At 71.1% G+C, this 57,671-nt stretch carries 39 protein-coding genes, 6 tRNA genes, 3 rRNA genes and 1 riboswitch; of the genes, 20 read left to right on the top strand and 28 right to left on the bottom strand.

Annotated elements, in window-relative coordinates; all coding sequences use genetic code 11:
• Positions 1-220: 220 nt before the first annotated feature.
• Together F8R89_RS16995 and bldC are read left to right on the top strand one after the other, a co-directional pair.
• Positions 221-1,063, top strand: coding sequence for a hypothetical protein (locus F8R89_RS16995; RefSeq protein ID WP_151784777.1), 843 nt, complete (start codon positions 221-223; stop codon positions 1,061-1,063).
• A 592-nt stretch (positions 1,064-1,655) separates the two neighbouring features.
• Entirely contained in the window at positions 1,656-1,862 is a 207-nt protein-coding gene (gene bldC / locus F8R89_RS16990) for a developmental transcriptional regulator BldC (protein WP_003949541.1), read from the top strand.
• 493 nt (positions 1,863-2,355) lie between these two features.
• Here the strand turns inward: bldC and F8R89_RS16985 are convergent, their stop codons facing one another.
• The 7 genes from F8R89_RS16985 to F8R89_RS16955 all read right to left on the bottom strand — a co-directional run bounded on the left by F8R89_RS16985 (position 2,356) and on the right by F8R89_RS16955 (position 9,085).
• Positions 2,356-2,604: a DUF6274 family protein gene (locus tag F8R89_RS16985; RefSeq protein ID WP_151784776.1), complete on the bottom strand. Its 249-nt coding sequence runs from the start codon at positions 2,602-2,604 to the stop codon at positions 2,356-2,358.
• 287 nt (positions 2,605-2,891) lie between these two features.
• Positions 2,892-2,966, bottom strand: a tRNA-Asp gene (locus F8R89_RS16980).
• Between the two features lie 93 nt (positions 2,967-3,059).
• Positions 3,060-7,037 (bottom strand): ATP-dependent RNA helicase HrpA, encoded by a 3,978-nt coding sequence (hrpA, locus tag F8R89_RS16975; RefSeq protein WP_151784775.1) that lies wholly within the window; start codon positions 7,035-7,037, stop codon positions 3,060-3,062.
• Between the two features lie 113 nt (positions 7,038-7,150).
• A tRNA-Phe gene (locus tag F8R89_RS16970) sits at positions 7,151-7,224 on the bottom strand.
• 24 nt (positions 7,225-7,248) lie between these two features.
• Positions 7,249-7,323 (bottom strand) — tRNA-Asp (locus F8R89_RS16965).
• A gap of 37 nt (positions 7,324-7,360) precedes the next feature.
• Positions 7,361-7,433 (bottom strand) — tRNA-Glu (locus F8R89_RS16960).
• A gap of 80 nt (positions 7,434-7,513) precedes the next feature.
• A complete protein-coding gene (locus F8R89_RS16955) occupies positions 7,514-9,085 on the bottom strand; it encodes a metallophosphoesterase family protein (protein ID WP_151784774.1) in 1,572 nt (523 codons plus the stop codon).
• 86 nt (positions 9,086-9,171) lie between these two features.
• Between F8R89_RS16955 and F8R89_RS16950 the strand changes: the two genes are divergently transcribed.
• The 6 genes from F8R89_RS16950 (at position 9,172) to F8R89_RS16925 (ending at position 15,542) form a co-directional block, all read left to right on the top strand.
• Positions 9,172-9,522, top strand: a complete 351-nt coding sequence (locus F8R89_RS16950; RefSeq protein WP_062673344.1) for a metallopeptidase family protein — start codon at positions 9,172-9,174, stop codon at positions 9,520-9,522.
• A 98-nt stretch (positions 9,523-9,620) separates the two neighbouring features.
• Complete coding sequence (locus tag F8R89_RS16945; RefSeq protein ID WP_151784773.1) at positions 9,621-10,157, top strand: hypothetical protein; 537 nt, start codon at positions 9,621-9,623, stop codon at positions 10,155-10,157.
• A gap of 246 nt (positions 10,158-10,403) precedes the next feature.
• Positions 10,404-12,554, top strand: a complete 2,151-nt coding sequence (locus F8R89_RS16940; protein ID WP_151784772.1) for a DEAD/DEAH box helicase — start codon at positions 10,404-10,406, stop codon at positions 12,552-12,554.
• Between the two features lie 181 nt (positions 12,555-12,735).
• Entirely contained in the window at positions 12,736-14,859 is a 2,124-nt protein-coding gene (locus F8R89_RS16935; protein WP_151784771.1) for an FG-GAP repeat domain-containing protein, read from the top strand.
• A gap of 127 nt (positions 14,860-14,986) precedes the next feature.
• Positions 14,987-15,059, top strand: a tRNA-Lys gene (locus tag F8R89_RS16930).
• 171 nt (positions 15,060-15,230) lie between these two features.
• On the top strand, positions 15,231-15,542 hold the full coding sequence (locus F8R89_RS16925; protein WP_192806149.1) for a hypothetical protein: 312 nt from the start codon (positions 15,231-15,233) through the stop codon (positions 15,540-15,542).
• A gap of 14 nt (positions 15,543-15,556) precedes the next feature.
• Here F8R89_RS16925 and F8R89_RS16920 read toward each other — a convergent pair whose 3' ends face one another.
• Together F8R89_RS16920 and F8R89_RS16915 are read right to left on the bottom strand one after the other, a co-directional pair.
• Positions 15,557-16,198, bottom strand: a complete 642-nt coding sequence (locus tag F8R89_RS16920; protein WP_151784769.1) for a GTP cyclohydrolase II — start codon at positions 16,196-16,198, stop codon at positions 15,557-15,559.
• A 121-nt stretch (positions 16,199-16,319) separates the two neighbouring features.
• Positions 16,320-16,835, bottom strand: coding sequence for a MarR family winged helix-turn-helix transcriptional regulator (locus tag F8R89_RS16915; protein ID WP_151784768.1), 516 nt, complete (start codon positions 16,833-16,835; stop codon positions 16,320-16,322).
• Positions 16,836-16,917: 82 nt separating this feature from the next.
• Between F8R89_RS16915 and F8R89_RS16910 the strand changes: the two genes are divergently transcribed.
• The 4 genes from F8R89_RS16910 (at position 16,918) to F8R89_RS16895 (ending at position 20,803) form a co-directional block, all read left to right on the top strand.
• Positions 16,918-18,051, top strand: a complete 1,134-nt coding sequence (locus F8R89_RS16910) for a dihydrofolate reductase family protein (protein ID WP_151784767.1) — start codon at positions 16,918-16,920, stop codon at positions 18,049-18,051.
• Positions 18,052-18,138: 87 nt separating this feature from the next.
• Positions 18,139-18,212 (top strand) — tRNA-Met (locus F8R89_RS16905).
• A 313-nt stretch (positions 18,213-18,525) separates the two neighbouring features.
• Positions 18,526-18,683: riboswitch (cyclic di-AMP (ydaO/yuaA leader) on the top strand.
• 11 nt (positions 18,684-18,694) lie between these two features.
• Positions 18,695-19,711, top strand: coding sequence for a M23 family metallopeptidase (locus F8R89_RS16900; protein WP_151784766.1), 1,017 nt, complete (start codon positions 18,695-18,697; stop codon positions 19,709-19,711).
• Between the two features lie 147 nt (positions 19,712-19,858).
• Positions 19,859-20,803 carry an aldo/keto reductase gene (locus tag F8R89_RS16895; protein WP_151784765.1) on the top strand — a complete coding sequence of 315 codons (945 nt, stop codon included), beginning with the start codon at positions 19,859-19,861 and terminating at the stop codon, positions 20,801-20,803.
• A gap of 4 nt (positions 20,804-20,807) precedes the next feature.
• Here the strand turns inward: F8R89_RS16895 and F8R89_RS16890 are convergent, their stop codons facing one another.
• The 4 genes from F8R89_RS16890 to F8R89_RS16875 form a co-directional block, all read right to left on the bottom strand.
• A complete protein-coding gene (locus F8R89_RS16890) occupies positions 20,808-22,142 on the bottom strand; it encodes a PrsW family intramembrane metalloprotease (protein ID WP_151784764.1) in 1,335 nt (444 codons plus the stop codon).
• A 144-nt stretch (positions 22,143-22,286) separates the two neighbouring features.
• Positions 22,287-23,138, bottom strand: coding sequence for a tRNA (guanosine(46)-N7)-methyltransferase TrmB (gene trmB / locus F8R89_RS16885; protein WP_151784763.1), 852 nt, complete (start codon positions 23,136-23,138; stop codon positions 22,287-22,289).
• 89 nt (positions 23,139-23,227) lie between these two features.
• A complete protein-coding gene (gene lhgO, locus F8R89_RS16880) occupies positions 23,228-24,436 on the bottom strand; it encodes an L-2-hydroxyglutarate oxidase (RefSeq protein WP_151784762.1) in 1,209 nt (402 codons plus the stop codon).
• An 89-nt stretch (positions 24,437-24,525) separates the two neighbouring features.
• Positions 24,526-25,950, bottom strand: a complete 1,425-nt coding sequence (locus F8R89_RS16875; RefSeq protein ID WP_055624946.1) for a hypothetical protein — start codon at positions 25,948-25,950, stop codon at positions 24,526-24,528.
• Between the two features lie 736 nt (positions 25,951-26,686).
• Here F8R89_RS16875 and F8R89_RS16870 point away from each other — a divergent pair.
• Positions 26,687-28,774, top strand: a complete 2,088-nt coding sequence (locus F8R89_RS16870; protein ID WP_151784761.1) for an asparagine synthase-related protein — start codon at positions 26,687-26,689, stop codon at positions 28,772-28,774.
• A 726-nt stretch (positions 28,775-29,500) separates the two neighbouring features.
• Here F8R89_RS16870 and F8R89_RS16865 read toward each other — a convergent pair.
• The 6 genes from F8R89_RS16865 to F8R89_RS16840 form a co-directional block, all read right to left on the bottom strand.
• A complete protein-coding gene (locus tag F8R89_RS16865) occupies positions 29,501-30,772 on the bottom strand; it encodes a hypothetical protein (RefSeq protein ID WP_192806148.1) in 1,272 nt (423 codons plus the stop codon).
• Entirely contained in the window at positions 30,769-31,917 is a 1,149-nt protein-coding gene (locus F8R89_RS16860; RefSeq protein WP_151788162.1) for a glycosyltransferase, read from the bottom strand. Before F8R89_RS16860 ends, F8R89_RS16865 begins: the two co-directional genes overlap by 4 nt.
• A gap of 131 nt (positions 31,918-32,048) precedes the next feature.
• Complete coding sequence (locus tag F8R89_RS16855) at positions 32,049-32,636, bottom strand: hypothetical protein (RefSeq protein ID WP_225994412.1); 588 nt, start codon at positions 32,634-32,636, stop codon at positions 32,049-32,051.
• Positions 32,633-33,139 carry a SigE family RNA polymerase sigma factor gene (locus F8R89_RS16850; RefSeq protein WP_151784760.1) on the bottom strand — a complete coding sequence of 169 codons (507 nt, stop codon included), beginning with the start codon at positions 33,137-33,139 and terminating at the stop codon, positions 32,633-32,635. The genes F8R89_RS16855 and F8R89_RS16850 overlap by 4 nt, the downstream gene beginning before the upstream one ends.
• Before the next feature lie 120 nt (positions 33,140-33,259).
• A complete protein-coding gene (locus tag F8R89_RS16845; protein WP_151784759.1) occupies positions 33,260-35,218 on the bottom strand; it encodes a sigma-70 family RNA polymerase sigma factor in 1,959 nt (652 codons plus the stop codon).
• 344 nt (positions 35,219-35,562) lie between these two features.
• On the bottom strand, positions 35,563-36,339 hold the full coding sequence (locus F8R89_RS16840; protein ID WP_151784758.1) for a TetR/AcrR family transcriptional regulator: 777 nt from the start codon (positions 36,337-36,339) through the stop codon (positions 35,563-35,565).
• Between the two features lie 385 nt (positions 36,340-36,724).
• Here F8R89_RS16840 and F8R89_RS16835 point away from each other — a divergent pair, with 385 nt between their 5' ends.
• Both F8R89_RS16835 and F8R89_RS16830 read left to right on the top strand, forming a co-directional pair.
• On the top strand, positions 36,725-38,101 hold the full coding sequence (locus F8R89_RS16835; RefSeq protein ID WP_151784757.1) for an NAD(P)/FAD-dependent oxidoreductase: 1,377 nt from the start codon (positions 36,725-36,727) through the stop codon (positions 38,099-38,101).
• 134 nt (positions 38,102-38,235) lie between these two features.
• A complete protein-coding gene (locus tag F8R89_RS16830; RefSeq protein WP_151784756.1) occupies positions 38,236-39,888 on the top strand; it encodes a SpoIIE family protein phosphatase in 1,653 nt (550 codons plus the stop codon).
• 4 nt (positions 39,889-39,892) lie between these two features.
• Here F8R89_RS16830 and F8R89_RS16825 read toward each other — a convergent pair whose 3' ends face one another.
• A complete protein-coding gene (locus F8R89_RS16825) occupies positions 39,893-41,158 on the bottom strand; it encodes an MFS transporter (RefSeq protein ID WP_151788160.1) in 1,266 nt (421 codons plus the stop codon).
• A gap of 144 nt (positions 41,159-41,302) precedes the next feature.
• On the opposite strand from F8R89_RS16825, the gene F8R89_RS16820 reads away from it, so the two are divergent.
• The 4 genes from F8R89_RS16820 (at position 41,303) to rrf (ending at position 47,638) form a co-directional block, all read left to right on the top strand.
• Positions 41,303-41,848 (top strand): MarR family winged helix-turn-helix transcriptional regulator, encoded by a 546-nt coding sequence (locus F8R89_RS16820; RefSeq protein WP_151784755.1) that lies wholly within the window; start codon positions 41,303-41,305, stop codon positions 41,846-41,848.
• Positions 41,849-42,478: 630 nt separating this feature from the next.
• Positions 42,479-44,004, top strand: a 16S ribosomal RNA gene (locus tag F8R89_RS16810).
• Between the two features lie 310 nt (positions 44,005-44,314).
• A 23S ribosomal RNA gene (locus F8R89_RS16805) occupies positions 44,315-47,437 on the top strand.
• A gap of 84 nt (positions 47,438-47,521) precedes the next feature.
• A 5S ribosomal RNA gene (rrf, locus tag F8R89_RS16800) occupies positions 47,522-47,638 on the top strand.
• Together the 16S, 23S and 5S rRNA genes form the textbook arrangement of a ribosomal RNA operon.
• Before the next feature lie 73 nt (positions 47,639-47,711).
• Here the strand turns inward: rrf and F8R89_RS16795 are convergent.
• Complete coding sequence (locus tag F8R89_RS16795; protein ID WP_151784754.1) at positions 47,712-48,398, bottom strand: response regulator; 687 nt, start codon at positions 48,396-48,398, stop codon at positions 47,712-47,714.
• Positions 48,395-49,648 carry a sensor histidine kinase gene (locus F8R89_RS16790; RefSeq protein ID WP_151784753.1) on the bottom strand — a complete coding sequence of 418 codons (1,254 nt, stop codon included), beginning with the start codon at positions 49,646-49,648 and terminating at the stop codon, positions 48,395-48,397. The genes F8R89_RS16795 and F8R89_RS16790 overlap by 4 nt, the downstream gene beginning before the upstream one ends.
• Before the next feature lie 93 nt (positions 49,649-49,741).
• On the opposite strand from F8R89_RS16790, the gene F8R89_RS16785 reads away from it, so the two are divergent.
• Positions 49,742-50,302 carry a GNAT family N-acetyltransferase gene (locus F8R89_RS16785; protein WP_151784752.1) on the top strand — a complete coding sequence of 187 codons (561 nt, stop codon included), beginning with the start codon at positions 49,742-49,744 and terminating at the stop codon, positions 50,300-50,302.
• A 31-nt stretch (positions 50,303-50,333) separates the two neighbouring features.
• Here F8R89_RS16785 and F8R89_RS16780 read toward each other — a convergent pair whose 3' ends face one another.
• From F8R89_RS16780 to F8R89_RS16755, 6 genes are all read right to left on the bottom strand, one after another.
• Positions 50,334-51,857 (bottom strand): type IV secretory system conjugative DNA transfer family protein, encoded by a 1,524-nt coding sequence (locus F8R89_RS16780; protein ID WP_151784751.1) that lies wholly within the window; start codon positions 51,855-51,857, stop codon positions 50,334-50,336.
• A gap of 11 nt (positions 51,858-51,868) precedes the next feature.
• Complete coding sequence (locus tag F8R89_RS16775; protein ID WP_151784750.1) at positions 51,869-53,281, bottom strand: ATP-binding protein; 1,413 nt, start codon at positions 53,279-53,281, stop codon at positions 51,869-51,871.
• Positions 53,282-53,287: 6 nt separating this feature from the next.
• Complete coding sequence (locus F8R89_RS16770) at positions 53,288-54,847, bottom strand: SCO6880 family protein (RefSeq protein WP_151784749.1); 1,560 nt, start codon at positions 54,845-54,847, stop codon at positions 53,288-53,290.
• On the bottom strand, positions 54,844-56,154 hold the full coding sequence (locus F8R89_RS16765; protein WP_151784748.1) for a hypothetical protein: 1,311 nt from the start codon (positions 56,152-56,154) through the stop codon (positions 54,844-54,846). The genes F8R89_RS16770 and F8R89_RS16765 overlap by 4 nt, the downstream gene beginning before the upstream one ends.
• Positions 56,144-56,950, bottom strand: coding sequence for a hypothetical protein (locus F8R89_RS16760; protein ID WP_151784747.1), 807 nt, complete (start codon positions 56,948-56,950; stop codon positions 56,144-56,146). Before F8R89_RS16760 ends, F8R89_RS16765 begins: the two co-directional genes overlap by 11 nt.
• Before the next feature lie 183 nt (positions 56,951-57,133).
• A complete protein-coding gene (locus tag F8R89_RS16755) occupies positions 57,134-57,442 on the bottom strand; it encodes a hypothetical protein (RefSeq protein ID WP_055624817.1) in 309 nt (102 codons plus the stop codon).
• Positions 57,443-57,671: the final 229 nt, after the last annotated feature.

Here is a 57,671-nt window from a genome sequence, read left to right as displayed (position 1 = left end):
CGGAGCCCCCTGGGGGTCCCCCGCGCTTGTGGCGCGGTGTGGGGACGGTGGCGGGTGCCCGAGCATGAGATTAGACCTCCGGACGCCCCCTGAACCCGCGGTGCCGGGGATCACCTCCTCCCGGAGTACAGCCGTGCGACGATTTGCATGGATTTCCCGCTCCCGTCCCCCGGGCGGGCGCCACAGGTTTTCCCGGCAGACGGAGGGGGAGGGAGCAGGCGTGCCCAAGGTGTCCTCGGTGATCGTCCCGTATACGACCTACCTGCGGGTGTACGAGCCACTGGCCGCCTTCCCCGAGCCGGAACGAGGCCACTGGACCCGGTACGCCCGCCGCCCCGACCGTCCCTCGTACCAGGACGAACTGCGCCGCTCCCTGGCCGACTTGCTGCCCACGCCGCCGGTGCCGGTGCCGGTGCACGAGAGCAGCGACGCCTTCGTGCTGGAGGTGGACGGGGTGGTGTGCGTGTGCCCGTGGCGCACCCGGCTGCGGGGCTGGCAGGCGCTGGGGGAGCTGGGCGACGAGCTGCCCAAGCCGGTGCTGGACGCGGTCCTGCCGGAGGTCGTCCGGCGGCAGGCGGCGCAGGACTACGAGCGCTGGCTGGCCCGCAACCCGGACGCGCGGCCGTGGATCCGCACCTCGACGTGGCAGGTGCCGCTGCACTGGTTCGTGCTGGTGTCGGACAGGGAGCGGCGCTTCGACAAGGGCTCCGGCGACGTGCCCCCGATGCTGCGGTACCGGACGCCGATGGTGGAGGCCCGGCGCCGGGTGGCGCGGGCCCTGCGGACGCTGAAGGAGACCATCGACGAGGGCCCGCTCATCGACGGGCTGCTGGACGTGGGCCGCTGGCTGGAGGAGTTCCACCCGCGTTCGCTGGTGGAACTGGACTACGGCGGCCTGGTGCACGCGCTGCCGGCCGGTGAGCTGGAGGACGACCACTCGGCGGCGGACGTGGCCGAGGGCATCGAGGCGCTGCGGCAGGGCGACGGCGCGGCGGCCGGGGAGGCGTACGGGCGTCTCGTGGAGCGCTGGCGGTCGGTGCGGGACCGGCGGTCCGCCAACTGAGCTCCTCCGCGCGGCGGGCAGTGTGACGTAGCACACGGTCCAGGCCAAGAGGTGGCAGGTGGCATCCCGTTTGTAACGAACTGACGTTTGACGATCCGCCCGTTTTGGGGTTTCGTGCTCGGTCTGAGTACCTGATGTTTCGTCAACAAAGGACGTAAGGCGCGATCTGGACGTATGCCACTGGATCCAGCCAACTCGTCCAAGCGTGATGGACCGCACGTACACGGCCCTTGCGTCCCTAACCCCCCCTCGTGCCAAAATAGGACAAGGAGTCCGGGGAGGACTCCGTCTCGACATTGCACGCTTTGGGGGGTCTTGGGACTCCTGCACGCCACTGTGACTGATCGTCACAGTGGCGTGACTGTCCGCTATGGCATGGTCCATCGGCTTCCGTCGCTGATGAACACCTGGAGGGGCAATTCCATCGGTTTGGCCGACGCGGCTGGACAGATGGTGTAGTTGTAGTGCCGAGGACAAGCCGTTCGTCCTATAACCGACTCGACTCGCGTCCGCCATTTCGGGCAACGCGGGTCAAGGTGCAGAATTTAGAGGAAAGAACCGAGAAGGTTCGGTTCTCCCGAGGAGGCCGCTCATGACCGCTCGCACCCCTGATGCCGAGCCGCTGCTGACCCCGGCTGAGGTCGCCACGATGTTCCGCGTCGACCCCAAGACGGTCACGCGGTGGGCGAAGGCCGGGAAGCTCACTTCCATCCGTACGCTCGGCGGACACCGCCGCTACCGCGAGGCTGAGGTCCGCGCTCTGCTCGCGGGCATTCCGCAGCAGCGCAGCGAGGCCTGAACTCTCGCAGAACCGGGCAAACCGGCGGTTCCCCCAACTCGCCGCGGCGCCCGGACCTAGCTCCAAGCGACGCGGGTTCTGCCCCAACAGAGCCCTCGCCCAAGCCGTCAGAGCACTTCAGGCACGCAACAAGGGTGCGTCGTAGATCGCGCTGGACTCCGCCGGGTCCAGCGCGATCTTTTTTGTGCGCCCCCGCGCGCCCGCCCGTGGGGCTGTGCGTGGCCTTGTCGAAGTCTGGGGAGCGCTGTCGGATCGCCTGTGCGAGCGGCCCCGGACAGGCCCCTGGAGCGGCCGGCGCGACCCCTGGAACCTGGTGCAATTGCACATATTAAATTGACCTGTTGTAGGCGGGGTGTAAGTTCCGGGGTCCCGGAAACTCATGCGGTGACACCCGTCACATGCCGAGGTGCTTGTTGCCTCTGGCGTATGTGCGCTAAAGGGAGTCCCGCGTTCCAGAAGCCGCTGCCGTGACCGGAGTTGACGACGGGCGCGGTCAGGCCGGGGACGGCGTCTCCTCCGGCGTCACCTCGTCCGCGGCCGGCCGGGGGGTGCCCGGCGTGTCGGACGCCCCGGAGTCACGGAGGGCGCCGGGGGCGGCGGGAGTGCCCGGTCCGCTGTCGAGGGCCAGCCGCAGCAGCCGGTGGCAGATCGGACAGTGCCGGGTCAGATGTCGGTAGGAGGAGGCGGCCGACAGGTGCGCGCGGAGGAGAGCCCGCGTCTCGTGCCTGGTCGATGCCGCCATACGCCACCTCCACCGGGGGCCAGCCGAAAAGGGCCCTGAGATCTGGGTACCGAGCGAATGTGACTCCGTCAAGGCGGTGTGGAGGGCCCGCGGGGCCGACACCGCCCCAGAAGCCCCCCGCGTCCCTCCGGGCCCTCCAGAGCGGCCCAGAGGGCGCGGAGAGGGAGGGCGCGGACCGTACGCGCCGGTGGAAGACCTCCGCGCAAGCCCCCTGGGGGGCGCCTCCGGAAGCTGTGCGGCAGGCATGCGAAAGGCCCGCCCCCTCGACGGGGACGGGCCTTAACTTGCGGTCCTGACGGGATTTGAACCCGCGGCCTCCACCTTGACAGGGTGGCGAGCACTCCAAACTGCTCCACAGGACCAGGTTTTGCGGCGCCATTCGTGCGTTGCGCTGCGAGAAGAGACTGTACAGGAGGGTGAGCCCCGGGTCGAACTCACCCTCCGTGCGCGGTCCGTCACGGCGCCAGCGCGTCGATCGCCTTCACGATCCGCTTGTCGGAGATCGGATACGCCGTCCCCAGCGCGTGCGCGAAATAGCTGACCCGCAGCTCCTCCAGCATCCAGCGGACGTCCAGCACCGCCTGCGGCACCGGGCGGCCCTGCGGCATCTGCTCCAGCAGCCAGGCGTACTCGTCCCGCATCTCGTGGACCTTCTCCATGCGCGTCGTGTCGCGCTGAACGTTCGTCGGCATCTGCTGCAGCCGGCGGTCCACCGCGATCAGATAGCGCATCAGGTCGGGCAGCCGGCGCAGCCCCGCCTCGGTCACGAAACCGGGCTTCACGAGGGCGTCGAGCTGGGCCCGCACATCCGCGAGGTTCGGCAGCAGGGCCGGGCTGCGCACGCCCTTCAGCCGCCGCTCGGCGGCCTGCCAGGCGGCCAGCACCTGCTGCACCTGCCCCACCGCGCGGACCGTCGTGTCCACGATCTCCGCGCGCACCTTGTCGTACAGCTTCCGGTACGACTCCTCGTCCCACGCGGGGCCGCCGAAGTCACCGATCAGCTTGTCCGCCGCCGCCATGGCGCAGTCGTCGAACAGCGCCTGGATCGAGCCGTGCGGATTCGCCGACAGACCCAGCTTCTGAGCGTTCGTCAGCTTTTCGCTCGCGAACTTCGCCGGGTTGACCGGGATGTTGCGCAGGATCAGCCGCCGGGTGCCCTTCCACATCGCCTGCTGCTGCTCCGCCTCCGTGTCGAACAACCGCACGGAGACCGTGTCGCCGTCGTCCACGAGCGCCGGGTACGCCTTCACCGGCTGCCCGGCCCGCCGCGTCTCGAAGACCCGGGTGAGCGAGCCGATCGTCCAGTCCGCCAGACCCGAACGCTCCAGCGACTCCCCGCCCTGCCGGGACGCGGTCGCCGCGGCGGCCTGCGAGAGCGCCTTGCGCGCCTTCGGCTTCAGGCGCAGCTGCAGCGCCTCCAGGTCCTTGTCCTCGGCCAGCTTGCGGCGCCGCTCGTCGACGATGCGGAACGTGATCCGCAGATGCTCGGGCACCTTCGCCCAGTCGAAGTCGTCCGCGGTGAACGGCACCCCGACCATCCGCTTCAGCTCGCGGGCCATCGTCACCGTCAGCGGTTCCTGCCCGGGGACCGCCGTGTCCAGGAACCGCTTCGCGAAGTTCGGCGCCGGCACGTAGTTGCGGCGGATCGGCTTCGGCAGGGAACGGATCAGCTCCGTCACCAACTCCTCGCGCAGACCCGGGATCTGCCAGTCGAAGCCCTCCGCGGTGACCTGGTTCAGCACCTGCAGCGGGATGTGGACGGTCACACCGTCCGCGTCCGCGCCCGGCTCGAACTGGTAGGTCACCCGGAACTTCAGCTGCCCCTGCCGCCACGAGTCCGGATAGTCGGCCTTCGTGACCGCCTCCGCCGACTCCCGGATGAGCATCTCCCGCTCGAAGTCCAGGAAGTCGGGCTGCTCCTGCCGCTTGCGCTTCCACCACGAGTCGAAGTGCGCCCCCGACACGACGTGCTCGGGGACCTTCTCGTCGTAGAAGTCGAACAGCGTCTCGTCGTCGACGACGATGTCCCGGCGCCGGGCGCGGTGCTCCAGCTCCTCGACCTCGCTGAGCAGCCGGCGGTTGTCGGCGAAGAACTTGTGGTGCGTACGCCAGTCGCCCTCCACCAGCGCGTTGCGGATGAACAGCTCCCGGCTGACCTCCGGGTCGATCCGGCCGTAGTTCACCTTGCGCTGCGCCACGATCGGGACGCCGTACAGCGTGACCTTCTCGTACGCCATCACGGCCGCCTGGTCCTTCTCCCAGTGCGGTTCGCTGTACGTGCGCTTCAGCAGGTGCCCGGCGAGCGGCTCCACCCACTCCGGCTCGATCTTCGCGTTGACCCGCGCCCACAGCCGGGACGTCTCCACCAGCTCGGCCGACATCACGAACCGCGGCGGCTTCCGGAACAGCGCGGAGCCGGGGAAGATCGCGAACTTGGCGTTGCGGGCGCCCAGATACTCGTTGCGCCCGCCGTCCTTGCGCGCCCCCGGAGCGGAGTCCTTGGACTCCTTCACGTCCTTCATCCCGATGTGGGAGAGCAGACCGGCCAGGAGGGAGACGTGGATACGGTCCGCCGGCGCGTCGTCCTCGCTCAGATGGATGCCCATCTGCTTCGCCACGGTCCGCAGCTGCGTGTAGATGTCCTGCCACTCACGGATCCGCAGGAAGTTCAGGTACTCCTGCTTGCACATCCGGCGGAACGACGACGAGCCGCGCTCCCGCTGCTGCTCACGGATGTAGCGCCACAGGTTCAGATAGGCGAGGAAGTCGCTCGTCTCGTCCTTGAACCGGGCGTGCTGCTGGTCGGCCTGCGCCTGCTTGTCCGCCGGGCGCTCGCGCGGGTCCTGGATGGACAGCGCCGCCGCTATGACCATGACCTCCCGGACACAGCCGTTGCGGTCGGCCTCCAGGACCATCCGGGCCAGCCGCGGGTCCACCGGGAGCTGGGCGAGCTTGCGGCCCGTCTCCGTGAGCCGCTTGCGGGGGTCCTTCTGCGCCGGGTCCAACGCCCCCAGCTCCTGCAGGAGCTGGACGCCGTCGCGGATGTTGCGGTGGTCCGGCGGGTCGATGAACGGGAACTTCTCGATGTCGCCGAGGCCCGCCGCGGTCATCTGCAGGATGACGGACGCCAGGTTGGTGCGCAGGATCTCCGCGTCCGTGAACTCCGGCCGGGCCAGGAAGTCGTCCTCGGAGTACAGCCGGATGCACACACCGTCGGACGTACGGCCGCAGCGGCCCTTGCGCTGATTGGCGCTGGCCTGCGAGATCGGCTCGATCGGCAGCCGCTGCACCTTGGTGCGGTGGCTGTACCGGCTGATCCGGGCGAAGCCGGGATCGATGACGTACTTGATGCCCGGAACCGTCAGCGACGTCTCGGCGACATTGGTCGCCAGAACGATCCTGCGCCCGGTGTGCGGCTGGAACACCCGGTGCTGCTCGGCGTGCGAGAGCCGCGCGTACAGCGGCAGCACCTCGGTGAAGCGGTATTTCTTCTTCTCCAGCGCGTCCGCGGTGTCCCGGATCTCCCGCTCACCGGAGAGGAAGACGAGGATGTCGCCCTTCCCCTCGCCCATCAGCTCCTCGACCGCGTCCGTGATCGCCGTGATCTGATCGCGGTCCGCGTCCTCGGAGTCCTCCTCCAGCAACGGCCGGTACCGCACCTCCACCGGGTACGTACGGCCGCTGACCTCGACGATCGGGGCGTCGCCGAAATGCCGCGAGAACCGCTCCGGGTCGATGGTCGCCGACGTGATGACGACCTTGAGGTCCGGCCGCTTCGGCAGCAGCTGGGCGAGATACCCCAGCAGGAAGTCGATGTTGAGGGACCGCTCGTGGGCCTCGTCGATGATGATCGTGTCGTAGGCGCGCAGCTCGCGGTCCGTCTGGATCTCGGCGAGCAGGATGCCGTCCGTCATCAGCTTGACGAAGGTGCCCTCCGGGTTCACCTGGTCGGTGAACCGCACCTTCCAGCCGACCGCCTCGCCCAGCGGGGTGTCCAGCTCCTCCGCCACCCGCTCGGCGACCGTGCGCGCGGCGATCCGGCGGGGCTGCGTGTGCCCGATCATGCCGCGCACACCGCGGCCCAGCTCCAGGCAGATCTTCGGGATCTGCGTCGTCTTGCCGGAACCGGTCTCACCGGCGACGATCACGACCTGGTGGTCGCGGATCGCCGCGGCGATCTCGTCCTTCTTCTGGCTGACCGGGAGCTGCTGCGGGTAGGAGACCGCGGGCACGCGGGCGCGCCGCGCGGCGACGCGCTCCTCGCCCTTGGCGATCTCCGCCTCGATCTCGGCGAGCACGGCGGCCCGGGCCTCGGGCTTACGGATCTTGCGCGCGCCCTCCAGCCGCCGGCCGAGGCGCTGCGCGTCACGCAGCGACAGCTCGGTCAGACGGGGGGCGAGGGCGCCGAGGGCGGGGGCGGGGTGCGTGGACATACGCGATCCAGGATCTCATCCCGCCGAAATTCCTGGCGAACGCTTTTGTCGCGGCTCTCGTCCCGGCGGGAACGGCGAAGCCCCCGCCGATCACTCGACGGGGGCTTCCTCTGTGGCTGGGGCCGGGGTCGAACCGGCGACCTATCGCTTTTCAGGCGATCGCTCGTACCAACTGAGCTACCCAGCCGTGAGGGTCTTGCGACCTTCACTGCGGTCCTGACGGGATTTGAACCCGCGGCCTCCACCTTGACAGGGTGGCGAGCACTCCAAACTGCTCCACAGGACCTTGCGATGCGTGCAACAGTGTCGCACACCGTACTGCGTGCCCCCAACGGGATTCGAACCCGTGCTACCGCCTTGAAAGGGCGGCGTCCTAGGCCGCTAGACGATGAGGGCTATCGGCCCGCCTGGGCGCTTCTCAGCGCGTCGGGGACGTGAGAAGCATATGGGATGGCGGGAGGTATCGCCAAAACGGTTTACGGGCTCGCGCCGACCCCGGCACTCGGCGACGCGCTCTCGCCGTCCGGGGCGCCCGGCTGGTTCTCCTCCACCAGGTGCCGGCGCACCTCCGCGGTGGTCAGCCCCAGGCCGCCGAGCTCGATCTCGTCCCACGCCTGGAGACGCCGGGTGTCGCGGTCGAAGTAGAGGATCGACGTCTGGATGGGGTCGGGGTGCTTGCCCTCGACCGCGCGCAGCCCGCTGCCCCCGGTGGAGCCCTCGACCCGCAGCCGGGTGCCGTACGGCAGCACCTCGGTCTTCTCCTGGTGGATGTGACCGGCCAGGGCCAGCGGCACCTCGCCGTCCGCCTGGCGGGCCGCGACCGGCTCATGGGCGACCGCCACGTCCACGGGGGTGCCGGCGGCCTTCTGGTCGCGCAGGGCGGAGGCGAGCCGGGCACCGGCGAGTTCGTTCGCCGCGTCGCCGCCGGGGGCCTGGGAGCGGTCGGGGGTGAACTGGGGGTCGCCGACCCCGGCGAACCGCAGTCCCCGGAGGGTCACGGCCTCGCCGTCGTCGAGGACGTGGACGTGCTTCAGGCCCTCCAGATAGCGCTGGGTGACCTGGGAGTCGTGGTTGCCGCGCACCCAGACGTAGGGAGCGCCCAGGTCCTCGATCGGGTCGAGGAAGCCGTTCTCGGCGGCCGTGCCGTGGTCCATGGTGTCGCCCGAGTCGACGATCACGTCGACCTTGTACTGCGCCACCAGCGAGGCGATGATCTTCCAGCTCGCCGGGTTGAGATGGATGTCGGAGACGTGCAGGACACGGATGGTGCTCGGGTCCGGGGCGTACGCGGGGAGCGTCGACGTGGCGTCGTAGAGCTTGGTCACGTTGGTGACCAGACGCGCCAACTCCTTCTGGTACACGTCGAATTCGGTGACGATGCTGCGCGCGTCGCCCACCAGCGACGGGGCGGAGGACAGCAGCCCGGAGAACTTCGGCTCCAGGACGGACTCCGGGTTCCAGGTCGCGTACGCCGTCCCGCCGGACGCGGCCAGCAGGGTGAGGGCGAGCCCGCCGGCGGCCAGGGCGCGGCGCGGGCGCCGGTACACGACGAGGCCCAGCGCGGTGGCGCCGGTGACGACGGCGACGACACTGCGCAGGGCCAGGTCGAGGGTGCCGTCGCTGACGTCCCGCGTCACCTCCTCCTGGAGGCCGGAGAGACGCTCGGGGTGGTCGACGAGGGCCTGGGCGCGCTCGGGGTCGAGCTGGTCGACGTTGACGTCCAGCCGGACCGGGGCGACGTGGCTGCTGAACTGGAGCGCGCCGAGCGGCGACACGTTGATCTTCGTGCCGCCGGTGAGGGAGGGCCGCAGCGTCATCGTGGTGTTCATCGGGCCGACCGGCACCCGGACGTTGCCCACGACGAGCAGGCCGAGCCAGGCACCGACGAGGACGACGGCGACGAGACCGAGGGCTCGCGTCCAGGGATTCGGCCGGGCGGCGAGCTCGGGTTCGGTGCGCGCCCGGCGGGCGGCGTGGCGGTCGGCGAGGGCGCGTGGTGCCCTGGGGAGGTGTCCGAGAACTTTCATGATCGCGGGGACGCGGGCCATTGGTGCCGTATGCCCAAGTCCGTCGCCGGATATGCGGGGCGGCCGGCGGCTCCTCGGGGGGAGGTGCCGTGCCCGACAATGGGGCTGTGCTGGAGATGACGCGCGAGGAGTTCGAGGAACTGGTCGCCGAGGCGCTGGACCGGATCCCCCCGGAGCTGACGCGGCTGATGGACAACGTCGCGGTGTTCGTCGAGGACGAGCCGCCCGCCGACGACCCGGAGCTGCTCGGGCTGTACGAGGGGACGCCGCTGACCGAGCGGGGCGAGTGGTATGCCGGGGTGCTCCCCGACCGCATCACGATCTACCGGGGGCCGACGCTGCGGATGTGCGCCTCGCGGGAGGAGGTCGTCGAGGAAACCGAGGTGACCGTGGTTCACGAGATCGCCCACCACTTCGGGATCGACGACGAGCGGCTGCATGCCCTCGGGTACGGGTGAGGGGTGGCCCGGTGGGGGGTGGGCGGGGCGCGTGTCCTCTTGTGGGCGGGGGGAGTTGGGCAGGTTGACTTCTTCGCCCGCCCCTGGAGGTGGCTCGCGTGCGCCCTCTGTACGTACCTGTCCGACTGGCCGCGGCGGCCGTGGCCGTGGCCGCCGTCGCCGGCTGTATGAGCGTCGGTGACGACGGCGGCGGGGGGAAGGCCAAGCCGTCGCACTCCGCCGGGCAGCGCGGGGGCGAGGCGCCCGACGGGGGGCCCGCGGGGGCGGGGCCCGGGTCCGGGTTCGGGCCGCACGCGGACGTGGACGGCAAGCGGGGGAAGCGGAAGGGCAAGGGCGAGGGGAAGAACGGGCGCGAGTCGGCGGATCCGTCGGACTCGCCGTCCGCCGGGGCGAGCGCGTCGCGGCCGGCCGGGGGCCGTCCCGAGCAGCCGGGCCGGACCGACGGGCCGGGTCCCACGCGTCCGGCCGATCCGGAGCCCACCCGGACGGCGGAGCCCGAGCCCACGCCGACGCAGGAGCCGTCGCCCCCGGCGCCGACGCCTCCGACCGCCGAGCCGTCGTCGTCGGCGCACGAGGAGACGGCACCGCAGATGGTGCGGCGCGAACCCGCTCCGGCGGCGCAGGCGCCCGTCTAGGGACAGTGCGGTGGGGGACCGACGGGGAGTGACGTTGCCTACATGGTTGACGGTCGGTTTGCCTTGGGGGGTGAGGGGTGCGTATGGTGGTAGATCGTTTGATCCCATTTGCCCGGCGCCACCACAGAGCGCGCCGTGTGGCGCGTACTCTCCCTTGCCGTGGCTGACCGCATTGAGGCGGTCTTATTGCGAATCACGGAGTTGACGGGCGCGTGCCGACGAGACTCCGGAAGGTTTCGCATACGCATGTCCATTTCCAGTACTGATCACGTCGTCGTGCCCGAGAACGGCGAGAACGAGCCCGTCGTCGAGGAGACCCCCACGGTCACCTTCGCGGACCTCGGTCTCCCCGAGGGCGTCGTGCGCAAGCTCGCGCAGAACGGCGTGACCACGCCCTTCCCGATCCAGGCCGCGACCATCCCGGACGCCCTGGCCGGCAAGGACATCCTCGGCCGCGGCCGCACCGGCTCCGGCAAGACGCTGTCGTTCGGCCTGCCGACGCTGGCGCGCCTGTCCGGCGGCCGCACCGAGAAGCACAAGCCGCGCGCGGTCATCCTGACCCCGACCCGTGAGCTCGCCATGCAGGTGGCGGACGCCCTCCAGCCCTACGGCGACGTCCTCGGCCTGAAGATGAAGGTCGTCTGTGGCGGTACGTCCATGGGCAACCAGATCTACGCGCTGGAGCGCGGCGTCGACGTCCTCGTCGCCACCCCGGGCCGGCTGCGCGACATCATCAACCGCGGCGCCTGCTCCCTGGAGAACGTCGAGGTCGCCGTCCTCGACGAGGCCGACCAGATGTCCGACCTGGGCTTCCTGCCCGAGGTCACCGAGCTGCTCGACCAGGTCCCGGCGGGCGGCCAGCGGATGCTGTTCTCCGCCACGATGGAGAACGAGATCTCCACGCTGGTCAAGCGCTACCTGAGCAACCCCGTCACGCACGAGGTCGACAGCGCCCAGGGCAACGTCACGACCATGTCGCACCACATCCTGATCGTGAAGCCCAAGGACAAGGCGCCGGTCACCGCCGCGATCGCCTCCCGCAAGGGCCGCACGATCATCTTCGTGCGCACCCAGCTGGGCGCCGACCGCATCGCCGAGCAGCTGCGCGACGCCGGTGTGAAGGCCGACGCGCTGCACGGCGGCATGACGCAGGGCGCCCGCACCCGGACGCTGGCCGACTTCAAGGACGGCTACGTCAACGCGCTCGTCGCCACCGACGTCGCCGCGCGCGGCATCCACGTCGACGGCATCGACCTGGTGCTGAACGTCGACCCGGCCGGCGACCACAAGGACTACCTGCACCGCGCGGGCCGTACCGCGCGTGCCGGCCGTACCGGCACGGTCGTCTCCCTCTCGCTGCCGCACCAGCGGCGTCAGATCTTCCGTCTGATGGAGGACGCGGGCGTGGACGCCTCGCGCCACATCATCCAGGGCGGTGCCGCCTTCGACCCGGAGGTCGCCGAGATCACCGGCGCCCGGTCGATGACCGAGGTCCAGGCCGAGTCGGCGGGCAACGCCGCGCAGCAGGCCGAGCGTGAGGTCGCCCAGCTCACCAAGCAGCTGGAGCGGGCGCAGCGCCGTGCCGCCGAGCTGCGCGAGGAGGCCGACCGTCTGGTCGCCCGGGTCGCCCGTGAGCGTGGGGACGACCCCGAGGCCGCGGTGGCCGAGGCGCAGGCGGCGGCGGTCGAGGCCGTCGAGGTGTCGGTGCCCGAGCAGCCGGCCGCGCAGGACGTGGACCGGGCCGAGCGCGCGGAGGCCCCGGCGCCGTACGAGCGCCGTGACCGTGGCGGGTTCAACCGCGACCGTGAGCGGTCCTTCGACCGTGACCGGGGCGGGCGTTCCTTCGAGCGCCGCGACGACCGCGGTGGCTTCAACCGGGACCGTGACCGCGACCGTGGCTTCGAGCGCCGTGACGACCGTGGCGGGTTCCGCCGCGACGACCGGGGCGACCGGGGCGACCGGGGTGGCGACCGTCCGTTCAACCGTGACCGTCGTGACGACCGCGGTGGCCGTTCCTTCGAGCGTCGTGACGACCGCGGCGGCGACCGTGGCGGGTTCCGCCGCGACGACCGGGGCGACCGGGGCGACCGGGGTGGCGACCGTCCGTTCAACCGTGACCGTCGTGACGACCGCGGTGGCCGTTCCTTCGAGCGCCGTGACGACCGTGGCGGCTTCCGCCGGGACGACCGCGGTGCCGGCCGTTCCTTCGAGCGCCGTGACGAGCGCGGTGGCCACCGGGGCAGCGACCGCCCGTTCAACCGTGACCGCCGTGACGACCGTCCGGGCTTCCGCTCCGGCGGCCACGAGCGTCCCTACGGCCGTCGTGACGACCACCGGGGCACCGGCTCCTCCTTCGGGCGCCGTGACGACAAGCCGCGCTGGAAGCGCAACGGCTGACATCGGCTGATCACCGAAGGGCCCGTACGACTCATGTCGTACGGGCCCTTCGGCGTTCCGCTACCTGGGTGACCGCTGTTAAGATCCCCTGCCTTTGATGTGCATGTCATGAGTGGACGCGGCCGGGGGGTCTGCGTACGGCCGTCACCATGCCTGCGCCCTTTTCCCTGGGGAGGGACCCTTGGCCCGGCGTGCCCGGATCACCACGACTCTCGCGTGCCTGGCCGCCCTCGGCGCCGGCACGCTGACCACGGCGGGGACGGCGACCGCCGACACCGCACCGACGCCGATCCAGACGGACGGCGTCTGGGGGATCGACTACGCGGGTGGCTTCCTGACCACCGTCGAGAACACGCCCAGCGGCTACCAGTGGGTGATCGGCCGCCGTGTCGCGGCGGACGGCTCCACGGTGCTGGAGAAGACCAACCGGGGCTACGCCGACCCGTTCGCGGACGGCAGCCACATCCAGCGGGTGCCGTGCGAGGCCGGGCCGCGCGGCTGTGTGCCGATGCGCTCCACCGGCGACGGCGCGGTCGGCTACTTCCTGCAGACCAGTGCCGGGCAGCAGGTCGCGCAGCTCCGCCTCACCGAGACCACGCTGAGCGGCACGCACGAACCGGCGGTGACCGGGGCCCGCTTCGTCGACGCCACCGGCCGCTACTACGTGTACGACGCCGCCGGTACCGGCAAGCAGTACGTCGACGCGGTGGCCGCCCACCGGACGCAGGACGTGCGGCGCACCCGTGCCGTCACCGCCGCCTCCGTGTGGGGATCGATCCTGTGGACGCCCGGCACGGGCGACGGCGTGGTCACGGGGTACGACCTGGAGACGAGGAAGACCTACCAGACCCTCGCCACGGGCGCGCCCTGCACGGTCAAGGAGCTCCAGGTCGTCGGCCGCTGGGTCTACTGGAACTGCGGGCCGACGGGCGCGGCGGGCGTGTACGACCGTACGGCGAAGAAGACCGTGAAGGTGCCCTCCGGACCGGTCCTGGTCGGCGACGGCTACTTCGTCCGGCACGACCGTACGGCCGGAAAGCTGATGCTGACGGACTATCACACGGGGACGGCGGCGCCCGAGCGCGCGGTCGCGGACCTGCCCGCCGGGACGACGGCCGACCAGCGGCGGCTGTCCTGGACGGTGGACAAGTTCGGCGGCGACATCGCCTATGTCGGCCCGGACAAGGCGATCCGGATCGTGCAGAGCGGGGTCCCGGCGCAGGCGCTGACGAAGATCGAGTCGGATGTCGCCGGTGACACCGTGGATCCGTCCGACAAGGCCGGAGTGCCCTACTGGGCCAGCTTCTGGCAGTTCAACCGGCCCGCGCACTGGACCTTCACCGTGAAGGACGACCAGGGCCGCGTCGAGCGCACGATCAAGGGCGGCGGCGCCTCGGCCGACGTGGAGTGGGACCTGAAGTCCGACACCGGGGCCTTCCTCTACAACGGCCGCAAGACGTGGACCCTGACGGCCACCCCCGAGGAGGGCGGCGCCGGATACAGCACGAGTGGGAAGCTCGGGTACGCCGGCGGCCTGCAGGGCCACCACGACCAGGGCGGCTACCGCTACGGCGAGCTGGTCACGCTCAACTCCTCCGGCGGGCTGACCCTCCAGTACACCGAGGGCAAGGGCACCTTCGACTTCAAGCGGTCCGCGTCCGGCTGGCCCTCCGGCACCGTGGCCGTGCCCTTCGGCGACATGGGCAAGGACCGGTGCGCCGAGATGCTGGTGCGCATGCCGAACGGCGAGCTGCGCCGGTACGCCGGCAAGTGCGGTGCCTCGTACACCCCGTCGAGCAGCCACACGTCCCTCGGGACGGGCTGGAACGCGTACGACGTCCTCACCGCGCCCGGCGACCTGACCGGGGACGGCCGGGTCGACCTGCTGGCCCGCAAGGCGTCCACGAAGGACATCTACGTCTTCGCGAACGACGGCGCCGGGAAGCTGAAGGCGGGCGTGAAGATCCGCTCGGCGTGGACCGGCTACACGAAGATCGTCGGCGCGGGCGACCTGACCGGCGACGGGCACGGCGACGTGCTCGCCCGGGACAAGGCCGGGACGCTGTGGCGGTACGACGGCCGCGGCGACGGGAAGCTGAAGGACCGGGTGAAGGTCTTCAGCGACTGGGGCGGCTCGTACAACGCGATCGTCGGCGTCGGGGACATCACCGGCGACGGCCGCAACGACCTGGTGTCCCGGGACAGCGCGGGCAACCTCTACCGCAACACCGGCAACGGCAAGGGCTCGTTCGGCTCGCGGGTGAAGATCGCGAGCGGCTGGAAGGGCTACAAGGGCCTCTTCTGACGCCCCGCCGCACGGGCGTGGGCGCCCCCGCCCGGCGGGCGCGCCCACCCCGGCGACAGGGCCGTCACCCCGATACCCGATCGGCTCGGCGGCCACGTGCGGCTATGCTCGGTGTGGCACCACGCCTGGGCCCTTAGCTCAATTGGCAGAGCAGTGGACTTTTAATCCATTGGTTGTGGGTTCGAGTCCCACAGGGCCTACCGGTGGTGGTCGGGGGACATGCCCTCCGAACCGCTGCGCAGCGCCTGAGTCGGCTTCGGCCGGGTCGGGCGCTGCGTCGTTTCGACGCCACCGCGCGAGCCATGCGTCAGCGGATGTGCTCGCGGCCCGCTGATCCCGCCGTCCTCGCTCCCGATGGCGGCGGAAGCCGTGTGCAGTCGTTGGCCTGGTCGCCCGACGGACAGTTGCTCGCATCGGTGTCGGAGGACCGGCATGTCGTCGTCTCGGCCGTGGCCGACGCCGTGACGGCCGGTGCGGGGGCGTTGTGGAAGCGACCGGACTGCGGGGAGAAGCTGAGCTGTGTCGCATGGTCTCCCGACAGCCGGCGCCTCGCCGTGGGCGACGAAGTCCGTACGGCCCGCGTCTGGGACCTGGACACGGGTGAGTCGACGCTGCTGTCCGGCCACACCGACAGCGTCAACGGCATCGCCTGGCACGGCTCCCGGATTGCCGGACTCCCCTAGCGTCTTCGGCCGGTTCATGCCGGGCTCGCCGTCAGATCCCCCAGCGGCAGCGTGTGCTGGGTCTGGAGGACCTTCGCGCGCAGGTAGCGGACGTTGTCGGGGGTGGCGAAGACGCCGGTGGGGACGCGGTGGTGGACCGTGATGCCGAGGGTGCGCAACTGGTCGGCCTTGTCGGGGTTGTTGGAGAGCAGGTCCAGTTCGCCGATGCCGAGGGCGGTCAGCATCTGGGCGGCCGCCGTGTAGTCGCGGGCGTCCTCGGGCAGACCGAGCGCGGCGTTGGCGGCGTAGGTGTCGAGGCCCTCGTCCTGGAGGGCGTAGGCGTCCAGCTTGTTGTAGAGGCCGATGCCGCGGCCCTCCTGGCGCAGGTACAGCAGGACGCCGCCCTGCTCGGCGATGCGCTCGACGGCCTCGCGCAGCTGGGGGCCGCAGTCGCAGCGGGCCGAGCCGAAGACGTCGCCGGTCAGGCACTCGGAGTGGAGGCGGACCAGGGGGGTCGTGCCGGGCTCGGGGGTGCGGAGGACGACGGCCACGTGTTCCAGGCCGTCGGCCAGGCCGTGGAAGGTGACCAGTTCGGCGTCGGCGGTGTAGCCGTCGGGGAAGCGCAGCGGGACCCGGACACGGGCGCGCTGGGTGGCGGCTGCGGGGGAGTCGGGCATGCGGGTCTCCGGGTTCCGTGCGGCTTTCTGCTTCAGATTTGAAGCAGCTCGGGAGACCGACCCTACCCCGTGCTTTAAGTTTGAAGCAATGACTCCGTGTCACCCGTCCCCGCGGTGTCCGTCACGAACAGAGCTTGGAGGCGCGCCTGCGCCAGGGCACCTCGTCGCCCGTGGCGTGACCGCAGTCGCCCTGGAGGCCCGAGCCGATCGCCGTGAAGATCTCCTCCAGTTGCCCGACCTGCTCCGGGGAGAGCCGGTCGAAGATCATCGACCGTACGGTGTCCACATGCCCGGGCGCCGCCTGCTCCAGGAGCCGCATCCCCTCGTCCGTGAGCGCCGCGACGCTGCCCCGCTTGTCCACGGGACAGTCCTCGCGCCGCACGAGCCCGTCCTTCTCCAGCCGCGAGACGCCGTACGTCAGCCGGCTGCGGGTGATCTTCAGCCGCTCGGCGAGATCGGTCATGCGCAGCCGGTGTTCCGGGGCGTCGGACAGGGTGGCGAGAATGGAGTAATACAGATGGGGCATGCCGGCCTCCTGCTGGAGCTGCCGGTCCAGCGCGTCCTCCACGAGCGCGACGGCGGCGATGTAGGCGCGCCAGGCGCGCTGCTCCTCGGGGGTGAGCCAGCGAGTCGTCATGTGCCCAGTGTAGGTTTGTTTCAAACTTGAACCAAGCCCCGTCGAAACCAGCCCCGATCCACCGAGCGGGAGAGCGCTGCCGATGCCGTCGTACCCCTACGTCCTGCTGTCCGCCGCCGTCTCCCTCGACGGCTACCTCGACGACACCGGCCCCGACCGGCTGCTGCTGTCCGGCCCGGCCGACTTCGACCGGGTCGACGAGGTGCGGGCCTCCGTGGACGCCATCCTCGTCGGCGCCGGCACCATCCGGGCGGACAACCCCCGGCTGCTTGTGAACTCGGCCGAGCGCCGGGCCGCCCGCACCGCCCAGGGCAGGCCCGCGTACCCGCTGAAGGTCACCGTCAGCGCGTCCGGCGAGCTGGACCCGGCGGCGAACTTCTGGCACACCGGCGGCGAGAAGGTCGTCTACACGACGGAGAAGGGCGCCCGGCGGCTGCGGGAGGACCCCGTCGCCGCCGACGTCGTCGCCCTCGGCGACGACCTGGACTGGCGGGCCCTGCTGACCCACCTGCGCGAGGCGCGCGGTGTCGAGCGGCTGATGGTCGAGGGCGGCGGCACCGTCCACACGCAGCTGCTGCGCCAGGGGCTCGCCGACGAGCTGCAGCTCGTGCTCGCCCCGCTGTTCGTGGGCGACCCCCGGGCGCCCCGGCTCTTCGGGCCCGGCGGATACCAGGAGGGCCGGCTGCGGCTGGTGGAGACCCGGCGCATCGAGGACGTGGTGCTCATGCGCTACGAGCCGACCGCCCCCGGCACCGGTGTCCTCCCCGCCGCCGCCGACCGGCACTGGCTTGCCCTCGCCTGCGACCTGGCCGCCGAGTGCCCGCCCTCGCCCACCGCGTTCAGCGTCGGCGCGGTCGTGGTCGCCGCGGACGGCACCGAGCTGGCGCGGGGCCACTCCCGGGAGGCCGGCGACCCCGTCGTGCACGCCGAGGAGGCGGCCCTCGCCAAGATCGCGCCCGGCGACCCGAGGCTGGCCGGCGCCACCGTCTACAGCAGCCTGGAGCCCTGCACCCACCGCGCCTCGCGGCCCACGCCCTGCGCCCGGCTGATCCTGGCGGCCGGGGTGCGCCGGGTGGTCACGGCCTGGCGCGAGCCGGACACCTTCGTCACGGACGCCGACGGCAGCGGGATGCTCGCCGCCGCGGGCGTGGACGTCCTGGTGCTGCCCGAGTACGCGGCCCGGGCGGCGGCCCCCAACGCCCACCTGGCGCCCTGACGCCCGCCCGGCGAGGCCCCCGCGGCCGGGGCCTGCGGAAAGGCGTGTGCGGCGGGCCCCCGCGATGGCGTACTATGGACACATCGCCGCGGGGTGGAGCAGCTCGGTAGCTCGCTGGGCTCATAACCCAGAGGTCGCAGGTTCAAATCCTGTCCCCGCTACTGAAGGCTCAGGGCCGGAACTCATCAGTTCCGGCCCTGAGTGTTTTCCGGCCGTCCCCCAGGTTCGCGGGGCGTCTCCGCCGTTCTCACGGAACGTGATCGCGCGAACCCCCTCCGCATAACAACTGACACACCGTCATCAGTCATGGGGGTGTGGCGGGGAAGTCAACTCGCCCGATTTGGACCGCTCATGGCCCGTAAGTCCCGGCGGAATTCGTTAATGATCAAGAGGAACGGCTTGGAATCCGTACCCCGCGTCTATTAACGTTCGATAACGCAGCGCGGTCGTCCCAGCCGTCACAAGAGGCGGCTCCGTGCGCACGCGCCGAATCCTGCGAAGGAACCGGGGAACCACCACCTTGGGGTGAATCGCGCGGATACCACCGTGGCAACACGGCACGTATACGCGCGTAGGAGACCTTCCTGCTCCGAACCCGTCAGCTAACCCGGTAGGCGAGAAGGAAGGAAAGGAGTACGCCCACGTGGCGTCGAACCGTCCTGCCCCGCATGCCTCGTTCGTACCCGGTCAGCGCACCGCCGACACCTTCGGCTACGACCGCACCGACGAGGGCCCCTTCGAGGAGTGGAACCCCACCGCGGACTCCCTCCGTCCCGTCCGCGGCAGGCACCGCGTCTCCAAGCAGCGCGGCGGGGGACTCGCCCGCAGCTCCACGGTTCTCGGCGTCGGCGTCATAGCGGCCGTCGGCGCGGGCGGCATGGCCACCGCGCAGAGCGGCAAGCCGCCGGTCGCCATCACCCTGCCCGACCTGCCCCTGATCTCCGGCGACGACTCCGCCGCGGACGACACCGCCACCGCCCTCAGCACCATGGGCGAGACCGGCCAGGAGACCGCGCAGAGCGGCTCCGACGCCGGTGAGGCACTGCGCAGCCGGATCATCGCCCAGGCCGAGTTCCAGCAGGACCAGGTCGACAGCAAGGCCGCCGCGGCCGCCGTCGCCGCCGCCGAGAAGGAGGTCGCCGAGGCGGCCGCCAAGGCGGAGAAGGAAGCGAAGGAGAAGGCCGCCGAGGCGAAGGCCGCCGCCGAGGAGGAGGCCCGCAAGAAGGCCGAGGCCGAGCGTCTCGCCGAGCTGGCCAAGCAGTACACGCTGCCGACCTCCTCGTACACCCTGACCTCCACCTTCGGTGAGGCCGGCGCCTACTGGTCGTCGGGGCACCACACGGGCCTCGACTTCGCCGCGCCGACCGGCACCCTGATCAAGGCCGTCCACTCCGGCACGATCACCTTCGCCGGCTGGGACGGCTCCTACGGCTACAAGACCGAGCTGACCCTGGACGACGGCACCGAGATCTGGTTCGCCCACCAGTCCTCGATCAGCGTCAGCGTCGGCCAGAAGGTCAACACCGGTGACGTCATCGGCCGCGTCGGCGCCACGGGCAACGTGACCGGCGCCCACCTGCACCTCGAGGTGCACCCCGACGGCAGCGCGAGCGGCATCGACCCGCTGGCCTGGCTGCGCGGCAAGGGCCTCACCCCCTGAGCACGCTCCCCACCTGATCCCCGGCGGTCCTGACGACGACCCCCCGACGTCAGGGCTGCCGGTCTTCGGTGCGCCCGCCCGCCCCTTCACAGGGAATTCATCCCCGGAGCGGAATCGGCGCCACCGCCGGGGTCGTTGATCCCTGGTATGACTGCACTGCGCAAACTCGGCTCCTCCGACCTCGAGGTCTCCCCGCTCTGCCTCGGTGGCAACGTCTTCGGGTGGACCGCCGACGAGGCCCACTCCTTCGCCGTCCTCGACGCCTACACCGAGGCCGGCGGCAACTTCCTCGACACGGCCGACTCCTACTCGGCGTGGGTCGAGGGCAACGTGGGCGGTGAGTCCGAGACCGTCATCGGCAACTGGCTCAAGGCGCGCGGCAACCGGGACGACGTCGTGATCGCCACCAAGGTCAGCCAGCACCCCGACTTCCAGGGCCTGAACGCGGCGACCATCAAGGCCGCCGCCGACGCCTCGCTGCGCCGCCTCGGCACCGACCGCATCGACCTCTACTACACGCACTTCGACAAGCCCGAGGTGCCGGTCGAGGAGATCGTCGGCGCCCTGGACGAACTGGTGAAGGCCGGCAAGGTCCGGCACATCGCCGCGTCCAACATCACCGCCGAGCGGCTGGCGGCCTCCCTCGCCTTCTCCGACCGCGAGGGCCTGGCCCGGTACGTGGCGCTCCAGCCCCACTACAACCTGGTCTCCCGCGACACCTACGAGGGCGCCCTCCAGGACCTCGCCGAGCGGGAGAACCTCGCCGCGGTGCCGTACTACGCGCTCGCGGCCGGGTTCCTCACCGGCAAGTACCGTCCCGGCGCCGCCGTGGACAGCCCGCGTGCGCAGGGCGCCGGACGCCACGCGGAGACCGGGCGGGGGCGGCGGGTGCTGGCCGCGCTGGACGAGGTGGCCGCCGCGCACGGCGTGCCGGTCGCCACGGTGGCCCTGGCCTGGCTGGCCTCCCGGCCCACGGTCGCCGCGCCCATCGCCTCGGCCCGCACCCCGGAACAGCTGCCGGCGCTGCTCGGCGTGGCCGAGCTGACCCTGACCGACGGCGAACTGCGCCGGCTGACGGAGGCGTCCGCCTGAACTGTCAGACCTGGTACGGGTTCCAGGCCGGGGCCGGTGCGCCGGGGCCGTGCCCGTGCGGGGCGTACGGCTGCGGCCACCAGGCGCCCGGCACCTGGGGCGGCGCGTACGCGGGGAGCGGCCGGCTCTTCGCGGCGAGCGCGTGCTCCAGGGCCGGGCGGGCCCACGCGCGGCGGCGCCACAGCTCGTTGAGCAACTCGCCCTCGCGGACCACGTAGTCGGCGCCGGCCCGGCCCCGGCGGCCCCGGCGCCGCAGGAACGCCAGCGAGGTGGCGTACGCCTCGTATTCGGCGACCGCCCGGGCCGCGGGGCGTCCCCCGTGCCGGCGGGCGTACTGCCGGGCCACCCGGCGGTCCCGCATCGAGCCCAGCGCGAACGGCTCGGCGGGGGACAGCCATCCGGCGACGGCGTAGGCGGGCAGCTCCTCGCGCACGGTCCGCAGCTCGCGGTACCGCGTCCACAGCACCAGCCAGACCAGCAGCCCGAACGCGGGCACCATGAAGGCCGCGTACACGGCGAAGAAGCCGAACTCGCCGAACGTCGACGAGCCGTTCCACAGGGCGTGCATGCCCATCGCCAGCAGCAGCCCGGACAGCGGCAGGAGCACGCGGCGCACCCGCTGGCGCTCCCCGGACAGCGCGGCGGCGCCGAAGCCGATGCCGGTGAGCACGGTGAACAGGGGGTGCGCGAAGGGCGACATGACGACGCGGACGAAGAAGGTCGCCGCGGTCACCGACGCGATGCCGCTGCCGCCGGACAGCTGGTCGGTGCCGAAGGCGGTGCCGAGGTAGAGGATGTTCTCGGTGAAGGCGAACCCGGTGGCGGTGACCCCCGCGATCACCACACCGTCCAGGAGGCCGCTGAAGTCGCGGCGGCGGAAGAGGAACAGCAGCAGGACGGCCGCCGCCTTCGCCGTCTCCTCCACGACGGGCGCTATGACCGTCGCGCCCAGGGTGTCCGCGTGGGACGGGTCGGCGGTCGCCGTCGCTATCCACCGGGTGGCGAAACTGTTCGCCACGATCGCTATGAGGGCCGCCGCGCAGGCGCCCCAGGCGAAGGAGAAGACCAGGTTCCGCCAGGGGCCCGGCTCGACCCGGTCCAGCCAGCGGAAGGACGCGACGAGCAGCGGGACCGGCAGGACCGCCAGCCCGAGCCCGACCAGGAAGCCCTCCGTGCCGGTCTGCTCGCGCACCAGGGCGAGGATGACCAGCCCGGACAGCGCCAGCAGGGTGCTGAGCGCGGCATAGGGCACCCAGCGCCGCTGCCACCAGTGCGCGTGCCGCAGCGCGCCGCCGGCGGGGGCGGGGGGATGCGTCGGGTACGGAGGGCAGTCGGCCACGGCATCGACCCTAACGAGACGGGGGCGCCGCCCGCAGCGGCGCGAGGGTGCCGGGGCGCCGGGGCGGGGCTGCTGTCGGTGGTGCTGTGGGTGTTCTCGGGGTGTTCTCGTGGTGGTCTCGGAGGTGCTGTCCGCCCGCTGCTCCTACCGCTGTACGCGGCGGAAGAGCAGGTCGTTCACCACATGACCCTTGTCCAGTCCCTGGCCCTCGAAACGGGTCAGCGGCCGGTGCGCGGGACGCGGCGCGAAACCGCCGTCGGGCCGAGTGTTCTCGAAGTCCGGATGGGCCGTCAGCACCTCGAGCATCTGCTCCGCGTACGGCTCCCAGTCGGTGGCGCAGTGCACCAGCGCGCCGGGCTTCAGCCGGGTCGCGGCCAGGTCCAGGAACGCGGGCTGGATGAGGCGCCGCTTGTGGTGCCGCTTCTTCGGCCAGGGGTCCGGGAAGTAGACGCGCAGCCCGTCGAGCGAGTCCGGCGCGAGCATCTCGCGGAGCAGGATGATGGCGTCACCGTTGCCGACGCGGACGTTGCGCAGGCCGTGGTGCTCGGCGAGGTTGAGCAGGTTCCCCTGGCCGGGGGTGTGCACGTCGACGGCGAGGATGTTGGTGTCCGGGTCGGCGGCGGCCATCTGCGCGGTCGCCTCGCCCATGCCGAAGCCGATCTCCAGCACGACCGGGTGGCCGTTCCCGAAGAGTTCGGGCAGGTCGATGACGTGCTGCCCGTCGATGTCGAGGCCCCACTGCGGCCACAGCCGCTGCAACGCGTCCGCCTGCCCGGTGGTGACCCGGCTGCGCCGGGGCTGGAAGCTGCGGATCCGCCGCTCGAAGTGCGATCCGGCCGGGTCGGCCTTGGGCCCGTCGGGGAACCGCGGCTCCCCCTTGGTCCGGGTGTGCCGGACGGGGGCACCGGGGGCGTGGGCGCCCTGCTCGCCGGGGGCGCCGGCGGAGGCGGGGGCACCGGGCGGTGCGGCTTCGGGGGCGTTGCGGGAATCAGACACAGTGGCATCGATTTTACGTGCTCGGCGGCGCCGGTCCCCCGGGCCGCGAGCCCGGCCCGGGGCAGCGGCCCCCTGCGTCGCGGCCCGGCTCAGGCGGTCGCCAGCGCCGCCAGCGCCCGGCGGGCCACCTCGCGCCCGATGGGCAGGGAGGCCGTCGCCGCCGGGCTCGGCGCGTTCAGCACATGGACCGCGCGCGGGCCCTCGCGGATCAGGAAGTCGTCCACCAGCGAGCCGTCCCGCAGCACCGCCTGGGCCCGGACCCCGGCCGCAGCCGGCACCAGGTCGCCCGGCTCCACGGCGGGCAGCAGCCGGCGTACCGCGTCCGTGAACGCCGCCTTGGACAGCGACCGGCGCAGCTCGCCCGCCCCGTACCGCCAGTGCCGCCGGGCCATGCGCCACGCGCCGGGCCAGGCCAGCGTCGTGCCGACCTCCCGGGGCCGTACGACGCCCCAGCGGTAGCCCTCGCGGGCCAGCGCGGGGACGGCGTTCGGCCCGATGTGCACGCTGTCGTCGATGCCGCGCGTCAGGTGCACGCCGAGGAACGGGAACGCCGGGTCCGGCACCGGGTACACCAGGCCGCGCACCAGCTCGGGCCGCTTCAGCGTGTAGTACTCGCCCCGGAACGGCACGATCCGCGCCTCCGGGTCGTCCCCGGTCAGCCGGGCCACCTCGTCGCAGTGCAGCCCGGCGCAGTTCACCAGGACGCGGCCGCGGACGACGTCCCCGCGCGCGGTGCGCACGGCCACCCCCAGCGAGGGTCTGCGGTCGACGCGCTCGACGCGGGCGCCGTAGCGGATCTCGGCGCCGGACGCCTCCGCCAGCCGGCGGGCCACCCCGGCGAAGTCGCAGACGCCGGTCGTCGGCACGTGGAGGGCGGCCAGGCCCCGCACCTCGGGCTCGTGCTCGGTGATCTGCGCGGCGCCCAGCTCGCGCACCGCGATGCCGTTCTCCCGGCCGCGCTGGGCCAGGGCGTGCAGCCGGGGCAGCTCCTCGCGCCCGGTGGCGACGATCAGCTTGCCGGTCACCGCGTGCGCGACGCCGTACTCGGCGCAGAACTTGACCATCTCGGCGGCGCCCCCGACCGCGTACCGGGCCTTGAGGGAGCCGGGGCGGTAGTAGACGCCGCTGTGGATCACCCCGCTGTTGCGTCCCGTCTGGTGGCGGGCCGGGCCGGGCTCCTTCTCCAGGACGGTCACCCGGGTGCCCGGCGCCGCGCGCGTGACCGCGTACGCCGTGGCCAGCCCGACGATGCCGCCGCCGACCACGAGCACGTCACAGTCGAGCCCGAGCGCCCGCACCCGCACCACCTCCCGGTTCCGATGATGCCCTGCCCCACCGACAGCGCGGTCGAACCCGGGAGGCGCGCCCCGTGGGTGTCATGAGCCGCTCAGGCGGGGGTCATCAGCAGCGGGCGGGCCCGCTCGCGCAGCTCGACCACCCTCGGCTCGTCGCCGTACGGCTCCAGGCGGTGCAGCAGGTCCTTCACGTACTCGGTGGTGCGCGCGGACGATATCCGCCCCGCGACCTCCACCGCCCGCACGCCCTGCTCGCACGCCGCGTCGAGGTTCCCCGACTCCAGCTCGGCGACCGCCGAGACGACGAGCCGCAGCCCGTGCGAGCGCACGAACTCCTCCGTCGGCTTCGACAGGGCCTGCTCGGTGAACCTGCGCACCTGGCGGGGCGCCTTCAGGTCCCGGTAGCACTCGGCGGCGTCCGCGCAGAAGCGGTCGTAGGAGTAGAAGCCGAGCCACGACGGGTCGTGGTCGCCCTCCCGGGAGCGCTCCAGCCAGCCCTCGGCCGCCTTCAGGGCGGCGCCGGCCGCCTGCGCGTCGCCCGCGCGCGCGTGGGCCCGGGCCTCGACCAGGCGGAAGAAGCTCATGGTGCGGGCCGTGGCGAGGCCGCGGTTGCGCTCCAGGGCGGCCTGCGCGAGGTCGACGCCCTCGTCGCCGAAGCCCCGGTAGGTGGCCTGCAGGGACATCGACGCCAGCACATAGCCGCCGAGCGGCACGTCGGCCGCCGCGCGGGCGAGGCGCAGCGCCTGGATGTAGTACCGCTGCGCGGCCTCCTGCTGACCGGTGTCGAAGGCCATCCAGCCCGCGAGACGGGTCAGTTCGGCGGAGGCCCCGAACAGGGCGCGGCCCACTTCGTCGGAGTACGAGCCCAGCAGCAGCGGGGCCGCCTCCACCCGTAAGCACTCGGGCACCATGGACGAACGCCAGTCACCGCCCCCGTACTTGGAGTCCCAGCGTCTGGCGTCCTCGGCGGCCTCGCGGAGTTTCTGCACATCGCTGTGGCCGACTTTGAGCGGTGCCCCGGAGCCCTCGGACGGGCCCACCTCGCGGGCGACCGACGAGTCGGCCGGTGTTATCAGCCACCGGGACGCGGGGGTCGCGTACGCGCTGACCGCGAACGAGCCGGCCAGGGACTGCCAGATGCCGCCGGAACCGGCGCGGCGTCCGGCGAGGTCGAGACGGTAGAGCTCCGTCGCCGACTTCACCGCCTGTCCTACGTCCCGGGGGAAGGCGAGGCCCACCTCCGGCGCGGGGTCCGCGTCCGCCAGGCCGATCTCGTGGAGCGGCACCGGGCGGCCGAGTTTCTGGCCGATCGCGGCGGCGATCAGGTGCGGCGCGGCGCCCTGCGGCACCATGCCCTTCGACACCCAGCGCGCCACCGACGTCTTGTCGTAGCGAAGTGTCAGTCCCCGCTGGGCGCCAAGGTCGTTGACGCGCCGCGCGAGGCCGGCGTTGCTGATTCCCGCGAGGGCGAGAACGGCGCCGAGTTTCTCGTTCGGCCCGCGTTGCTCCCTGGACATGCGCCACCCCTCGACACAGACGGCTGCCGCCCTGGCATAACCGTGCGGCATTCGTAAACCCAGCGTAGTTCGCCGCATCCCAAGCGTTAAGGGGCATTCTTCCGGATGGCGGGATTGTGGTCCGCACTCAAGTGCGCACCCCCTACGCACAGTTGTGCCGTGCTCCCGCTGTGTGGCCGTGCGCCCGCATGTGCGCTCTTCTCCGGCCACCGGGGGAGCGGTTCCATGGATCTCGCGTGGGTCGGCCCGCTGTACTGGATCCAGTGGGCTGGGGGATTCCGCCGCCTCCATCCCCGCGGGCGGCGGAACGGTCCGGGGGGCGCACTCCGTTCCCCGGACTGCGCGCACGACGAGCACGGCGTGTAGTCCGCAGGGGTCGCACGGAGTGTGCGTAAGCCTGCCCCTACAGCGCCGATTTGGCCGAAAATCGACTACGCCTGACGCGAAGGATTCCCGCCCCCACCACGGCAGTTGAGGGCGCGAACGGCGTTTTCGGGGAGCGTACCGGGGGCGCATTCAGGTCGCGGATGATGGCCGATCCGCCCCGGTCACCCGCCCGATCGCCCGCCCGCACAGGGCAGTTGGGGTCGCACGCAACCCCGGCGGGGGGCGCGGACGCGGGCGCATTCGACGACGCCGGGCGGCTCCGTCGCCGCTCCGGCGCGCCTCCTTCATGGCAGCATGGTGACCCGGTTCATACCGTGCACCTGGTTGTCCACAGCCTGTGGAGGCGTCGATGCGGTGGTTGGTGGGATGGAGCAGCACCGCCGCGGTGGCCGCCGGAATCGGCTCCGCCGGCGCCACCGGGCCGGACGGCGAGACCGTGCACCCGGTGGGCTCGCAGCTCCTGTGGGGCGACCCGGACCCGCTGTGGGCGGTCGGCGACTGGCGCCCCGACGAGGTGCGCGTGGTCAAGGCCGACGCCCAGAACCGCATCGCCGTCCTCGGCACCTGCGGGGCCAGCGACGAGCAGCTGCGCCTCGGGCTGTTCGCCGCGCGCGGGGGCGCACTGCGCCATCTGACGGCCTGGCCCGGCAGTTACACCGCCGTCGTGCAGGTCGGCCGCCGCGTCACGGTGTGCGGCGACCTCGCGGGCGCCCGCCCCGTCTTCTACACCCCCTGGGCCGGCGGCACCGCCTACGCGACCGCCGCCCTCCCGCTCGCCGACCTCATCGAGGCCAACCTCGACTTCGGGCACCTGGCGGCGCTGCTCGCCGCCCCGGACGTACCGGCCGCGGTGCACGACTCCACCCCGTACGACGGCGTACGGCGCATCCCGCCCGGGCACGCGCTGATCCTGCGCGCCGGGGCGCGTGAGATCGCCGGGTACGAACCCGTCGCCTCGCTCGCGGTGGCGGCACCGCCCGCCGACCCCGACAGCGCGGTGGACGCCGTACGCGACGCGCTGGTGGACGCCGTACGCGCGCGTCTGTCCGCGCCCCGCCATGTGCCGGACATCGACCCGGGGCCGGTACCGGGAATGGGCCCGGCCGAGCGGCGCGCCGCGCGCGGGATGCCCGTCCCCGGCATCGGCGCCGACCTGTCCGGCGGGTCCGCCTCCGGCACCCTGGCCCTGCTCGCCGCCGGCCTGCCCGGTATGCCGGGCACCGTCCTGGGACACGGCACCGGCGCGGGCGAGCGCCTGCTGGCGGTCACCTTCAACGACCTGGCCGTCGGCGGCCGCGAGGCCGAGCTGGAGCGGGCCGGCGCCCTCGCCGCCAACCCCCGTCTGCATCACGTCGTGGTCGCGGGTGGCGACGACACCCTGCCCTACGCCGACCTGGACGGACCGCTCACCGACGAGCCAGGGCCCAGCCTGGTGATGGCGGCCCGGCACCGCGCCCGCCTGGCGTCCGGCAGCGCCGACCACTTCACCGGCTACGGCGCCCGGCAGGTCCTGGACGCCCATCCGGCCCGCCTCGCCGACCTGTTGATGGACCGCAAGCGCCGCCATCTGGTCCGCCCGGTCGCCGCGCTGACCAAGGCCGACGGCTCGGTGCTGGTCCCCGCGCGCGTGTACGGCGCGGCCCGCAAGCTCGCCCGCACCCCGTACCGCGCGGGCCTGGAGACCCTGGCCGCCCGGCTGATGGACCACCGCTTCGAGGAGCCGGGCGGCGCGGTGGGCGCCTCGCTCGCCGCGCTCACCTGGGCGAGACCCGGGCCGGCGGCCCGCTGGCTGACCGGGGAGGCACTGGCCGAAGTATCGGTTCGCCTCCAGACGGCGACGGGCCGCAACGGCATCGGCCCCGGCCAGCGCCCCGGCGACTACCGCGCGCGGGCGGCCCTCGCCCGGCACGCCGCCGACATCCGCGTCCTGGAGCAGGCCGCCGAGATCCGCTCCCAGCGGCTGCACACCCCGTTCCTCGACAACCAGGTCGTGCGCGCCTGCCGGGCCCTGCCCGAGGCCCTGCGCGTCCAGCCCGGCGCCCGCGCCTCGATCCTCCGCACGGTCCTGGAGGGCGCCGGGGTGGCCGACCTCCCGCCCGGCTGGGGCGCCCCCTCGCACGCACCGGCGGCGGTCGCGGCCCGCACCGGCCTCAGGGTGGCCGCCGAACCCCTGATGGACCTCTTCGGCAGCCCCCTGCTCGCCCAGGCGGGGCTGGTCGAGGCGCGGGTGGTCCGCAAGGCCCTGCGCTCCGCCGCCGAGGGCGAGCCGCTGCCCCTGGACGGCCTGGCCGACCTGGTCTCCCTCGAACTGTGGCTGGGCCGTCTGCTGTCCCGCCGGGGCACCTGCTGGACGGGCACCCCGGCCCGCGCCCGCGCCGTACCGGAAGGCATCCGTCCGCAGCGCGGAGCCCTGGGGGCGGGCGCGGCGGGCCGGTAGACCGGACCCAGGCCGGTTTGGCCCGATCCAGCCCGGCTCGACCTCGACTTCGCCGTCCTGGCTCAGCCCGTCCTGGCTCAGCCCGGCTCGGCTGCTCTGGGTCAGCCCGGTTCGGCCGCTCGGGTTCGACTTGGCCGCCCCGGCTCGGCAGCTCTGGCTCTGCCCGGTTCGGCCGCCCTGGCTCAACTCGGCCCGGACGCCCCGGTTCGACTGGCCCGGCCCGGCAGGCATCCGGTCCCAGCGCGGAGCGTCGGCCGGTAGACCGGGCCCAAGCCGGTCGGCGCGATCCGGCCCGGCTCGACCTCGACTTTGCCGCCCCGGCTCAGCCCGGCTCGGCCGCTCCGGTTCGACTTAGCCGCCCCGCCCCGCCCCGCCCCGCCCCGGCCCGGTCAGGGCACGACCCGCCCCCGCGCCGTACCGGAGGGCATCCGGCCGCAGCGCGGGGCGGCCGCGGCGGGCCGGTAGACCGGGCACAGGCCGGTCCGGCTCGACCTCGACTTCGCTGCCCTGGCTCAGCCCGGCCCGGCCGCTCCGGTTCGACTTAGCCGCCCCGCCCCGCCCCGCCCCCGCCCCGGTCAGGGCACGGCCCGTGCCCGTGCCGTACCGGCGGGCGTCCGGCCCCAGCGCGGAGCCCTCGGAGCGGGCGCGGCGGGCCGGAGGCGATGGGCGCGGCGGGTCGGTAGGCGGCGGGCGCGGCGGGCCGCTGACCGCACCGGACCGGCCCGGTCAGGGCACGCCCAGCTCGAAGAGCACATAGCCCGCGTACGAGCCCGACGCCACCGCCGCCAGGCCGAGCAACCCGCACAGCAACGGCATGCTCAGCGTGCGCAGTTTGAGCGCGAGCGGCAGAAACAGCGGGAACGCCGGGAGCAGATACCGGGAGACGTTCCCGAAGATCTGCTGGCTGCCGAGGACCAGGACGAAGGTCAGCACCGTGTAGACGACCAGCACGGACGGCGGGCGCAGCCGGATCAGCAGCGGGATCAGCGCCAGGCCCAGCAGGACGACGATCACCCCGATCAGGTCCTCCACCGGGAACGGAAAGAGGTAGTCGCGCCGGCCCACCGCCACGTTGGTGAAGACGTCGAGGGTCTGCTCGCCGAAGTCGAAGCTGTGGGCCCAGGCGCCCTTCTGCAACGCGAAGTAGCCGTCCAGCCGGCCCATCCGGTCGCCGACGTACAGCAGATAGGTGCCCAGTCCGAGGGGGGCGAGCAGGATCGCGGTGAGCGGACGGGTCAGGTCCCCGTCGTGGCGGCGGTGCAGCGCCCGCAGCGCGGCCACGGTGAGCGCGGCGATCAGGGCCACCGAGGTGGGGCGGCTCAGCCCCGCGGTGAAGGTGAGGACGCCCGCGGTGAGCCAGCGGTCGTTCATCACCGCGTGGCACACCCACACGGCGAGGGCCACGTACAGGGACTCCGAGTACCCCGACCACTCCGTGCCCGAGCCGGGCCACACGGCCCACAGCCCGACGGCGGCGAGCCCGGCGCGACGGCCGCCGAAGCGGGCGGCGACGGCGTGGATGCCGAGGGCCGCGACGAACGAGGAGACGATCGACACGAGCAGGCCGGCGCCGTACAGGCCGAGGCCGGTGACGTCGGAGACGAGCCGCATCGTGGCCGGGTAGAGCGGGAAGAACGCCGCCGAGTTGCCCTCCAGGGTGATCAGCCCGGTGGCGTCGGGGATGCGCACCAGCGCCGGGTCGTACCCGTGCGCGGCGATCTGCTGGTACCACCAGCCGTCCCAGCTGGCCAGGACGTCCCACGCGTGGGCGCCGCCGCCGAAGCGGGGGTGCTTGCGCCGGAAGTCCCCGGAGGAGTCCAGGAGCTGCAGGAAGACCAGGAAGCCGATCAGCTTCAGGACGCCGTACAGGACGATGACCGGCAGATGCTCGCGGGCGAGTTCCGCCGCTCGGCGCCGCACCTCGTCGAGCCGGTCCCGGCTGGTGCGGACGGGCTGGAGTGCGCCGGGGTCGTCGACGGGGCTCAGGATGCCGTTCACGCCCGTGCCCCCGTGCCGCGCCGGCCCGCGCGGAACACCCAGGCGCGCAGCAGCAGGAACCGCAGCAGGGTCGCGGCCAGATTGGCGGCGACGAGCACCACGAGTTCCGTGAGATGGGCGGCGTCCGGCGCGAGGCGGTCCAGGACGGCCAGCGAACCGCTGGTCAGGGCCAGGCCGACCAGGAACACCAGCAGCCCCTTGGCCTGGTGGCGCAGCGCGCCGCCCCGGCCGCGCACCCCGAACGTCAGCCGCCGGTTCGCGGCCGTGTTGGCGAGCGCGCACACCAGCAGCGCGACCGCGTTGGCCGCCTGCGGTCCCGCCGCCGGGCGCAGCAGCGCGTACAGCAGGACGTAGCCCAGGGTGCTGACGGCCCCCACCGCGCCGAAGCGCAGCAACTGCCCGGCCAGTCCGTCGGGTGGCCCGTCCTCGTGCCGGCGCAGCCGGGCCGTCGGCAGGGTGCCCCGGGCCAGCGCCGCGCCGATCCGGGCGATGCCGCGCAGGTCGGCCAGGGCCGTGGACCAGATGTCGACGCGGCTGTCGGGGTCGTCGACCCAGTCCACCGGCACCTCGTGGATCCGCAGGCCCGCCCGCTCGGCCACGTCCCGCCGCACGGCCTTGAAGCCGCACTGCGCGTCGCTGAAGCCCACGGCCAGCGTCGAGCGCAACAGGACGTTGTAGCAGCGGGAGATGACCTCCCGGCGGGGCCCGCGCACCACCCGCGAGCCGCGCGCGAGCCGGGTGCCGATCGCGATGTCGGAGTGCCCGGATATCAGCGGGGCGACCAGCGGCAGCAGCGCCGCGAGATCCGTCGACAGGTCCACGTCCAGATACGCCAGGACCGGCGCCCGGGACCGGGACCACGCCGTGTGCAGCGCCCGGCCGCGCCCCTTCTCGGCGAGCCGCAGCCACTCCGTCTCCGGGAGTTCCGCCGCCAGCCGGGCGGCGATCGCCGGGGTCGCGTCCGTGCTGGCGTTGTCCGCGACGGTGATCCGGAACGGGTACGGGAAGGTCTCGCGCAGATGGGCGTGCAGCCGCCGCATGCTCCGCTCCAGGTCCGCCTGCTCGTTGTGGACCGGGACGACCACGTCCAGGACCGGCTCGCGCTGGTGCGCCGTCAGCGGCGTCCGGAGCGGCAGATGATCCATCAGGTTTGTCACGTTCCATCCAGGTTCGTTCTCTGGCGCAGGGCATGCCGAAGGCGCGCGTGACGTCACGGGGGTGACCTGCCGTGGGTGAGGTGGTCGGGGTCGGGCGGACGGCCCGGTCGTCGGGGGGGCTAGAAGGACTCCCCAGAGGGCGGCGCGGAGACCTCCGTGTGCGAGGGGAGGCCGTCCGGGGTGTTCGTGGGCGGGCTCGTGTCCCGGTCCGGCGGCGGCTCGGTCTTCGTGTCCTTGTCCGAACCGGCCTCGGTCTCCGTCCCGCCCCCGCCCGCGTCCTGGTTGTCGGACCGGGTCCTGGTCGGGTCGGCGGTCGGGGAGTCCCGGCCGACGGTCGGCGCGTTGGTCGGGGTCGAGGAGGGGCTCGCGGGCCAGGTCGGCGACTTTGGCGGTGACTCGGTCGGGGCCGACAGCTCCGGCGAGGGCGTGGGGCCCGGGGAGGCGGGGGCCGTCGCCGGACGCGGGAACGGGCCCTGCGGGCGCCCGTCGCCCCGGTCGTGGGGCACCGCGAAGTAGGCGAAGCCGATGCCGATGCCGACGACGGCCAGCACCGAACCGGCGGCCCGCTTCACCGCCCGTACGCGCCGGTGGGTCCGCACCCCGGCGTGCAGCCGTGTCCGGTGCTCGGGCTCGAAGGGGATGTACTCCCGGGAGTCGCGCATCATCCGCGCCAGCTCCCGCTCGAAGTGGTCCATCGGCTTGTTCACCCCACCGGCTCGATCACGTCGGACAGGAGGCGGCGCAGCCGTGCCACGCCGCGAGAGGCATGGGACCGCGCGGTGCCCACCGGGCACCCCAGCACCTCGGCCACCTGCCGTTCCGACAGGTCCTGGTAGTACCGCAGCACCACCGCGGCCCGTTGCCGCGGCGGCAGTTGGGCCAGCGCGGCCTCCAGCCGGGAGCGTTCCACCACGGCGGCGGACACGTCCCCGGCCTCGGGCAGGTCGGGCAGTTGCTCGACCGGCCGCTCCCCCCACCAGCGCCGCCGGGCCGACCGGGCCGCCGCGCGCACCAGCACCTTCCGTACGTACGCCTCCGGCGCCTCCTCCGCGATCCGGGGCCAGACGAACCACAGCTTGACCATCGCGTCCTGGAGCAGGTCCTCGGCCCGGTGCCGATCACCACCCACGAGGAGACGGGACAGGTGGAACAACGCCGACCAGCGAGCTGCCACGAACCCGTCGAACCCTTCGGCCCGACTCTGCTCCACGCCCACCGTCCCCTGTCGCCACCGGCCCCCTACATTCAGGGAAAGACACTGGGTGGCGCGAAACGATGCACTGAGTCCGTGTGATCCGGGTTACATCACGAGGGCCGCGTCCGAACGCCCTTAGGAGCAGCGGAATTTGGATTCCGCCCAGTCCACCGGGAGCAGCGTGCCGAAGGCGCTGTGCGGCTCCACGACGAGCTGTACGGTCCGGCGCCCGGTGAGGTCCACCTGGACGGGCACCGCGGCCTCGCCCGCCTTGACCGTGCCGGAGCTCCACAGCCGGACCCCGTCGGCCCGCACCGAGAAGGTGAACCTGCCGAGCCCCAGCGTCGAGTCGTCGACGCCGGCCCGTGCCTCGTAGGCGGTGCAGCGCCGGTTGAGGTCGATGGTCACGGAGGACCGGCCGTGCACGGTGACGCCGTGCTCGTAGCGCCGGCCCGCGATCGACAGACCCTGGCGCTGCCACACCCAGCTGCTCTCGGCCAGCCGCATCTCGGGTCCGCTGCCGTCGCCACTGACGTCGTACGCCAGCTCGTTCCACCGGTACTCGACCGGGGCCGGCGGGGGAGGGGGCGTGGGAGCGGGTGCCGGGGTGGTCGGCGCCGGGGCGCGCGGGGGCGTGGGTGACGGGGTCGGCGTCGGGCTGGGCCTGCGCGTCGGCGTGGGGGTGGGCGTCGGTGACGGGGTCGGCTTCGGCGCGGTCCTGGCCACGGGCGCGGGAGCCTTCGGCCGCGGGGGCGCGGGGCTCTCGGACCGGGGCGGCCGCGGGGTCGGTGTGTCCTCGACGACGGGGGAGGGCACCGGCGGCTGCTTGGCGTCCGTCTTCTCGGCGGGCTTGTCGTTCCCGATCAGCGCGAACACGATCGCCGCCACCACGCCCACGGCGACGACTCCGGCCGCGATCCCGGCCTTCAGCGGGGCGCCCAGCCCCTCGGAGGCGGCGGCCCCGCCGCCTCCGCCCGCGCCGCCGGACGACCCGCCGCCCGCCGCACCGGCACCCGCGCCACCGCCGCCGGCCGCCGCGGCGGCTCCCGCGGCACCGGCCGCGCCCGCTCCGGCGCCCCCGGCGACGAGCCCGGCCACCTTCGCGTACCCGGCGGCACCGAACCAGCCGATGACCGCGACCGGGACGACCGCCGGGATGCCCCCGGCGACCTCCTTGATCTGCCCCGCGGCCAGCCGGCACCGGGCGCACTCGTCCAGGTGCTTGCGCAGGCCGCGTTCGGCCCGGGTGCGCAGGCTGCCGCGGGCGAACGCGCCGAGCCGGTCGGCGTAGCGGGCGCACTCCCCGTCCCGGGCCAGGCTGGCGCTGACATGGGCCTGGAGGTACGCCTGCTTGAGCCCCTCACGGGCCCGACTGGCCAGCACACGCGTGCCGTTGGCGTCGAGCCCGAACAGCGTGGCGACCTCGCTCGGCGACTCGTCCTCGACCTCGGTGTGCCACAGCACCGCCTGCCAGCGCTCGGGCAGCGACCGGAACGCCTGCATGGCCAGGGACTGCTCGGCCTCGTGCATGGCCCGCACGTCCGCGCCGAGTTCCAGGGTGTCGTCCTCGGACAGCTCGGCGGACCGCGCCGACTGCGCCGCGAACACGGCGAAGTCGTCGACCAGTTGCTCCCGGCGCGCCGACCGCGTCCAGTCCGCGGCGGCCCGCCGGATCGAGGTGAGCAGATAAGCGCGTACGGCGTGCTCGGGACCGGCGCCGGACCGCACCGCCTGGAGCATGCGGGCGAACACCTCGGCCGTCAGGTCGTCGGCGGTGTGCGCGTCACGGCAGCAGGTGCGCGCGTACCGGCGGACGGCCTGCGCGTGGCGGCGGTACAGCTCCTCGTAGGCGCTGTCGTCGCCGGCCCGCATCCGGCCGATCAGGTCGACGTCCGAGGGGGGCGGCATGTGCGGGGGCGTGGTGCTGTCCTCACGCCGGTCGCGCTGCGCCGGGACGTTGCCCTCCGCGCGCGGTGCGCGGTCGTCCGGGGCGTCACCCTGCGCCGGGACGTCGGGGCGGCCGCCCTGGTTCGGCACCTGTGGGGTCGCCGCGTCGCCGTCGTCCCGCGACTCGTCCCACCCGTCAACGCTCATCGCGGAAAGCCCCCGCTGCCAGCTCCACCAGTCCCGGACACCGGGTCAGGGTGCCACATCAGGTTTTGCCCGGAACTGGCGCGGACGGACAACCACCCGTCCGTGGGGACTCGCCGCGATACGGCATGAACATGCCCGGTATCGGGGAAGGCTCAACAGCCCTGCCTCACAGGCGAGTTGACCGGCGGGCCCGGAACGCCCCGGTGTGTCCGCGACCGTGTTCGAGGAGGCGGTGGGTCAGTCCTCCCCGTACACGTCCACCCTTTCGGGGACGCGGTGTCCGGCGGTCGGGCTGACCGCCGGACCAGCGGACCCCGGAAACCCGGGGCGGCCCGGGTGCCGGGTCAGCCCTGGGGCCGCGACCGCAGACCCTCCAGCAGGATGTCGAGAAGCCGCGCCGAGGCCGCCGCCTGCTGGGCCGCGTCCGGCAGGGAGGGCGCGGCCGTCGCTATCACCAGCAGGACGTCCGACACGGACACGTCCGGCCGCAGCTCGCCCGCCGCACGCGCCCGCTCCACGAGCCGGCCCACCACGTCGAGCAGCGCCGCCGCGCCGGCGTCGTCCACCGGGCCCGCCGAAGCGGCCGGAGCCGGCTCGGACACCAGCCGCAGCTCACCCGTGCCCGGCTGCACCCGCTGCTGCGGCACCCGCGCCTCGTCGGGCCCGCCCTCGTCGGCCACGCCGACCCGCAGGACCTGCGGCGGAAGCAGCCGGCCCGCGCCGGACGCCACCGACGTGCGCAGGAAGCGCGACAGCGCCGACCACGGCTCGTCCTCCTGGCCGAGCGCGGCACGCGCCTGGTCGGTCAGCCGCGAGGTCTCCTCCTCGGCTATCCGGCGCACCAGGACGTCCTTGCTCGGGAAGCGGCGGTACACCGTCCCGACGCCGACCCGCGCCCGGCGGGCCACGTCCTCCATCGGCGCCCCGTACCCGAGTTCGCCGAAGACCTCACGCGCCGCGCGCAGCACGTGCTCCAGATTGCGCTGCGCGTCCACGCGCAGCGGCGTCGTACGCGACGACTCCCCGCGTCCGGCACCCGCGCTCATGGCGGCGGAGCCCATCGCCCCACCCGCCGGCGCGACGGCGGACGCGGAAGCCCATCGAGAATCCTGAACATGCATAGGTGATCCCCCGGTAATGACGTCTCCCCCCGGAGACACTCCCCGTCATTGCTAGCCGGAGCGTCGCGGAACAAGCCCGGGACAACGAGCCCGTCCCGTGTGTCTCACGGACCCGATGAGCGCATCCCCCTGCACCCCGTCGACACACGAACATAGTTGAGAGGGGGTCAATTCAGAAGGGGCACGTTCCGCACGGAGCGCCCCTCGATCGGAGTACGGGTCGTTTACGTCCCGATTCCGCCACCCGCACACCCCCGGTGCACCCCACCTGACCTGCATACTCTTGCGGCACTCCGGCAATTCGGCCAAATCGCGGCCACGTCGGCGAGCGGTCATACAAATCGTCGAGGCTGTGGACAAACGCAAGCGACGGGTGCGTCATGGGATGGTGAAGGAACGTGCGCGCATTCTCGTTGTCGGCGGCGGCTACGTCGGGATGTACACGGCCCTGCGTCTCCAGCGCCGCCTCAGACGGGAACTGGCCCGGGGCGAGGCCGAGATCCACGTCGTCACACCGGACCCGTACATGACGTACCAGCCGTTCCTCCCCGAGGCGGCGGCCGGCTCCATCTCCCCGCGGCACGTCGTCGTCCCGCTGCGCGCCGTCCTCCCGCGATGCCGGATCGTCCTCGGCGAGGTCACCGCCGTCGACCACGCCGCCCGCACCGCCACCGTGACCACCCTCGCCTCCGAGGGCCACGCGGGCAGCGAGCGCGTCGCCTACGACGAACTCGTCCTCGCCCCCGGATCGGTCTCGCGCACCCTGCCCGTCCCCGGCCTCGCCGACCACGGCATCGGCTTCAAGACCGTCGAAGAGGCCATCGGTCTGCGCAACCACGTCATCGAACAGATGGACATCGCCTCCTCCACCCGCGACCCCGAGGTCCGCGACGCCGCCCTCACCTTCGTCTTCGTCGGCGGCGGCTACGCCGGCGTCGAGGCACTGGGCGAACTGGAGGACATGGCCCGCTACGCCACGCGGTACTACCACAACGTCCGGCCCGAGGACATGCGGTGGATCCTCGTCGAGGCCTCCGACCGCATCCTCCCCGAGGTCGGCGCCGACATGGGCCGCTACACCGTCTCCGAACTGCGCCGCCGCAACATCGACGTACGGCTGCACACCCGCCTGGAGTCCTGCGTGGACCGCGTCGCCGTCCTCGACGACGGCTCCCGCTTCCCCACCCGCACCGTCGTGTGGACCGCCGGCGTCAAACCCCACCCCGTCCTCGCCGCGACCGACCTGCCCCTCGACGAGCGCGGCCGGCTGAAGTGCACCCCGGAACTGACGGTCGACGGCACCACCCACGCGTGGGCCGCCGGAGACGCCGCCTCCGTCCCCGACGTCACCGCCCAGGAACCCGGCACCCTGTGCGCGCCCAACGCCCAGCACGCCCTGCGCCAGGCCAGGGTGCTCGGCGACAACATCGTCCACACCCTGCGCGGCGAGCCCCTGGAGACGTACGCGCACGCGTACGCCGGCTCCGTCGCCTCCCTCGGCTTCCACCAGGGCGTCGCCCAGGTCTACGGCCGCCGGCTCAAGGGCTACCCGGCCTGGTTCATGCACCGCGTCTACCACCTCAGCCGCGTGCCGACCGTCAACCGCAAGGCACGGGTCCTCGCCGAATGGACGCTCTCGGGTCTCTTCAAGAGGGAGATCGTCTCGCTCGGTTCACGCGAACATCCGCGAGCCGAGTTCGAACTCGCGGCCGGTGGAAAGCATCCACACAGGCCCGAAGAAGACCCGAAGGGGTCGTCCTGACCGGACCCAGGAACTCCCCGGCCGGGGCAGGCGTCTGACGGGTGTCGGCCGGGACGGCCGCCCTGCCAGACTGACCCCCGACCGATCCCGGACGACCGGAGCCGGCCGAAGACGACGACACGAGGCAAGGATTCGTGAACTTCACGCGCTGGAGCGCCCGGCTCCCCGGAACGCAGCGCCGCGCCGCGGCGCGGACGGAACCCGCGGCGGCCCTCGCCCAGGACCGCCCGGGAGACGGCCCCGGAGCCGTCCCCGCGGCCCGCGTCGAGCAGCTCACCGACGGCGACCGCCCGATCCCCGCCCTGGACGAGCTGCCGGCCCGTGAGGTCCTCGACCGCGTCCCCGCCCTCGTCGCCCTCGTCCACGGCCCCGAGCACCGCCTCGCCTACGTCAACGACGCGTACGCCGCCGCCTTCGGCGCCCGCCTCACCGGCGAACCCGCGCGCGCGGCCCTCCCCGAGCTGGCCGAGCTCGGCCTGCTCCCGCTCCTCGACCAGGTCCTGCGCAGCGGCCGCTCCCGCACCCTGAAGTCCCGCAAGGCCACCGACGGCCGCTCCTACACGTTCACCTGCACCCCGGTCGCCGAAGGAGACGGCGGCGTCCTCGTCTTCGCCACGGACGTCACCGACCACGCCGAGGCCGCCGAGCGCCTGCGCGCCAGCGAGCGCCGCCAGCGCGAGACGGCCGTCACCCTCCAGCGCTCCCTGCTCCCGCAGGAACTCGAGGAACCCGACGACCTGCGCATCGCCGCCACCTACCACCCCGGCGGCACCGAGGCCGCCGTCGGCGGCGACTGGTACGACGTCATCACCCTCGGCGGCGGCCGCACCGCCCTGGTGATCGGCGACGTCATGGGCCGGGGCGTCCGCGCCGCGGCCGTCATGGGCCAGCTCCGGACGGCCGTGCGCGCGTACGCCCGCCTCGACCTGCCCCCGCACGAGGTGCTCCAGCTGCTGGACGGCCTCGCCATGGAGATCGACGCCAACCAGATCGCCACCTGTGTCTACGCCATCCACGACCCCAACGAGGGCCGCCTGGTCTACGCGTCCGCCGGGCACCTGCCGATCCTCGTCCGCGACGAGCACGGCGCGGTCCAGCGCGCCGACGAACCCACCGGGCCGCCCCTCGGCACCGGTGGCTGGATGCACGCGTCCGGCTCGATCGCCCTCACCCCCGGCTCCACCGCCGTCCTCTACACCGACGGCCTGGTCGAGCGCCGCGACAAGGACCTCGACGAGGGCATCGCCTCCCTGGCCCGCGCCCTCGCCGGCGCCACCGGCACCCCGCAGGTCGTCTGCGACCGCCTGGTGCGCTCCGCCGGCGTCACAGCCGACCACGACGACGACGTCGCCGTCCTCGTCCTGCAGCACCCGGCGCGCACCGGCCCCGACCACGAGCTCTTCCGCAACGCCGCGCTGGAACTGCTCGGCGGCGTCGAGGCGGCCCCCCGCGCGCGTGCCTTCGCCTCCGGCGTCCTGACCAGCTGGCGCTTCCCGCCCGACCTGCACGACCACGGCGTCCTCGCCACCAGCGAACTCGTCGCGAACTCCCTGCAGCACGGCACCCCGCCCATGCGCCTGCGCCTGCGCCGCACCGACCGCCGCCTGATCATCGAGGTCACCGACGGCGACGACCACCTGCCGCGCCGCCGCCGCGCCGAACCGGCCGACGAGTCCGGCCGGGGCATCGCCATCGTCGCCAGCATCGCCTCGGCCTGGGGCTCCCGTCGCACCCCCGGCGGCGGCAAAGCGGTCTGGTGCGAGTTCCTCCTGCCCCGGACCCGCTGACGCGTCACGCGTGCGCCGACTGCCCGGCCGGTGCGGCGGTCCCCTGGGCCACCACCCGGCTGCGGTGCAGCCACGGCTGGTCCTGCGCGACGGTCAGCTGCCGCCCCAGCCGCAGCGCCAGCCAGGTGACCCCCAGCGAGAACAGCAGGAAGGTCACCACGTACGGCCCGTGCAGCGAGGCCGCCATGGGCCCGCCCACGGCCGGACCCACCGCCAGCGCCAACTGCTTGACCAGGGCGAACGCCGAGTTGTACTGCCCGGCCAGACCCGTCGGAGCCAGATCGGCGACCAGCGGGGCGACGGTCGGCGACAGCATCGCCTCACCCAGCCCGAACAGCGCGTACGTGGAGATGAACGCGGCGGTGGCCATCTCCTTGCTGCCGTTCCCGAGCCCCGCGTACGCCGCCGCGACCCACGCCACGGCCCAGATCAGCCCGACCGCCGCGATGACCCGCGTCCGCCGGCGGCGCTCCACGAACCGCAGGACGACGAACTGCGCCACCACGATCATCGCGGTGTTCGCCGCCAGCGCGGTGCCCAGCGTCGACGTCGACACCCCGGCCGCCTCCACGCCATAGGCGCTCAGCCCCGACTCGAACTGCCCGTAGCAGGCGAAGAACAGCACGAACCCCAGCACGCACAGCTGCACCATCTGCCGGTGCCGCAGCATCCGCTTCCAGCTCCCCTTGGCCGTACGGCCGTCCGGCGCCCCACCGACCTGCGGCGCGCGCGGCATCCGCACGGTCGCCATCACCACGACCAGCACCAGGAACATCGCGGCCTCGATGGCGAACAGCAGGGTGAACGAGGACACGCTCGTCGTGTCGACGAGGTGCCCGCCGATCAGCCCCCCGATCCCGAGCCCGAGGTTCTGGAGGAAGAACTGCGTCGCGAACGCTCGTGACCGGGTGTCCGCCGTGGAGCAGTCCACGATCATCGTGGCCAGCGCCGGCTGCATCACGGCCTGCCCGGCACCCAGCACGGCCGACGCCAGCAGCACGGTCGCCGCGCTCCCCGCGAGCCCGAGGCCCAGCGCTCCGGCGGCGGCGGCGATCAGGGCGGCGAGCAGCACCGGCAGCGGGCCGCGCCGGACGATCGCCCGTCCGGCGAACGGCAGCACGACCAGCGCGGCCACGGCGAAGACGGCGAGGACCAGCCCCGCCGTCATGGCACCCAGCCCCCGCACCTGCGCCACATAGACGTACAGGTAGGGGACGGTGAAACCGAGCCCGAACGCGCTGAGTGCGTTGCCCACGTGGATCCGGCGCATCGCTGCGCCCATCGCCCTGGTCACGTTCACCCCTCTTCTGGCAGACCTTGATGCAGGCCTGAAGACTTCGAACCTAAACTTCGAAGCTAAAGAGTACACACTCAAGGACTTCAATGCGAAGCGGGGGCGTGCCATACTCCCCCCATGGGCGACCCCGACATCGGCGAACCGACGCTCGAAGAGCAGATCGCCGCCTACCAGCGCGAGTTCCAGGACCTCGACCCCCAGGTCGAGAAGATCGTCTCCGCCCTGTCCCGGCTGAACCGGCGTATGAACGTCGCCTACGGACGGCAGACCGCCGCCCTGGGGATCAGCAACACGGACTGGGAGGTCCTGAAGGCCCTCGTCCTCTCCGGCGCCCCGTACCGGATGGGACCCGGCGAGCTCGCCAAGCGCCTCGGCCTCACGCCGGCGGCGATGACCCACCGGATCGACCGCATGGTCACCGAGGGTCTCGTCACCCGGGAGCGCGACGAGAGCAACCGCGTCCGCGTCATCGTCGAGCTGACGCAGGAGGGGCGCGGGAAGTGGCTCGAGGCGATGCGCCTCGCGACCGTCTTCGAGGAGGACCTCCTCCAGGACCTCTCCCCTGAGGAGCGCGCGACCCTGGGCGAAGCGCTCACGCGCCTGCTCCGCCGGGTGGAGGACGCGCAGCCCGACGCGGGCGGCCGTCTCACCGACCTGGACTGAAAAGATCTTGACAGGGGGAGGTTGACATCGCCCTGGCCGATCCGTAAGGTTCTTCGGGTTGCCACGGAGCCGGAACGGTTCTGCGACAGCACCTCCGCCGCGACAGCGGCACCTCAAACCACCAGAACGACCTCCCTGACGGGTTGATTTCGGCGTGCCCGAATTCAATTCGAATAGGGGGCCGGCGGCCCGATTGGGAATCGCCGGAAGGATCCGCTAAGGTTTGAGACGTCGGAACGGCCCAACAGCCGGGAAGACAGCCCCCGCTGACTGGGGATCAGGGCCGAAAGGATCTGGTAAAGTCGGAACCGCCGGAAAGGGAAACGCGGAAGCGAGAACCTGGAAAGCGCCGAGGAAATCGGATCGGAAAGATCTGATAGAGTCGGAAACGCAAGACCGAAGGGAAGCGCCCGGAGGAAAGCCCGAGAGGGTGAGTACAAAGGAAGCGTCCGTTCCTTGAGAACTCAACAGCGTGCCAAAAGTCAACGCCAGATATGTTGATACCCCGTCTCCAGCATCTGCTGGGGCGAGGTTCCTTTGAAATAAACACAGCGAGGACGCTGTGAACGTCGGGATCATTCCTCCCGATGTTCCGCTCTCGTGATGTGTGCACCCGATTACGGGTAAACATTCACGGAGAGTTTGATCCTGGCTCAGGACGAACGCTGGCGGCGTGCTTAACACATGCAAGTCGAACGATGAACCACTTCGGTGGGGATTAGTGGCGAACGGGTGAGTAACACGTGGGCAATCTGCCCTGCACTCTGGGACAAGCCCTGGAAACGGGGTCTAATACCGGATACTGATCTGCTTGGGCATCCAAGTGGTTCGAAAGCTCCGGCGGTGCAGGATGAGCCCGCGGCCTATCAGCTTGTTGGTGAGGTAATGGCTCACCAAGGCGACGACGGGTAGCCGGCCTGAGAGGGCGACCGGCCACACTGGGACTGAGACACGGCCCAGACTCCTACGGGAGGCAGCAGTGGGGAATATTGCACAATGGGCGAAAGCCTGATGCAGCGACGCCGCGTGAGGGATGACGGCCTTCGGGTTGTAAACCTCTTTCAGCAGGGAAGAAGCGAGAGTGACGGTACCTGCAGAAGAAGCGCCGGCTAACTACGTGCCAGCAGCCGCGGTAATACGTAGGGCGCAAGCGTTGTCCGGAATTATTGGGCGTAAAGAGCTCGTAGGCGGCTTGTCACGTCGGTTGTGAAAGCCCGGGGCTTAACCCCGGGTCTGCAGTCGATACGGGCAGGCTAGAGTTCGGTAGGGGAGATCGGAATTCCTGGTGTAGCGGTGAAATGCGCAGATATCAGGAGGAACACCGGTGGCGAAGGCGGATCTCTGGGCCGATACTGACGCTGAGGAGCGAAAGCGTGGGGAGCGAACAGGATTAGATACCCTGGTAGTCCACGCCGTAAACGGTGGGCACTAGGTGTGGGCAACATTCCACGTTGTCCGTGCCGCAGCTAACGCATTAAGTGCCCCGCCTGGGGAGTACGGCCGCAAGGCTAAAACTCAAAGGAATTGACGGGGGCCCGCACAAGCGGCGGAGCATGTGGCTTAATTCGACGCAACGCGAAGAACCTTACCAAGGCTTGACATACACCGGAAACGTCCAGAGATGGGCGCCCCCTTGTGGTCGGTGTACAGGTGGTGCATGGCTGTCGTCAGCTCGTGTCGTGAGATGTTGGGTTAAGTCCCGCAACGAGCGCAACCCTTGTCCCGTGTTGCCAGCAGGCCCTTGTGGTGCTGGGGACTCACGGGAGACCGCCGGGGTCAACTCGGAGGAAGGTGGGGACGACGTCAAGTCATCATGCCCCTTATGTCTTGGGCTGCACACGTGCTACAATGGCCGGTACAATGAGCTGCGATACCGCGAGGTGGAGCGAATCTCAAAAAGCCGGTCTCAGTTCGGATTGGGGTCTGCAACTCGACCCCATGAAGTCGGAGTCGCTAGTAATCGCAGATCAGCATTGCTGCGGTGAATACGTTCCCGGGCCTTGTACACACCGCCCGTCACGTCACGAAAGTCGGTAACACCCGAAGCCGGTGGCCCAACCCCTTGTGGGAGGGAGCTGTCGAAGGTGGGACTGGCGATTGGGACGAAGTCGTAACAAGGTAGCCGTACCGGAAGGTGCGGCTGGATCACCTCCTTTCTAAGGAGCACTTCTCACCAACTTCGGTTGGTCAGAGGCCAGTACATCAGCGAATGTCTGATGCTGGTTGCTCATGGGTGGAACGTTGACTATTCGGTCCTGACCTCGGGTCGGTGGCTGCAAGTACTGCTCTTCGGAGCGTGGAACGCACGATCATCGGACAGGGATGGACCGGGCACGCTGTTGGGTGTCTGAGGGTACGGCCGCGAGGTCGCCTTCAGTGCCGGCCCCAGTGCACTCGAGCGTTGAGCTCGGGGTGATGGGTGGTTGGTCGTTGTTTGAGAACTGCACAGTGGACGCGAGCATCTGTGGCCAAGTTTTTAAGGGCGCACGGTGGATGCCTTGGCACCAGGAACCGATGAAGGACGTGGGAGGCCACGATAGTCCCCGGGGAGTCGTCAACCAGGCTTTGATCCGGGGGTTTCCGAATGGGGAAACCCGGCAGTCGTCATGGGCTGTCACCCGCTGCTGAACACATAGGCAGTGTGGAGGGAACGCGGGGAAGTGAAACATCTCAGTACCCGCAGGAAGAGAAAACAACCGTGATTCCGGGAGTAGTGGCGAGCGAAACCGGATGAGGCCAAACCTACGACGTGTGAGACCCGGCAGGGGTTGCGTCGTGGGGGTTGTGGGATCTCTCTTGATCAGTCTGCCGGCTGGTCGACGAGTCAGAAACCGTTGATGTAGGCGAAGGACATGCGAAAGGTCCGGCGTAGAGGGTAAGACCCCCGTAGTCGAAACGTCAGCGGCTCGTTTGAGAGACACCCAAGTAGCACGGGGCCCGAGAAATCCCGTGTGAATCTGGCGGGACCACCCGCTAAGCCTAAATATTCCCTGGTGACCGATAGCGGATAGTACCGTGAGGGAATGGTGAAAAGTACCGCGGGAGCGGAGTGAAATAGTACCTGAAACCGTGTGCCTACAAGCCGTGGGAGCGTCGGGCAAGCACTTGTGCTTGCCTCGTGACTGCGTGCCTTTTGAAGAATGAGCCTGCGAGTTTGCGGTGTGTTGCGAGGTTAACCCGTGTGGGGAAGCCGTAGCGAAAGCGAGTCCGAATAGGGCGATTCAGTAGCGCGCTCAAGACCCGAAGCGGAGTGATCTAGCCATGGGCAGGTTGAAGCGGAGGTAAGACTTCGTGGAGGACCGAACCCACCAGGGTTGAAAACCTGGGGGATGACCTGTGGTTAGGGGTGAAAGGCCAATCAAACTCCGTGATAGCTGGTTCTCCCCGAAATGCATTTAGGTGCAGCGTCGTGTGTTTCTTGCCGGAGGTAGAGCACTGGATAGGCGATGGGCCCTACCGGGTTACTGACCTTAGCCAAACTCCGAATGCCGGTAAGTGAGAGCGCGGCAGTGAGACTGTGGGGGATAAGCTCCATGGTCGAGAGGGAAACAGCCCAGAGCATCGACTAAGGCCCCTAAGCGTACGCTAAGTGGGAAAGGATGTGGAGTCGCAGAGACAACCAGGAGGTTGGCTTAGAAGCAGCCACCCTTGAAAGAGTGCGTAATAGCTCACTGGTCTAGTGATTCCGCGCCGACAATGTAGCGGGGCTCAAGCGTACCGCCGAAGTCGTGTCATTCCAGCATGTACTCCCAACGGAGGCTGGGATGGGTAGGGGAGCGTCGTCTGCCGGGTGAAGCAGCCGCGGAAGCGAGTTGTGGACGGTTGACGAGTGAGAATGCAGGCATGAGTAGCGATTCACACGTGAGAAACGTGTGCGCCGATTGACTAAGGGTTCCTGGGTCAAGCTGATCTGCCCAGGGTAAGTCGGGACCTAAGGCGAGGCCGACAGGCGTAGTCGATGGATAACCGGTTGATATTCCGGTACCCGCTGTGAAGCGTCAAACATCGAATCCAGTGATGCTAAGCCCGTGAAGCCGCCGGCTGAGTCTTCGGACGAGGTCGGAGTGGTGGAGCCGGTGACCCGAGCTGGTAGTAGGTGAGTGATGGGGTGACGCAGGAAGGTAGTCCATCCCGGGCGGTGGTTGTCCCGGGGTAAGGGTGTAGGACGGTGTGTAGGCAAATCCGCACATCATGTGTCTGAGACCTGATGCCGAGCCGATTGTGGTGAAGTGGATGATCCTATGCTGTCGAGAAAAGCCTCTAGCGAGTTTCATGGCGGCCCGTACCCTAAACCGACTCAGGTGGTCAGGTAGAGAATACCGAGGCGTTCGGGTGAACTATGGTTAAGGAACTCGGCAAAATGCCCCCGTAACTTCGGGAGAAGGGGGGCCATCACTGGTGATCCAATTTACTTGGTGAGCTGGGGGTGGCCGCAGAGACCAGCGAGAAGCGACTGTTTACTAAAAACACAGGTCCGTGCGAAGCCGTAAGGCGATGTATACGGACTGACGCCTGCCCGGTGCTGGAACGTTAAGGGGACCGGTTAGTCGAGATTCGTCTCGGCGAAGCTGAGAACTTAAGCGCCAGTAAACGGCGGTGGTAACTATAACCATCCTAAGGTAGCGAAATTCCTTGTCGGGTAAGTTCCGACCTGCACGAATGGCGTAACGACTTCTCGACTGTCTCAACCATAGGCCCGGTGAAATTGCACTACGAGTAAAGATGCTCGTTTCGCGCAGCAGGACGGAAAGACCCCGGGACCTTTACTACAGTTTGATATTGGTGTTCGGTTCGGCTTGTGTAGGATAGCTGGGAGACTGTGAAGCTCGGACGCCAGTTCGGGTGGAGTCGTCGTTGAAATACCAGTCTGGTCGTGCTGGATGTCTAACCTGGGTCCGTGATCCGGATCAGGGACAGTGTCTGATGGGTAGTTTAACTGGGGCGGTTGCCTCCTAAAGGGTAACGGAGGCGCCCAAAGGTTCCCTCAGCCTGGTTGGCAATCAGGTGTTGAGTGTAAGTGCACAAGGGAGCTTGACTGTGAGACCGACGGGTCGAGCAGGGACGAAAGTCGGGACTAGTGATCCGGCGGTGGCTTGTGGAAGCGCCGTCGCTCAACGGATAAAAGGTACCCCGGGGATAACAGGCTGATCTTCCCCAAGAGTCCATATCGACGGGATGGTTTGGCACCTCGATGTCGGCTCGTCGCATCCTGGGGCTGGAGTCGGTCCCAAGGGTTGGGCTGTTCGCCCATTAAAGCGGTACGCGAGCTGGGTTTAGAACGTCGTGAGACAGTTCGGTCCCTATCCGCTGTGCGCGTAGGAGTCTTGAGAAGGGCTGTCCCTAGTACGAGAGGACCGGGACGGACGAACCTCTGGTGTGCCAGTTGTTCTGCCAAGGGCATGGCTGGTTGGCTACGTTCGGGAGGGATAACCGCTGAAAGCATCTAAGCGGGAAGCCTGCTTCGAGATGAGGACTCCCACCCACTTGATGGGGTAAGGCTCCCAGTAGACGACTGGGTTGATAGGCCGGATCTGGAAGCACAGTAATGTGTGGAGGTGACCGGTACTAATAGGCCGAGGGCTTGTCCTCAGTTGCTCGCGTCCACTGTGTTGGTTCTGAAACCACGAACAACCCCATGTGCCACACATGGTGCGGTTGATTGTTTCATAGTGTTTCGGTGGTCATAGCGTGAGGGAAACGCCCGGTTACATTCCGAACCCGGAAGCTAAGCCTTACAGCGCCGATGGTACTGCAGGGGGGACCCTGTGGGAGAGTAGGACACCGCCGAACAATTTTTGGGAAAGGGCTCACACCTTACGGTGTGGGCCCTTTCTGCGTTTCCGGACCTATTTCCCGGTGGAGTTCAGGACGGATGCACCAGGCCCGCGTCGTAGGCCAGGATCACCGCCTGGATCCGGTCCCTGGAATTCGTTTTCGCCAGGATGCGGCCTACGTGTGTCTTCACCGTGGACTCCGCGAGGTGCAGACGGGCCGCTATCTCGGTGTTCGTCCAGCCCCTGCCGACCACGGTGAGGATCTCCCGTTCGCGTTCGGTGAGGGCGGACAGGCGCGGGTCATCCCCCGGCCTTCCCTTCCCCGCACGGTCGTCCTGGGGCGTTTCCGACGGCAGATGGTGGACGTACGCGTCCAGGAGGCGGCGGGTCAGGCTGGGGGCGACCACCGCGTCGCCGGTGGCCACCGCCCGGATGCCGGCGAGGAGTTCCTCCGGCTGGGCGTCCTTCACCAGGAAGCCCGAGGCGCCGGCGCGGAGTCCGGCGTAGGCGTACTCGTCCAGGTCGAACGTGGTCAGGATGAGTACCCGCGTGCGGGCGCCAGCGGCCGTGATGCGGCGGGTCGCCTCGATGCCGTCCAGGCCGGGCATGCGGACGTCCATCAGAACCACGTCCGGGCTGAGGTCCGCCGTCATACGGACCGCTTCGCTGCCGTTGGCGGCCTCGCCCAGGACCGTCATGTCGTCCTGGCTCTCCAGGAGCATGCGGAAGCCGAAGCGCTGCAGAGTCTGGTCGTCGGCGATGAGGACGGTGGTCACTGCGGGGGTTCCTCCGGGAGGCTCAGGTGGACGCGCCAGCCGCCCGCCGGGTGCGGGCCGGCCTCAAGTGTGCCGCCGTACAGGGCCGTTCGCTCACGCATGCCGGGCAGGCCGCGGCCGTCGGGGCCCGGAGCGGGGCCGCCCCGGCCCGTGTCCGTGACCGTGGCGGTGACGGCGCCCTTCTCCTCGTACGACAGCAATATGCGGGCGGTGGTGCCGGGGCCGGCGTGTTTGAGGGTGTTGGTCAGGGACTCCTGGAGGACGCGGTAGACGGTGAGCTGGCGGCCGGGGGAGAGGGCCGGGACGCCGGTCACGGTGACGTCGACGGGGAGGCCGGCCGCGCGGACACCGCCGACGAGCCGGTCGAGGTCGGTGAGGTCGGGCTGCGGGGCGAGCTGTGCCGCGGGGGTCTCCTCGGCGTGGTCCTCCTCGCGCAGGACGTCGAGGAGGCGGCGCAGTTCGCCGAGGGCCTGGCGGCTGGTGGTGGCGATGGCGTTCAGGGCCTGGGCGGCGCGCTCCGGGGACTTGGCGGCGGCGTACTTGCCGCCGTCGGCGAGGCCGGTGATGACGGAGAGGTTGTGGCCGATGATGTCGTGCATCTCGCGGGCGATCCGGGCGCGTTCGGCGGCCGCCGCGAGCCGGGCCTGCTGGTCGCGTTCGATCTCCAGGCGGCGAGCGCGGTCCTCCAGGGTCTCGGTGTGGTCGCGCCGGGTGCGGACGGTGATGCCGATGGCCGTCGCCACGGCGAACGTCATGAGGATGGGCACGATGTCCTGGTCGGGTCCGCCGCCCTGCGGATGGCGTACGGCCGTCACCGTGGCGCTCGCGGTGAGGAGGGCCGCCGCCCACCACAGGGAGCGGGCCGGGCGGCGCAGGGCGATGTGGAAGACGACCAGCAGGTGCAGCAGGACGGCCTGGAGGGTGATGCCCGTCCAGGCGTTGACGAGGGCGAACGGGGTCAGGGCCAGGAGGACGGTGCGGGGGTGGGTGCGGCGCCACAGGAGGGGCGCGGACAGGCCCAGGCTGAGGGTGAGGACGAGCCAGCGGGGGCTGTCGGGGGCGCGGGTGACGGTGAGCCAGCCGCCGCCGTAGTAGTCGATCAGGGCCGCCGTCACCCAGAATCCGGTGAGGTGCAGGTCCCAGACGAGCGGGCGGCGGGTGTCGAAGGCGCGGACGCGCCGGCTGACGCGCTGGACGTACTGGGTCAGCGGCTCGGCCGTGCGTGCCCCGGTGGCTGGTTGGTCCGTCACGCGTCCATCGTGCGGGTTCTTCCCGGCCGGTCCCAGAGGCGTGGGGCGTATTCCGGATGAGGGATGTCGTACCCGGGTACTACGGTGGCCGTCATGTGCACCAGCAGCCCCGAGAGCTATGTGATCCGGTCGATACGGGCGGACGAGTGGCCGGCCGTGAAGGAGCTGCGCCTCGCCGCGCTCCAGGACCCGGTCGCGCACCTGGCGTTCCTCGAGACGTACGAGGACGCCCTGACCCGGTCCGACGCGTTCTGGCAGGAGCGGGCGGCCGGTGCGTGCGAAGGGGCCGACGGGGCGCAGCAGATCATCGCCGCGCGCCCGGACGGGGTGTGGGTCGGCACGGCCACGGTGCTGGTCGAGGAGCCGGGCACGACGGACTGGGCCGGGCTTCCGGTGGAGCGCAAGCAGGGGCATGTCGTCGGGGTGTTCGTACGGCCCGAGGAGCGGGGGAGCGGGCTGACGGACGTGCTGTTCGACGCCGCCCTGGAGTGGGCCTGGTCGCGGGGCGCGGAGCGGGTGCGCCTCATCGTGCACGAGGAGAACGGGCGGGCGCAGCGCTTCTACCGGCGGGTGGGGTTCGTGCCGTCCGGGACGACCGTGCCGGTCGGTGAGCAGGGGGCGCGCGAGCTGGAGTTCGTCATCGAGCGGCCCTGACCGGACGGGCCGGACGGACGGGGCGGCGCGGTCAGCCGGGGAGGTCGGCGTGCGGCCAGCGGGAGCGGGCCTGCTCGCGGGACCGGAGCAGGGCCAGGGTCGGCATACCCCGGTCCGCTCCGGTTGCCAGCAGCTCCGGTACCTGGGGAAGCGGAGCCACGGCGGCGACGTCGTCCAGGACGAGCGTCATTGGTGGGTCGAGGCGACCGGAGGATGACCGTTCGGCCATGCGCCGGCCGCGCTCGACCACGCTTGCGGCCAGGGCCGTCAGGAGGGGCATGGCGCCCGGCTCGGCTCTGGGGTCCTCGATGGATTCACCCACCACGTAAAGCGTGCCCGTTTCGTGGACGAAGGAATCCAGGGTGAGGGCATCGGTTCGGTGGGGCGTGCAGGACTCCCGGATGTTGACCGTCGAGAGGGCGGCCAGCGCCCGGGTGGTCAACTCCTGGGCCATGTCCCGGCGTTCGGGGTGGGCGGTCAGTGCCGCCTCCAGCTCCCCGGCGGACCCGGCCGCGGCCTTCGGGTGGGTGCGGAGGATGCGGACGGCGTCCTGGATCTGGGTGCCCTGGGACCAGCGGTGGACGTGCCGGACGGTACGGCCGTCGACGGCGGCGGCGTGCAGATAGCTGCGGAGCAGCGTCTCGGCGGTGTCGCCGAGGGCCTGGTCGAGGCGGGAGGTGGGGCGGACCGGCGCGAGCAGCGCGGCGGCCCGGGAGGCGGCCGTCGCCTTGTCCTCGCAGCCGGTGGTGGGCGACCAGTGGAGGCGGGCCGGGGTGTCGCACAGGTGTGTGGGGTCGTACAGGAGGACCGGGCCCAGCTTGCCGCGGGCGTCCTTGGTGTCCTGCCAGAGCGCCGGGTTGGACGTGACGACGAGCGCGGCGCCCTCCGCGTCCAGGACGGCCTGGGCCGCGCGGTCCCGGCGGGCGTCCCTGGGGGCCAGGAGGAGCGTCTCGCGGGCTGTGACGGCGGTGGGGAGGGGGGCGAGGACCGGCTCGGCCGGCGGGGAGGCGGGCGGGGCGGGCTCGGTGAGCGGGGCCGTGTGCTCGAGGGCCGCTTCCGGCTGCCGTTCCACCGCGGGGGCTGTCTGCCGTGGCCCGGGGTCCGGCACGGGCTCCGTCCGCGGGGCCGGCACCTCGTGGGGTGCCGGTGCGGCGGTGGCCGCGTACGGCTGTCCCGTGCGGCGGGCCGCCCGGACGGCGCGCCAGCGGGCCAGCGTGCCCATCACGAAGACGGTGAGCACGACCAGCACCATCAACTGGCCGATGAACAGGCCCCAGAACAGCCCGTAGCCGGAGAGCTGCCCGTCCGGGGTGTCCGGCCACGCGCCCGCCAGGTCGTGGGGGTCGCCGATGAGGGAGCGCATGGCGAGCGGCGTGCGGGGGATCGTGACGCCGTCCGGCCACGACCCGTGGACGAACAGGGCCGCCAGGCCCGTCGCCGTCCACACCATCAGGGTCATGCCGAGGAGGAAGCCGAGTATGCCGATCAGCAGGCCGTCGGGAATGCCTCCCTGGCCCTCCCGGTGCCGGCGCTCCCCGCGGTCGTCCGGTCTCACGCTCGTCCCCCCTACGCCACCGTCGATTCCGAGTCGCCCAGATGCTGCTCCACGAAGGCCGCCGCCCGTTCCTCCGCCTCGAGTTCGGCGGCGCGCAGGGCGTCGTCGGCGAGGCGGTCGGCGGACGACTCGGTCATCGCGCGGTCGGTGAAGACGAGTGGGCGTTCGGACTCCGTGATCAGGTGCTTGACCACCTGGACGTTGCCGTTGACGTCCCACACCGCGATGCCCGGGGTGAGCGACGGGATGATCTCCACGGCCCAGCGGGGCAGGCCGAGCACCCGGCCGGTCGCCCGCGCCTCGTCGGCCTTCTGCGCGTAGATCGTCCTGGTCGACGCCATCTTCAGGATGGCGGCCGCCTCCTTGGCCGCCGCGCCGTCGACGACGTCGGAGAGATGGTGGACGACGGCCACGAAGGACAGACCGAGCCGGCGGCCGAACTTCAGCAGCCGCTGGAACAGCTGGGCCACGAACGGGCTGTTGATGATGTGCCAGGCCTCCTCGACCAGGAAGATGCGCTTCTTCCGGTCGGGGCGGATCCAGGTGTGCTCCAGCCACACGCCGACGATCGCCATCAGGATCGGCATGGCGATGGAGTTGCGGTCGATGTGGGACAGGTCGAACACGATGAGGGGCGCGTCCAGGTCGATGCCGACCGTCGTCGGGCCGTCGAACATGCCCCTGAGGTCACCGTCGACCAGCCGGTCCAGGACCAGCGCCACGTCCAGGCCCCACGCCCGTACGTCGTCTATGGCGACGTTCATCGCCTCCGCCGACTCGGGCTCGGGGTGGCGCAGCTGCTCGACGATGTCGGTGAGGACGGGCTGGCGTTCGACGATGGTCTCGTTGACGTAGGCGTGCGCGACCTTCAGGGCGAAGCCGGAGCGCTCGTCCAGGCCGTGGCCCATCGCGACCTCGATGATGGTCCGCAGCAGCGCCAGCTGGCCCGTCGTGGTGATCGACGGATCGAGCGGGTTGAGCCGGATGCCGTGGTCGAGGGCGGCCGCCGGGTCCAGCCGGATCGGCGTTATGCCCAGCTGCTCGGCGATGAGGTTCCACTCGCCGACGCCGTCCTCGCCCTGCGCGTCCAGGACGACGACCTGCCGGTCGCGGAAGCGGAGCTGGCGCAGGACGTACGTCTTCTCCAGCGCCGACTTGCCGTTGCCGGACTCGCCGAGGACCAGCCAGTGCGGGGCGGGGAGCTGCTGGCCGTACAGCTGGAAGGGGTCGTAGATGTAGCCCTTCCCGGAGTAGACCTCGCGGCCGATGATGACGCCGGAGTCGCCGAGACCGGGGGCGGCGGTGGGCAGGTACACCGCCTGCGCCTGGCCCGTGGACGTGCGCACCGGTGGCCGGGTCGTCTCGACCTTCCCGAACAGGAAGGAGGTGAAGGCGTCGGTGAGGACGGACAGCGGGTCCCGCATCAGGTCCTACCTCCGAATGCCGGTGGCGAAGGGGAGTGTGTTCACGAATGCCCGGTGGTGCTCGCGGTCGCACCACTCCAGCTTCAGATACGACTTTCCGGCCGACGCCCGGATGGTCCGCTTGTCGCGGGCCAGGGCCTCGGGGGTGCGGGAGGAGACGGTGATGTAGCCGACGAGGTTGACGCCCGCCGCGCCGCTCGCGAGGTCCTCGCCGCGCTGGTCGAGACGGTTGTGGGCGGCGATGTCCCGGGGGTCGACCGTGCGGTTCATCTTGGCGGCGCGGCTGGCCTCGGCCTCGTCGTTGGTCTTCTCGGTGAGCATGCGCTCGATGGCGATCTCGGTGGGTTCGAGGTCCATCGTGACGGCGACCGTGCGGATGACGTCCGGGGTGTGGACGAGCAGCGGCGCCAGGAAGTTCACGCCGACCGGGGTCATCGGCCACTCCTTCACCCAGGCCGTGGCGTGGCACCAGGGCGCGCGGGTGGAGGACTCGCGGGTCTTCGCCTGGAGGAACGTCGGCTCCATGGCGTCGAGCTCGGCCGGCCAGGCGTTGCGCCGGGTCATCGCCTGGATGTGGTCGATGGGGTGGTCCGGGTCGTACATGGAGTGGATCAGCGACGACAGCCGGCCCTGGCCGAGGGGCTGGCGGACCCGGATGTCGGCCTCCTGGAGGCGCGAGCAGATGTCGGTCAGCTCGCGGGCCATGACCACCGCGAGTCCGGCGTCCCGGTCGACCTTGCCGCGGCCGTGGGGGCGGGCGGCACGGGCCATCGCCTGGGCCTCGGCGGCCAGCTCGCGGGTGTAGTGCATGCAGGCGACGAGATAGGCGCGGTGCTGCTCGCTGCTCGTCGACACCATGGACTGGAGCTGGTCGTACGACTGCTGCAGCCAGCCCGGCGCGCGGTCGTCGCCGCGGACGGCGACGTCCTTGGCGTGGGCGTCGGGGTCGGCGGGCAGGGTGCGGGCCAGCATCTGCAGGCGGGTCACGAAGCCGTCGTTGTTGGCGACGTGCTTCAGCAGGGTGCCGAAGCGGTCGACCAGGGCCTCCTGGTCCTCGGAGTCGCGCAGGCCGACGCCGGGGCCCTCGATCTCGATGGCGGCGGTGACGGTACGGCGGTCGGCGTGCAGCAGCACGGCGATCTCGTCCGGCCCGAACGGGGCGGCCAGCCACGTGATGCGGCCGATGCCCGGCGGCGGTCCGACCTCGACCTCACGGCCGTCGATGCGGGTGCCGGCCTCCATGGCGGAGGAACGGTAGGTGGTGCCCTGGCGCAGGGTGCGCTTGTAGCTGCGGTTGATCTCGAACCACTTGTAGAAGGTCCGCTGCTTGTACGGCACGTACACCGCGGCCAGCGCGAGCAGCGGGAAGCCCATGAGCAGCACGATCCGCAGGGACAGGACGGGGACGAGCAGTCCGCACATCATGCCGAGGAACGCGCCGACGATGATCAGCGCGATCTCGCCGGACTCGCGGTTGCGGCCGACGATCGCGTTCGGCCGGGCGCGGCCGATCAGATAGGTACGGCGGGGCGTGACCGGATGGGCGACGTGGGACTCGGTCGTCAACGCCCGTCACCTCCTGGACGATTGCGGGTGTTGCCTGCGTGCGGGGTGTTCACCGGGCTGCTCGAACGGGGTGCGGGTGCGGCGGAGGGGACAGATCCGCCGCCCCCGTTCGAGGAGCGCGAGCTGTGGGCGGCGACGCCGCCGGAGGCCGGGTTGGCCGGGCGGGGCGTACTGGCCCCGCCTCCGCCGCCGTTGTTGTCGGCCCGGGAGCTGTGGGTCTTGATGCCCTGGGCGACGAGGGTGGCCGGGGAGCTGATGACGGCCGCGGCCTTGCTCTCGGCGCCGCGCATGATGCGGTTGTTGCGGGTGTTCGCGATCTCGTCGCCGAAGCCGGGGACGAAGCGGTAGATCATCGCCGAGGCGAAGATCGCGAGCAGGATGATGGCGAGGCCGGAGACCACGGCGGCGAGGGAGTCGGGGCCCTCCTCGGTGGCGAGGGCGCCGGCGAGGCCGAGGACGATGACGATGACCGGCTTCACCAGGATGACGGCGATCATGATGCCGGCCCAGCGGCGGACGTGCCCCCACAGGTCCTTGTCGACGAGGCCGGCGTAGACGACGACGCCGAGCAGGGCGCCGACGTAGAGCAGCACGGCCCGGATGTAGAGCTCCAGGTAGAGGATGCCGGCGGCGAGGATCGAGATCAGCGAGACCAGGATCAGCATGATCGGGCCGCCGCCGATGTCGTCGCCCTTCTCCAGGGCCTTGGAGAACGTGCCGAAGAACGTGTCCGTCTGGTTGCCGGTCGCCTTCGCGAGGACGTCGCTGACGCCGTCGGTCGCCGAGACGACGGTGTAGAGGATCAGGGGCGTGAAGGCGGACGCCAGCACGGTGAGCCAGAGGAAGCCGATGGCCTCCGACACGGCGGTCGCGAACGGCACGCCGCGTACGGCGCGCTTGGCGACGGCGAGCAGCCAGAGGAGGAGGGTGAGGATGGCGGAGGCGGCGAAGACGACGGCGTAGTGCTTCAGGAACGTGAGGTTCGTGAAGTCGACGGCCGCGGTCTCCTTCACGGCCTCGCTGAGCCGGTCGACGGTCCAAGCGGCGGCGTCGGCACAGCCCTTGGCGAGGGAGGAGAGGGGGTCGAGGGTGGTGGTGGGGTCGGTGAGGGAGGGGGTGCCGGAGCTTTTGCCGCCGCCGTTGTCTTTCTCGCAGAAGTCCTTGGCGGGGCCGTGGATCAGGTCGCAGGGGTCGTTGCTCGGCGAGGGCGTGGGTGCCGCGAAGGCGCGGGAGGCCGTGAGGACCACGGTGGTCTGGACGGCCGTGAGGACGGCAGTCAGCTTGAGCGCGGTGCGGTTAGCGGGCATACGTGAACCCTCCGAACTCCTGGACGGCCTTCGCCATCTCGTCGGCGCTGGAAGCCCGCTCGTCGCCGGGGACCGGTGTGGGGCCGTCTTTCTGGGAGTGCGTGACGATCTTCCAGTCGCCGCCGGTCCACTCGAGCTGGATGGTGATGGTGAACCAGCTGTTCGTGACCGGGCTCGTCGACTTCTCACCGGCGAGGCCCAGCAGGCCGCTGCACCACACCTCGACGGTGGAGCTGGTGGTGGAGGCCGCGACGACCTTCGTGCCGATGGGGCTCGTGCGGGAGACGAACGTGTAACCCGTCGGGGTCGAGCCGTCCTCGTTCAGGCCGACGTTCTTGTAGAACGCGGCCGTGTAGGCCTGGTCCAGAGTCGTCTCGAACTCGGCGACGCGGGACGGCGTGATGATCGTCGCCAGGATGTCGTCACGCTTGGCCTTGTCGAACATGTCGGCCGAACCCAGAGCGATGGCGTAGTTCGCGGCAGCGCTCTGCGCCCCCTGTTCGTCGTGCGCGTAGCCCGTCGGGATGCCTGACGACTTGGCCTTGACCGGGCGGGTGCCCGTGGCCGCCGTGGAGGAGGCCTTCGGTTTGTCCTCGTCACCCCCGGCGGAGCCGGAACCGCTGCCTCCGCGGTTCGCGAAGGCGATCGCGGCGATGAGGAGCACGACCACACCCACGACCGTGATCATGCTCCGGGACGACGAACGGCCCCCTCTGCGCGCGCCCCCGTACACGTCACCGCCGGCTTCGGGCAGCCGGGTGCGGGTCTGCCCCTCCCGATCGTCTCCGAGACTCATGCCGCGTACGCCCCCTCGGCGTCGGACGAATACACGTTGGAGTACGAAGGTAGCCGCGCTGGTTCCCGCGCGGGCGCGGTGTGGTGACTGGACATCAGGGAGACGCAACCTCAGCCGGTGGGCACGACGGGTGGGTAGGGGACAACGAGCCGGGCGTGCCCGGGAGGACGCAGGGGTGAGGCGCTAGACGGCCATGCCGTACACGATGGTGAAGAGCGTGCCGAGGGAGCCGATGATGAAGACGCCCGTCAGGCCGGCGACGATCAGGCCCTTGCCCTGCTCGGCGCTGAACGTGTCCCGCAGGGCCGTGGCGCCGATGCGCTGTTTGGCCGCCCCCCAGATGGCGATGCCGAGGCAGATCAGGATGGCGACCGCCATGACGACCTGGATCATCGTCTTGGCTTCGTTCCCCAGTGCTCCGAACGGACCCCAGTCCGGGGCGATCCCGCCGATGATGGTGTTGATGTCGCCCTTGTCGGCCGCAAAGAACATGTAAGTCACCGCCCCTGTTGGGTAGTTCCACGGTCCCCCCGCAGTGCGCAGAGGTCAGGTCTCATTCTCGCCGACAATGCCGCTTCCGTATGTCGACTTGGCGTCATTGATGGGCGGGATTCGTACGAATAGCTCGTATGGTCACTCTGTGTATCACGCCAGGTTACGCCGGGCAACGAGGCCTGAGCGGAACCTGGGGTGCGGTTCTGTCGTTAGCCCCTCTTCGTGC

Source organism: Streptomyces sp. SS1-1 (assembly GCF_008973465.1).
In the GTDB taxonomy this organism is placed as follows: domain Bacteria; phylum Actinomycetota; class Actinomycetes; order Streptomycetales; family Streptomycetaceae; genus Streptomyces.
Note: the sequence above shows the minus strand (reverse complement) of the source record. Positions and strands in the feature narration are given on the sequence as shown.

Coding starts and splice junctions, on each gene's coding strand:
- F8R89_RS16840 (WP_151784758.1), bottom strand. CDS start 36,339: ATGCATGTTCAGGATTCTCGATGGGCTTCCGCGTCCGCCGTCGCGCCG.
- F8R89_RS16870 (WP_151784761.1), top strand. CDS start 26,687: ATGCGGTGGTTGGTGGGATGGAGCAGCACCGCCGCGGTGGCCGCCGGA.
- F8R89_RS16875 (WP_055624946.1), bottom strand. CDS start 25,950: ATGTCCAGGGAGCAACGCGGGCCGAACGAGAAACTCGGCGCCGTTCTC.
- F8R89_RS16860 (WP_151788162.1), bottom strand. CDS start 31,917: ATGGATCATCTGCCGCTCCGGACGCCGCTGACGGCGCACCAGCGCGAG.
- F8R89_RS16835 (WP_151784757.1), top strand. CDS start 36,725: ATGGTGAAGGAACGTGCGCGCATTCTCGTTGTCGGCGGCGGCTACGTC.
- F8R89_RS16755 (WP_055624817.1), bottom strand. CDS start 57,442: ATGTTCTTTGCGGCCGACAAGGGCGACATCAACACCATCATCGGCGGG.
- F8R89_RS16940 (WP_151784772.1), top strand. CDS start 10,404: ATGTCCATTTCCAGTACTGATCACGTCGTCGTGCCCGAGAACGGCGAG.
- F8R89_RS16785 (WP_151784752.1), top strand. CDS start 49,742: ATGTGCACCAGCAGCCCCGAGAGCTATGTGATCCGGTCGATACGGGCG.
- F8R89_RS16845 (WP_151784759.1), bottom strand. CDS start 35,218: ATGAGCGTTGACGGGTGGGACGAGTCGCGGGACGACGGCGACGCGGCG.
- F8R89_RS16820 (WP_151784755.1), top strand. CDS start 41,303: ATGGGCGACCCCGACATCGGCGAACCGACGCTCGAAGAGCAGATCGCC.
- F8R89_RS16765 (WP_151784748.1), bottom strand. CDS start 56,154: ATGCCCGCTAACCGCACCGCGCTCAAGCTGACTGCCGTCCTCACGGCC.
- F8R89_RS16895 (WP_151784765.1), top strand. CDS start 19,859: ATGACTGCACTGCGCAAACTCGGCTCCTCCGACCTCGAGGTCTCCCCG.
- bldC (WP_003949541.1), top strand. CDS start 1,656: ATGACCGCTCGCACCCCTGATGCCGAGCCGCTGCTGACCCCGGCTGAG.
- F8R89_RS16825 (WP_151788160.1), bottom strand. CDS start 41,158: ATGCGCCGGATCCACGTGGGCAACGCACTCAGCGCGTTCGGGCTCGGT.
- F8R89_RS16760 (WP_151784747.1), bottom strand. CDS start 56,950: ATGAGTCTCGGAGACGATCGGGAGGGGCAGACCCGCACCCGGCTGCCC.
- F8R89_RS16955 (WP_151784774.1), bottom strand. CDS start 9,085: ATGGCCCGCGTCCCCGCGATCATGAAAGTTCTCGGACACCTCCCCAGG.
- F8R89_RS16920 (WP_151784769.1), bottom strand. CDS start 16,198: ATGCCCGACTCCCCCGCAGCCGCCACCCAGCGCGCCCGTGTCCGGGTC.
- F8R89_RS16775 (WP_151784750.1), bottom strand. CDS start 53,281: ATGCGGGACCCGCTGTCCGTCCTCACCGACGCCTTCACCTCCTTCCTG.
- hrpA (WP_151784775.1), bottom strand. CDS start 7,037: ATGTCCACGCACCCCGCCCCCGCCCTCGGCGCCCTCGCCCCCCGTCTG.
- F8R89_RS16910 (WP_151784767.1), top strand. CDS start 16,918: ATGCCGTCGTACCCCTACGTCCTGCTGTCCGCCGCCGTCTCCCTCGAC.
- F8R89_RS16985 (WP_151784776.1), bottom strand. CDS start 2,604: ATGGCGGCATCGACCAGGCACGAGACGCGGGCTCTCCTCCGCGCGCAC.
- F8R89_RS16915 (WP_151784768.1), bottom strand. CDS start 16,835: ATGACGACTCGCTGGCTCACCCCCGAGGAGCAGCGCGCCTGGCGCGCC.